The 56,599-nt window shown below is 59.3% G+C and carries 52 protein-coding genes, 4 tRNA genes and 1 pseudogene (1 of these 57 cut by a window edge); 33 read left to right on the forward strand and 24 right to left on the reverse strand.

All coding sequences use genetic code 11. The annotated features are described in order from the left end of the window. Window positions 1-104: the 5' end (the start) of an acetolactate synthase small subunit gene (gene ilvN, locus AB4O01_RS15525; protein WP_003176102.1), read on the reverse strand. Its footprint begins 388 nt before the window's first position; 104 of the gene's 492 nt are visible here — the first part of the coding sequence; its start codon is at window positions 102-104; its stop codon lies off the left edge, out of view. Between the two features lie 2 nt (window positions 105-106). Further along, a complete protein-coding gene (locus AB4O01_RS15530; RefSeq protein WP_093434972.1) occupies window positions 107-1,831 on the reverse strand; it encodes an acetolactate synthase 3 large subunit in 1,725 nt (574 codons plus the stop codon). 399 nt (window positions 1,832-2,230) lie between these two features. Here AB4O01_RS15530 and AB4O01_RS15535 point away from each other — a divergent pair, with 399 nt between their 5' ends. Next, window positions 2,231-2,647 (forward strand): DUF4124 domain-containing protein, encoded by a 417-nt coding sequence (locus tag AB4O01_RS15535; RefSeq protein ID WP_093434944.1) that lies wholly within the window; start codon window positions 2,231-2,233, stop codon window positions 2,645-2,647. 105 nt (window positions 2,648-2,752) lie between these two features. Here AB4O01_RS15535 and AB4O01_RS15540 read toward each other — a convergent pair whose 3' ends face one another. From AB4O01_RS15540 to mrcB, 3 genes are read right to left on the reverse strand one after another with little or no spacing between them, the layout of a single operon-like run. Further along, on the reverse strand, window positions 2,753-3,088 hold the full coding sequence (locus AB4O01_RS15540) for a YqcC family protein (protein ID WP_093434942.1): 336 nt from the start codon (window positions 3,086-3,088) through the stop codon (window positions 2,753-2,755). Then, window positions 3,088-3,837 carry a hypothetical protein gene (locus tag AB4O01_RS15545; protein ID WP_099757196.1) on the reverse strand — a complete coding sequence of 250 codons (750 nt, stop codon included), beginning with the start codon at window positions 3,835-3,837 and terminating at the stop codon, window positions 3,088-3,090. Before AB4O01_RS15545 ends, AB4O01_RS15540 begins: the two co-directional genes overlap by 1 nt. A 16-nt stretch (window positions 3,838-3,853) precedes the next feature. Further along, a complete protein-coding gene (gene mrcB / locus AB4O01_RS15550) occupies window positions 3,854-6,178 on the reverse strand; it encodes a penicillin-binding protein 1B (protein WP_093434938.1) in 2,325 nt (774 codons plus the stop codon). A gap of 118 nt (window positions 6,179-6,296) precedes the next feature. Here mrcB and AB4O01_RS15555 point away from each other — a divergent pair, with 118 nt between their 5' ends. From AB4O01_RS15555 to AB4O01_RS15570, 4 genes are all read left to right on the forward strand, one after another. Beyond that, entirely contained in the window at window positions 6,297-7,853 is a 1,557-nt protein-coding gene (locus AB4O01_RS15555; protein WP_099757197.1) for a bifunctional aminoglycoside phosphotransferase/ATP-binding protein, read from the forward strand. A 90-nt stretch (window positions 7,854-7,943) separates the two neighbouring features. Then, window positions 7,944-8,288: a pentapeptide repeat-containing protein gene (locus AB4O01_RS15560; protein WP_007909940.1), complete on the forward strand. Its 345-nt coding sequence runs from the start codon at window positions 7,944-7,946 to the stop codon at window positions 8,286-8,288. 286 nt (window positions 8,289-8,574) lie between these two features. Then, window positions 8,575-8,847, forward strand: a complete 273-nt coding sequence (locus tag AB4O01_RS15565; RefSeq protein WP_003228231.1) for a TfoX/Sxy family protein — start codon at window positions 8,575-8,577, stop codon at window positions 8,845-8,847. A gap of 16 nt (window positions 8,848-8,863) precedes the next feature. Further along, entirely contained in the window at window positions 8,864-9,664 is an 801-nt protein-coding gene (locus AB4O01_RS15570) for a Crp/Fnr family transcriptional regulator (RefSeq protein ID WP_186625152.1), read from the forward strand. 227 nt (window positions 9,665-9,891) lie between these two features. Here the strand turns inward: AB4O01_RS15570 and AB4O01_RS15575 are convergent, their stop codons facing one another. The 4 genes from AB4O01_RS15575 to AB4O01_RS15590 are packed head-to-tail and all read right to left on the reverse strand — an operon-like array spanning window position 9,892 to window position 13,438. Beyond that, a complete protein-coding gene (locus AB4O01_RS15575; protein WP_460088994.1) occupies window positions 9,892-10,743 on the reverse strand; it encodes a ChaN family lipoprotein in 852 nt (283 codons plus the stop codon). Between the two features lie 21 nt (window positions 10,744-10,764). Further along, window positions 10,765-11,532, reverse strand: coding sequence for a heme ABC transporter ATP-binding protein (locus AB4O01_RS15580; protein WP_460088995.1), 768 nt, complete (start codon window positions 11,530-11,532; stop codon window positions 10,765-10,767). Next, the gene (locus tag AB4O01_RS15585; RefSeq protein WP_460088996.1) at window positions 11,532-12,569 is read right to left on the reverse strand and encodes a FecCD family ABC transporter permease; all 1,038 of its coding nucleotides are present in this window, start codon (window positions 12,567-12,569) and stop codon (window positions 11,532-11,534) included. Before AB4O01_RS15585 ends, AB4O01_RS15580 begins: the two co-directional genes overlap by 1 nt. Next, on the reverse strand, window positions 12,566-13,438 hold the full coding sequence (locus tag AB4O01_RS15590) for a heme/hemin ABC transporter substrate-binding protein (protein WP_460088997.1): 873 nt from the start codon (window positions 13,436-13,438) through the stop codon (window positions 12,566-12,568). Before AB4O01_RS15590 ends, AB4O01_RS15585 begins: the two co-directional genes overlap by 4 nt. 166 nt (window positions 13,439-13,604) lie before the next feature. On the opposite strand from AB4O01_RS15590, the gene AB4O01_RS15595 reads away from it, so the two are divergent. After that, a complete protein-coding gene (locus AB4O01_RS15595) occupies window positions 13,605-13,922 on the forward strand; it encodes a Rieske (2Fe-2S) protein (protein ID WP_093434921.1) in 318 nt (105 codons plus the stop codon). Here the strand turns inward: AB4O01_RS15595 and sfsA are convergent. After that, window positions 13,919-14,632, reverse strand: coding sequence for a DNA/RNA nuclease SfsA (gene sfsA / locus AB4O01_RS15600; RefSeq protein ID WP_093434919.1), 714 nt, complete (start codon window positions 14,630-14,632; stop codon window positions 13,919-13,921). The genes AB4O01_RS15595 and sfsA overlap by 4 nt on opposite strands. Continuing rightward, the gene (locus AB4O01_RS15605) at window positions 14,632-15,804 is read right to left on the reverse strand and encodes a pyridoxal phosphate-dependent aminotransferase (RefSeq protein ID WP_099757201.1); all 1,173 of its coding nucleotides are present in this window, start codon (window positions 15,802-15,804) and stop codon (window positions 14,632-14,634) included. The genes sfsA and AB4O01_RS15605 overlap by 1 nt, the downstream gene beginning before the upstream one ends. 334 nt (window positions 15,805-16,138) lie before the next feature. On the opposite strand from AB4O01_RS15605, the gene dksA reads away from it, so the two are divergent. The 16 genes from dksA (at window position 16,139) to AB4O01_RS15685 (ending at window position 37,209) form a co-directional block, all read left to right on the forward strand. Beyond that, on the forward strand, window positions 16,139-16,582 hold the full coding sequence (dksA, locus tag AB4O01_RS15610) for an RNA polymerase-binding protein DksA (RefSeq protein ID WP_007909922.1): 444 nt from the start codon (window positions 16,139-16,141) through the stop codon (window positions 16,580-16,582). Window positions 16,583-16,774: 192 nt separating this feature from the next. After that, window positions 16,775-17,671, forward strand: coding sequence for a tRNA glutamyl-Q(34) synthetase GluQRS (gene gluQRS, locus AB4O01_RS15615; RefSeq protein WP_460088998.1), 897 nt, complete (start codon window positions 16,775-16,777; stop codon window positions 17,669-17,671). A gap of 77 nt (window positions 17,672-17,748) precedes the next feature. Beyond that, window positions 17,749-17,925, forward strand: a complete 177-nt coding sequence (locus AB4O01_RS15620) for a hypothetical protein (RefSeq protein ID WP_003176118.1) — start codon at window positions 17,749-17,751, stop codon at window positions 17,923-17,925. Continuing rightward, window positions 17,909-20,863 carry a sensor histidine kinase gene (locus AB4O01_RS15625; protein WP_177413113.1) on the forward strand — a complete coding sequence of 985 codons (2,955 nt, stop codon included), beginning with the start codon at window positions 17,909-17,911 and terminating at the stop codon, window positions 20,861-20,863. The genes AB4O01_RS15620 and AB4O01_RS15625 overlap by 17 nt, the downstream gene beginning before the upstream one ends. Window positions 20,864-20,885: 22 nt before the next feature. Continuing rightward, entirely contained in the window at window positions 20,886-22,322 is a 1,437-nt protein-coding gene (locus AB4O01_RS15630; RefSeq protein WP_093434911.1) for a sigma-54-dependent transcriptional regulator, read from the forward strand. A gap of 734 nt (window positions 22,323-23,056) precedes the next feature. Further along, window positions 23,057-24,457 (forward strand): polynucleotide adenylyltransferase PcnB, encoded by a 1,401-nt coding sequence (locus tag AB4O01_RS15635; protein ID WP_064118692.1) that lies wholly within the window; start codon window positions 23,057-23,059, stop codon window positions 24,455-24,457. 4 nt (window positions 24,458-24,461) lie between these two features. Further along, window positions 24,462-24,947 carry a 2-amino-4-hydroxy-6-hydroxymethyldihydropteridine diphosphokinase gene (gene folK, locus AB4O01_RS15640; protein ID WP_460088999.1) on the forward strand — a complete coding sequence of 162 codons (486 nt, stop codon included), beginning with the start codon at window positions 24,462-24,464 and terminating at the stop codon, window positions 24,945-24,947. Between the two features lie 401 nt (window positions 24,948-25,348). After that, window positions 25,349-26,149, forward strand: a complete 801-nt coding sequence (panB, locus tag AB4O01_RS15645) for a 3-methyl-2-oxobutanoate hydroxymethyltransferase (protein WP_093434905.1) — start codon at window positions 25,349-25,351, stop codon at window positions 26,147-26,149. Next, window positions 26,146-27,006: a pantoate--beta-alanine ligase gene (gene panC / locus AB4O01_RS15650; RefSeq protein ID WP_460089000.1), complete on the forward strand. Its 861-nt coding sequence runs from the start codon at window positions 26,146-26,148 to the stop codon at window positions 27,004-27,006. The genes panB and panC overlap by 4 nt, the downstream gene beginning before the upstream one ends. A 211-nt stretch (window positions 27,007-27,217) precedes the next feature. Beyond that, complete coding sequence (panD, locus tag AB4O01_RS15655; RefSeq protein WP_257356134.1) at window positions 27,218-27,598, forward strand: aspartate 1-decarboxylase; 381 nt, start codon at window positions 27,218-27,220, stop codon at window positions 27,596-27,598. A 231-nt stretch (window positions 27,599-27,829) separates the two neighbouring features. Continuing rightward, on the forward strand, window positions 27,830-29,494 hold the full coding sequence (gene pgi, locus AB4O01_RS15660) for a glucose-6-phosphate isomerase (protein WP_186625127.1): 1,665 nt from the start codon (window positions 27,830-27,832) through the stop codon (window positions 29,492-29,494). Between the two features lie 214 nt (window positions 29,495-29,708). Then, a complete protein-coding gene (gene acs / locus AB4O01_RS15665) occupies window positions 29,709-31,646 on the forward strand; it encodes an acetate--CoA ligase (protein ID WP_460089001.1) in 1,938 nt (645 codons plus the stop codon). A gap of 51 nt (window positions 31,647-31,697) precedes the next feature. Continuing rightward, the gene (locus tag AB4O01_RS15670) at window positions 31,698-32,567 is read left to right on the forward strand and encodes an oxygenase MpaB family protein (RefSeq protein WP_460089002.1); all 870 of its coding nucleotides are present in this window, start codon (window positions 31,698-31,700) and stop codon (window positions 32,565-32,567) included. 162 nt (window positions 32,568-32,729) lie between these two features. Continuing rightward, window positions 32,730-33,746: a class I SAM-dependent rRNA methyltransferase gene (locus AB4O01_RS15675; protein ID WP_093434893.1), complete on the forward strand. Its 1,017-nt coding sequence runs from the start codon at window positions 32,730-32,732 to the stop codon at window positions 33,744-33,746. A 218-nt stretch (window positions 33,747-33,964) separates the two neighbouring features. Then, window positions 33,965-36,913 (forward strand): DUF748 domain-containing protein, encoded by a 2,949-nt coding sequence (locus AB4O01_RS15680; RefSeq protein WP_460089003.1) that lies wholly within the window; start codon window positions 33,965-33,967, stop codon window positions 36,911-36,913. Continuing rightward, on the forward strand, window positions 36,913-37,209 hold the full coding sequence (locus tag AB4O01_RS15685; RefSeq protein ID WP_093434887.1) for a DUF2845 domain-containing protein: 297 nt from the start codon (window positions 36,913-36,915) through the stop codon (window positions 37,207-37,209). Before AB4O01_RS15680 ends, AB4O01_RS15685 begins: the two co-directional genes overlap by 1 nt. A gap of 285 nt (window positions 37,210-37,494) precedes the next feature. Here AB4O01_RS15685 and AB4O01_RS15690 read toward each other — a convergent pair whose 3' ends face one another. Both AB4O01_RS15690 and AB4O01_RS15695 read right to left on the reverse strand, forming a co-directional pair. Continuing rightward, complete coding sequence (locus AB4O01_RS15690; RefSeq protein ID WP_093434884.1) at window positions 37,495-37,851, reverse strand: BON domain-containing protein; 357 nt, start codon at window positions 37,849-37,851, stop codon at window positions 37,495-37,497. Window positions 37,852-38,146: 295 nt separating this feature from the next. Beyond that, window positions 38,147-38,578 carry a pilin gene (locus tag AB4O01_RS15695; RefSeq protein ID WP_093434881.1) on the reverse strand — a complete coding sequence of 144 codons (432 nt, stop codon included), beginning with the start codon at window positions 38,576-38,578 and terminating at the stop codon, window positions 38,147-38,149. 226 nt (window positions 38,579-38,804) lie between these two features. Here AB4O01_RS15695 and pilB point away from each other — a divergent pair, with 226 nt between their 5' ends. The 5 genes and pseudogenes from pilB (at window position 38,805) to yacG (ending at window position 43,415) form a co-directional block, all read left to right on the forward strand. Then, window positions 38,805-40,505, forward strand: a complete 1,701-nt coding sequence (gene pilB, locus AB4O01_RS15700) for a type IV-A pilus assembly ATPase PilB (RefSeq protein ID WP_460089004.1) — start codon at window positions 38,805-38,807, stop codon at window positions 40,503-40,505. Between the two features lie 2 nt (window positions 40,506-40,507). Further along, entirely contained in the window at window positions 40,508-41,725 is a 1,218-nt protein-coding gene (locus AB4O01_RS15705; RefSeq protein ID WP_460089005.1) for a type II secretion system F family protein, read from the forward strand. Window position 41,726: 1 nt separating this feature from the next. Continuing rightward, window positions 41,727-42,598 (forward strand): annotated as a pseudogene (locus tag AB4O01_RS15710) (prepilin peptidase). After that, window positions 42,595-43,218, forward strand: coding sequence for a dephospho-CoA kinase (gene coaE / locus AB4O01_RS15715; protein WP_460089006.1), 624 nt, complete (start codon window positions 42,595-42,597; stop codon window positions 43,216-43,218). The pseudogene AB4O01_RS15710 and the gene coaE overlap by 4 nt, the downstream one beginning before the upstream one ends. Continuing rightward, a complete protein-coding gene (gene yacG / locus AB4O01_RS15720; protein ID WP_095048684.1) occupies window positions 43,215-43,415 on the forward strand; it encodes a DNA gyrase inhibitor YacG in 201 nt (66 codons plus the stop codon). Before coaE ends, yacG begins: the two co-directional genes overlap by 4 nt. A 6-nt stretch (window positions 43,416-43,421) precedes the next feature. Here yacG and AB4O01_RS15725 read toward each other — a convergent pair whose 3' ends face one another. The 3 genes from AB4O01_RS15725 to AB4O01_RS15735 all read right to left on the reverse strand — a co-directional run bounded on the left by AB4O01_RS15725 (window position 43,422) and on the right by AB4O01_RS15735 (window position 44,856). After that, a complete protein-coding gene (locus AB4O01_RS15725) occupies window positions 43,422-43,637 on the reverse strand; it encodes a hypothetical protein (protein WP_007959584.1) in 216 nt (71 codons plus the stop codon). A gap of 65 nt (window positions 43,638-43,702) precedes the next feature. Beyond that, window positions 43,703-44,392, reverse strand: coding sequence for an energy-coupling factor ABC transporter permease (locus tag AB4O01_RS15730; protein ID WP_099757210.1), 690 nt, complete (start codon window positions 44,390-44,392; stop codon window positions 43,703-43,705). Next, entirely contained in the window at window positions 44,389-44,856 is a 468-nt protein-coding gene (locus AB4O01_RS15735; protein WP_099757211.1) for an FAD/FMN-containing dehydrogenase, read from the reverse strand. Before AB4O01_RS15735 ends, AB4O01_RS15730 begins: the two co-directional genes overlap by 4 nt. 130 nt (window positions 44,857-44,986) lie before the next feature. Here AB4O01_RS15735 and AB4O01_RS15740 point away from each other — a divergent pair, with 130 nt between their 5' ends. From AB4O01_RS15740 to AB4O01_RS15760, 5 genes are all read left to right on the forward strand, one after another. Beyond that, the gene (locus AB4O01_RS15740; protein ID WP_007909887.1) at window positions 44,987-45,613 is read left to right on the forward strand and encodes a DUF1780 domain-containing protein; all 627 of its coding nucleotides are present in this window, start codon (window positions 44,987-44,989) and stop codon (window positions 45,611-45,613) included. Then, the gene (locus tag AB4O01_RS15745) at window positions 45,610-46,137 is read left to right on the forward strand and encodes an MOSC domain-containing protein (protein WP_116255860.1); all 528 of its coding nucleotides are present in this window, start codon (window positions 45,610-45,612) and stop codon (window positions 46,135-46,137) included. Before AB4O01_RS15740 ends, AB4O01_RS15745 begins: the two co-directional genes overlap by 4 nt. A gap of 51 nt (window positions 46,138-46,188) precedes the next feature. After that, a complete protein-coding gene (locus AB4O01_RS15750; RefSeq protein ID WP_007909875.1) occupies window positions 46,189-46,362 on the forward strand; it encodes a DUF3094 domain-containing protein in 174 nt (57 codons plus the stop codon). Window positions 46,363-46,425: 63 nt separating this feature from the next. Then, window positions 46,426-47,724 carry an NAD(P)/FAD-dependent oxidoreductase gene (locus AB4O01_RS15755; RefSeq protein WP_016986237.1) on the forward strand — a complete coding sequence of 433 codons (1,299 nt, stop codon included), beginning with the start codon at window positions 46,426-46,428 and terminating at the stop codon, window positions 47,722-47,724. Window positions 47,725-48,011: 287 nt separating this feature from the next. Next, window positions 48,012-48,419 carry an HvfA family oxazolone/thioamide-modified RiPP metallophore gene (locus AB4O01_RS15760; protein WP_016986236.1) on the forward strand — a complete coding sequence of 136 codons (408 nt, stop codon included), beginning with the start codon at window positions 48,012-48,014 and terminating at the stop codon, window positions 48,417-48,419. Between the two features lie 63 nt (window positions 48,420-48,482). Here the strand turns inward: AB4O01_RS15760 and AB4O01_RS15765 are convergent, their stop codons facing one another. The 8 genes from AB4O01_RS15765 to rluD form a co-directional block, all read right to left on the reverse strand. Then, complete coding sequence (locus tag AB4O01_RS15765; RefSeq protein ID WP_460089007.1) at window positions 48,483-50,108, reverse strand: methyl-accepting chemotaxis protein; 1,626 nt, start codon at window positions 50,106-50,108, stop codon at window positions 48,483-48,485. A 164-nt stretch (window positions 50,109-50,272) separates the two neighbouring features. Further along, window positions 50,273-50,349 (reverse strand) — tRNA-Pro (locus AB4O01_RS15770). Window positions 50,350-50,446: 97 nt separating this feature from the next. Then, window positions 50,447-50,522: transfer RNA gene (locus AB4O01_RS15775), tRNA-Lys, on the reverse strand. A gap of 5 nt (window positions 50,523-50,527) precedes the next feature. Next, a tRNA-Pro gene (locus AB4O01_RS15780) sits at window positions 50,528-50,604 on the reverse strand. 9 nt (window positions 50,605-50,613) lie between these two features. Next, a tRNA-Asn gene (locus tag AB4O01_RS15785) sits at window positions 50,614-50,689 on the reverse strand. 297 nt (window positions 50,690-50,986) lie between these two features. Continuing rightward, the gene (gene clpB, locus AB4O01_RS15790; RefSeq protein WP_093434855.1) at window positions 50,987-53,551 is read right to left on the reverse strand and encodes an ATP-dependent chaperone ClpB; all 2,565 of its coding nucleotides are present in this window, start codon (window positions 53,549-53,551) and stop codon (window positions 50,987-50,989) included. 130 nt (window positions 53,552-53,681) lie between these two features. Next, window positions 53,682-54,404 (reverse strand): peptidoglycan editing factor PgeF, encoded by a 723-nt coding sequence (pgeF, locus tag AB4O01_RS15795; RefSeq protein ID WP_427119792.1) that lies wholly within the window; start codon window positions 54,402-54,404, stop codon window positions 53,682-53,684. Then, entirely contained in the window at window positions 54,401-55,363 is a 963-nt protein-coding gene (gene rluD, locus AB4O01_RS15800; protein WP_034153865.1) for a 23S rRNA pseudouridine(1911/1915/1917) synthase RluD, read from the reverse strand. The genes pgeF and rluD overlap by 4 nt, the downstream gene beginning before the upstream one ends. A 151-nt stretch (window positions 55,364-55,514) precedes the next feature. On the opposite strand from rluD, the gene AB4O01_RS15805 reads away from it, so the two are divergent. Further along, on the forward strand, window positions 55,515-56,531 hold the full coding sequence (locus AB4O01_RS15805) for an outer membrane protein assembly factor BamD (protein ID WP_093434846.1): 1,017 nt from the start codon (window positions 55,515-55,517) through the stop codon (window positions 56,529-56,531). Window positions 56,532-56,599: the final 68 nt, after the last annotated feature.

Genomic DNA, 56,599 nt, shown 5'->3' on the forward strand with positions numbered 1-56,599 from the left:
ACAGTCAGGCTTTCGATGTTGTAGTTGCGCTGCGAGAACAGGCCGACTACGCGAGACAAAGCGCCGGGTTCGTTTTCCAGAAGCAAGGAAATAATGTGCCGCATGATTAAGTACGCTCCGTCTTGCTCAGCCACATATCGCGCATCGAGCCGTCTTTGATCTGCATCGGGTAGACGTGCTCGCTGGTGTCGACCGAAATATCGATCACGACCAGGCGATCCTTCATGGCGAACGCTTCTGCCATCTTCGACTTCAAATCTTTCGATTCAGTGATGCGTACGCCAACGTGGCCGTAGGCTTCAGCCAACTTGACGAAGTCAGGCAGCGATTCCATGTAGGAGTGCGAGTGACGGCTGCCGTAGCTCATGTCCTGCCACTGACGAACCATCCCCAGAACACCGTTGTTCAGGATGACGATTTTGACTGGCAAGCCATATTGCAGGCAGGTCGACAGTTCCTGGATGTTCATCTGGATACTGCCTTCGCCGGTGACGCAGGCAACGTCGTCATCCGGGAAGCTCAACTTGATGCCCATGGCCGCCGGGAAACCGAAGCCCATGGTGCCCAGACCACCGGAGTTGATCCAGCGATTCGGCTTGTTGAACGTGTAGTACTGCGCAGCGAACATCTGGTGCTGACCCACGTCGGAAGTGATGAAGGCATCGCCTTTGGTCACTTCGCAGAGGGTTTCGATCACGGTCTGCGGCTTGATCAGGCTGCCGTCACCCTTTTCATAAGGGAACAGGCCGCGATCACCGCGCCATTCATCCACCTGCTTCCACCAACTGGCCACAGACTCCTTGTTCGGGGTCTCGCCGATTTCCTTGAGGATCGCGACCATTTCGGTCAGGACGCTCTCCACCGGACCCACGATTGGCACGTCGGCCTTGATGGTCTTGGAAATCGAAGCCGGGTCGATGTCGATGTGAATGATCTTGGCATTCGGACAGAACTTCGCCGCGCCGTTGATCACGCGATCGTCGAAACGCGCGCCCACTGCCAGGATCACGTCAGCATGGTGCATCGCCAGGTTGGCGGTGTAACTGCCGTGCATGCCGAGCATGCCGATGAACTGACGATCAGTCCCCGGGAAACCACCCAGGCCCATCAACGTGTTGGTCACGGGCAGGTTGAGCATTTTCGCCAGTTCGGTCAGCGGTGCGGAACCGTTGCCGAGAATGACGCCGCCACCGGAGTACATGACCGGACGCTTGGCCGCCAGAAGCATTTCTGCTGCCTTGCGGATTTGCCCGGAGTGACCACGAACGGCCGGGCTGTAGGAACGCAGCTTGGCTTTCTTCGGGAAGATGTATTCGAACTTCTCGGCCGGGTTGGTCATGTCTTTCGGGATATCGACCACGACCGGGCCCGGACGACCGGATTGCGCCAGGTAGAACGCCTTCTTCATGACTTCCGGGATTTCCGAGGCGTGCTTGATCATGAAGCTGTGCTTCACGATCGGCCGGGAGATACCGATCATGTCGGTTTCCTGGAACGCGTCGGTGCCGACCATGGTGCTTGGCACCTGACCGGAAATGATCACCATTGGAATCGAGTCCATATAGGCGGTCGCGATACCGGTGATGGCGTTTGTGGCGCCAGGACCGGACGTCACCAATACCACGCCGGCTTTACCGGTGGCACGGGCATAACCGTCAGCCATATGGGTTGCCGCTTGTTCGTGACGAACCAGGATGTGAGTCACTTCCGGTTCTTTGAACAGGGCATCGTAAACATGCAGGAGAGCACCACCCGGGTACCCGTAGATATATTTGACGCCTTCGTCACGCAAAAAGCGGACGAGCATCTCACCGCCAGATAAAAGCTCCACGTTGTTCACCTCTAAAACGCCAGAATACCGTCCACAAAAAAGGGGCGGGTCTTAATAGGTTTACTTCTCGGCAGAGCATGAGCGACGGTGGTCGCCGACTACGTCAGCACTGACTGAGCAAGTATTGGGATCGTCCCAAGTGTTGCGGGCCTTTCCCACCCAGCGCGAGGTAACGCGTTGCGGGTGTAACAGGTCGGCGCGGATGTGCGCCTCATGATCTACCGAGTGGGTCTGCTTCTGGCAGTCCCTCTACAGCGGACTTTGGATTCTTCTGTTTCGCCCTCTCCAAGTCAAGCCGTCTATGTGGTTAATTGTGGGTAAGCACATGAGAACGCAAGAAAAAACCTGAAAACCGCTACTCTGTTAGTGTCAATTGCGCATTTTTGCCAAGGAATCAGCATGCGAACGCTCCTCCTTACTCTGCTGATCGGCCTCAGCCCATGGTGCATGGCCGCTCAAATCTACAAATGGGTCGATGCCCAGGGTGTCACGCACTTCGATGCGCAGCCGCCACCGGGTCAGCCATCGACGACAATGCAGACGCCCTCCTCGCCTCCGACCACACCGGCGGCAATGCCGGGCAGCGGTGTACTCGGTGACCAGAAGACTATCGACAACAAAGTGAAGAAACAGGTGGCCGACCAACAGGCGCAGCTCAAGCAGTTTTGCGAGCAGGCACGCACAAACCTTGCGCAATTGCAGAACAATCCGCGTTTGAGGGAAGAAGTGGAGGGACAGATGCGACGGCTGGATGATGCGCAGCGTCAGGAACGCATTGTCGAGGCTCAGAAACAGATAGCCGAGAATTGCCAATAGCCATCTGCAGGACTGTAGGAGCTGTCGAGTGAAACGAGGCTGCGATCTTTTGACTTTAAAGATCAATAGATCGCAGCCTTCGGCAGTTCCTACACAGAATCGGTATTAGCGCGAGGCAGTGATCAAAAGGTCAAACTCTTTGAGCAACACCTGAAGCTGACGATCCTTGCCCTGCAAGTTGCGCTGGGCGAAGACCATTTCAGCCATTTCCTGGATGCCCGAGGCGTTCGGCAACGGCAGATCCTGCTCAAGGATGTATTTCATCTTCGGCAGGAAGATCCATTGCAGCCATTGCTCGAAGTCGAGCGTATCGACCGAAAACGGCTCGACACTGCTCAACGCTTCCACCGACGGCTGAACCTCGTCCCACCAGCCTTGAGTGCGCAGTTCACGCTCGATCAGCAACAGCTGATCGGCGATTTTCGGGAAACGAGCATCCATTACAGCGAAACCTTGGCCTTCTGACGGGCCTGAGCGGCACCGGCGGAATCGCCTTGTTTCTCACGGGACTGAGCGATGATTTCCCACAGGTTGGCTTGCAGGTCCGGACGACCGTTGGCCATGGTCAGCGCGCGACGAGCGAATTGCTCCGCTTGTGGCGCATCACCTTGGGCCATGCGCACCTGCGCCAAGCGATAAAGCACTTGCGGCTCACGCGGGGCAACACGCTGAGCACGCTCCAGACTGGAGGACGCACCGTTGAGGTCACCGCCGGCCTGTTGCTGTTGAGCTGTCGTCAGCAAGGCGAGTACCGGGCCGTCCAGTTGCTCATCCGCCGACAGGCCACCGCCGCTGCTAGCCGAGGGAATACCGCTCGGTGTCGACGGCATGCTGTAGCTGCCCGTGTTGACCGGCGCAGAATCAATCGCTGAAGGGTTGTACGGGCCTGCCGTGATACCACCGGACGCAGGGCCCGGCACAATCGGCGAAGAGCTGATCGGCGCGGACGTTGTCGCGCCGCCACCCGGCACCATCACCACCACGCCGGTATCGCCTTGCGGAATCGCTTGAGTCTGCGCTTGCGCAGGACGCTTTACGGTGGTTTGACGAAAGCCGCCATTGGCCGAAATACGTTCGCTGTTGGACACCGCAGTACCGGAGTCAACAACCGGAATCGAACCACGCTGTACGGTAGAGCAGCCGCTGAGCAAAGCCACGGCGGTCACCGCTGGAATCAACCACTTGTTCACTTGAAACCCTCTTTGCTTAATTCATCCAGCCCTTGACCCAATCCATCACCGACTCGCCGGAGGCAGGCGTTTCGCCCGCACACGCGGCGCCGGGTGGCGGTTCGCTGCCGCGAATATACGGCATCTGCACCGCCCCCGGACAGTTGGCATCGGAGCCCTGCCCGGTACGCGAATCGACCCAAGCCTGTACGACATTGTCCGGCTGCGGCATGTCCAGCGGTAGCGGATCGGCCTTGCGCATGAAACTGGTCCAGACCTGCAACGCACCGGTGGCCCCGGTGAACGGCGTCTTGCCGTTGTCATCGCGCCCCAGCCAGACCACCGCCAGCAGATCCTGACTGAAACCGGCGAACCAGCTGTCACGGGAATCGTTACTGGTACCGGTCTTGCCCGCCAGCGTCAAAGTCTTCGGCAACACGTTATAAACCGAGCTGCCGGTACCTTCACGCATCACGCGCTGCATGGCGTTCTGGATCAGATAGATGGACGCCGGATCGAAGCGCTGCTCGATCTGGAACGGATAACGCTTGAGCGGTTCGCCCTCGGCGGTCAGCACACTGCGAATACCGCGCATCGGCGTATTGAAACCACCGTTGGCCAGCGTCTGGTACATGGTCGCGACTTCGATCGGGGTCATGCCACCGGCACCGAGCAACATCGACGGGAATGCAGGAAATTCGCGCGTCACACCCAGACGACCCAAGGTCTTGAGCACATTCGGCACACCAACTTCCAGACCTAGACGCGAAGTCGAAAGGTTGTAGGAATGCGCGAGCCCCTGATAAAGGAACACGGTGCCGTGGGAGCGACGGTCGTAGTTCTGCGGTTTCCACACCTGACCGTTCGCGCCTTTGACCGACAACGGGTCGTCCGACAGCCAACTGGTCAGGGTGTACTGGCTCGGTTTTTCCAGCGCAGTCAGATAAACCGCAGGCTTGATCAACGAGCCGATCGGTCGCACGGCATCCAGTGCGCGGTTGAACCCGGCATAACTGGCCTGACGGCTGCCGATCATCGCCTGGACTTCACCGGTTTCCGGATTGGTCACGACCATCGCCGCTTCCACGTCATCAGAGCCTTTGCGCCCGGACAGACGTTTAAAGGTGTCGTTGACCGACGCCTCGGCTTTCATCTGCAGGATCGGGTCGAAGCTGGTGAAGATGCGCAGGCCTTCTTCGGTCAAGTCTTCGTCGCGATAGTCTTCACGCAACTGACGTTTGACCAGATCGATGAAGCCCGGGAACGAACTGTCGGCCAGTTTGCCACGAGTGGTCACGCCCAACGGCATGCTCTTCGCTGCGGCCACTTGCTCGGCCGTCGCCACGCCTTGCTGCTCAAGCACGTCGAGCACCAGGTTGCGCCGCTCCAGCGCACGCTCCGGGTTGCGACGCGGGTTGTAGTAAGACGGGCCTTTGACCATGCCGACCAGCAACGCCACCTGATGCAGTTTCAGCTCGGACAACGGCTGACCGAAGAAGAACTGACTGGCCAGACCGAAACCGTGGACCGCACGTTGACCGTCCTGTCCGACAAAGACTTCATTGAGGTAGGCCTCAAGGATTTCCTTCTTGTCGTAATGCAGCTCCAGCAGCATCGCCATCATCGCTTCGGTGAGTTTGCGGGTCAGGCTGCGTTCGTTGGTCAGGTAGAAGTTTTTCACCAACTGCTGGGTCAGCGTACTGCCGCCCTGCGTCATCTTGCCGCCCGAGGTGTTGACCCAGATAGCGCGGGCAATCGACTTCGGCGACACGCCCCAGTGGCTGTAGTAATCGCGGTCTTCCACGGCAACCAGAGTTTCGAGCAGATATGGCGGCACTTGATCGAGCTTGATCAGAATGCGGTCTTCGAGATTTTTCGGATAAATACCACCGATCATCAGCGGTTCGAGGCGCACCACAGACAATTTCGAACCGTTGGTCGCTGACAGCTCAGCCACATAATCGCCAGAGAAACGCACGCGCACCGGCTGCGGTTTTTCCAGGCCTTCATAGAACTGGAAGCCACGGGTATTCAAATCGACGGTGTTGCCGCTAACGGCTGCCGCGCCGGGGCCATTGCTCACGGCTTCGCGGCGATAACCGAGGGCATCGAGTTCGGTAAGGAAGTCGTCCTTGCTGAGCTTTTGTCCGACGAACAGCTCGAGCGGCCGCGCGTAAACCTTGGCCGGGATGGTCCAGCGCTTGCCGGAGAACTTCTCCTGCACCACGGCATCGAGGTAAACGGCGAAGCCAGCCAGCACGACAAGGCCGACCAGACTGAGTTTAATGGCCCAGCTCAACCATGGGCTAAGGCCCTTGGAGGGTGGTTTTTTCTTGGTACGGGGGGATCGAGTTCGAGTCATGGCGGCGGATTATACGCACTTTATTCATCCTCAACAGGAGCGCTCCGAGGTTTGCGTCGGGCTGGCGAGCGGCCATAATGGCGGCCTCGAATTTCCCCCAGTCTCTGAAGGATCGCCCGTGAGCCAGTCTCTGATCGCTGCCCTGCAAAACCCGGCCCTCTACCCGCACCCTGTCGAAGGGTTTCAGGTCATCGAAACCCATATCTCGTGGGTGATCCTCACCGGTCCCTTCGCTTATAAAGTGAAGAAGCCGGTTAATTTCGGCTTCCTCGACTTCACTGGCCTCGAATCGCGCGCGCATTTCTGTGCGGAAGAGCTGCGTTTGAACCAGCGCCTGACCGATGATTTGTATCTGGAAGTGTTGCCAGTCACCGGCAGCCTTGAAGCACCGCAACTGGGCGGCGACGGTCCGGCCATCGAATACGTACTGAAAATGCGTCAATTCCCGCAGAGCGGTTTGCTCAGCACCTTGCAAGCCAACGGTGAGCTGACCACTCGGCACATCGACGAGATGGCCGAGCAGATCGCACGCTTCCACCTCACCGCGCCAAAGGTCCCGGCCGAACACGACGCCGGCACCCCGGACAGCGTGATGGCGCCGGTCTCGCAAAACTTCGAACAGATCCTGCCGTTTCTCAGCGACAAAAACGATCTGCTGCAACTCGAGGCACTGAAAGCCTGGGCCGAAAGCAGCTTCGAACGTCTCAAGCCACTGTTCGCTCAGCGCAAGACCGAGGGTTTTACCCGTGAATGCCACGGCGATATCCACTTGGGCAACGCCACGGTCATCGACGGCAAAGTGGTGATCTTCGACTGCATCGAGTTCAACGAACCGTTCCGCTTCACTGACGTCTGGGCCGACACCGGTTTCCTCGCGATGGACCTGGAAGACCGTGGTCTGAAATCCCTGGCGCGCCGCTTCATCAGCCAATATCTGGAGCTGACTGGCGACTATCAGGGCCTGGAAGTGCTGAACTTCTATAAAGCCTACCGTGCACTGGTGCGTGCCAAGGTTGCCCTGTTCAGCATGCCGGCTGACGCGACCCCGGTGCAGCGCGCCACCACCCTGCGCCAGTACCGCAACTACGCCAACCTGGCGGAAAGCTACAGCACCATTCCATCGCGCTTCATGGCAATCACCCACGGTGTTTCCGCTGTCGGCAAGAGCCACGTGGCCATGCGTCTGGTCGAAGCGCTGGGTGCCATCCGTCTGCGTTCGGACGTAGAACGCAAGCGCCTGTTCGGTGAACAAACTGTTGCTAATGATGTGCAGGCCGGCATTTACAGTGCCGACGCCAGCGCCGCCACTTACGCGCGTCTGCATGAAATCGCTGAAGTAATCCTGCACGCCGGTTTCCCGGTGGTGATCGACGCGACTTACCTGAAGCGCGAACAACGCGACAACGCGGCAAAAATTGCCGAAGCCACCGGCACGCCATTCCTGATCCTCGATTGCAACGCGCCACAAGCGGTGATCGAGAGCTGGCTGGCGATTCGTCAGGCCGACCAAAAGGATCCGTCCGACGCCACCCTGGCGGTGATCGAAGCGCAGCAGGCCAATCGCGAAGCGCTGACGCCGGAAGAAATCCTGCGCAGCAAACGCGTACAGACCAATGAATCCGGCACGCTGGACACCGTGGTCGCGCAGATTCGTCAACGCCTGCCAGGCCTGTAAAAAACTATTTCGGCCGTGAAGCCCACGCTTGCTTCACGGCCGCCAAATAGTGGCACTATACTGGCGTCATAAAACCAACGGTGATATGACATGAGCCAGCCGAAACTTCTCGACACCCCGCTATATGCCTTGCTGCACAAAGACGACATCACAGGTTTCAACAAAGAGCGCCCACAAGATGGCCCGATCGACATGGTCGGCGGCGATTTCCGTGGTCTTGATTTGCGCGAACTGAATGCCGATGGCGTGGATTTCAGGGACGCGTATTTCCGTTCTGCCGATCTGCGAGGCATCGATTTCCGCAATGCGTCGCTGGAAGGCGCGAGCCTGGCTCACGCGCAGATTTCTGGGGCTTACTTCCCGCCGGAACTGAGCGCTGACGAGATTCTGATGTCGATGAATTTCGGTACGCGCCTGCGCTATCGCACCCGCTGATAGTCGCCTCCCCTCTGACACGACGCCCACCCTGTAGGCGTGAGCCTGCTCGCGATAGCGGTCTAACATTAAACACATGTGTGCCTGCCAGTCCGCTATCGCGAGCAGGCTCACGCCTACATTGATATGTGTTTTTTCCCCTTCTTTCTGCGTTCGCAGGCCGTTCAAGCGCCCTTTCTTAGAAGCGTTTGCGTTGAATCCGACCAAACAATCACGCTTTTCCTACTGATGGCTACACTCCTGAGAAGCTCGCCCACGCACCATTCGGCCGTCGCAAGGAGGCTTGATGAATGATGAACTGCAACACCTGAAGAATCTTGGCAAGACGTCGGCGCAATGGCTGCATGCCGTGGGCATCCACAGCGCCTCGGACTTGCGTCGCCTGGGCGCGGTGGACGCCTACCGGGCCGTGCGTACCCGCGGGTTTCGCGCATCGAAGGTGTTGTTGTATGCGATCGAAGGCGCGCTGATGGATGTGCACTGGAACGACATCCCTGCCGAACGCAAGGACGCCCTCAACAAGCAACTCGAAGCCATTTCCTCGCGCCACAAGAACTGAACGGGCATTGACCGTCATGTATTTACTGGGGGAACAATCGGCCTGCGCCGATGCCTTGATCAACCGTTTGCAGAGCTTGCCCGCACTGTGGCTGCGCGATTTGGCGCCTTGCGGTCCAATGCTGGAACTGGAGGCGGCGGATGATTTGCTGACGCAGTTACCCGCCGATCAGCTATTCATGCTGAATGAAGGGATGATCAACGGCTGTATCGGCGCCCGTCCGCTGTTTTATTGGCAGGACGGCGATTTGATCGGCCTTCAGCAAGGTGAGGACTGGGCTGATTGCCGTTTGTGCAGTGACGGGGCGTTGCGCTTGACGCCCTATTGGCGCCGTGAGGTTTTCCAGCATGTGTATGCCGACGCTCATCGGACAGACCAGTTTCTAGAGTATCTGCTGGGGCAGATGGCGATCCTCGCCCATGCCGTCGCGGAACTGAAACCGCGCGAGTTTCGCAGCACCAATGGCTTCAAACGGGTCGAGGCGGGTGAAATCCTCATCAACCAAGGGGACGCGGCTGATCACGTGTTCGTGATCATCGACGGACATGCCGAAGCGTTTGTCGACGGGCATAAGGTGGGAGATGTGGCCAAAGACGAGATTTTCGGTGCCATGGCCGTGTTTACTGGCGAGCCACGCAACGCCACGGTGATCGCACGAGAACCGAGCACGGTGATGCTGATTCCCGGTGATCATTTTTTGAGCATGACCCGCACCAATCCAAAGATCGCCCACAGCCTGATCGAGAGCATGGCACGGCGGATCGGCCAGTTGAATCGGCAGATCACGCAAATGACACCGACTGAAGGTCAATGCTAAAAGTCTTTGTTTGCGGGGCGTACCGACCATTTTCAAGACGATTTCAAAGAAACGGAAAAACAGTTGTTGACTCGGTAATGAGAATCGCTATGATTATCACAACTGGTCGCGAGATCAGTCGATATTCTGAAAAGCCCTTGGTTCGGACTCTCAGATTATCTCCTCATCAGGCTAATCACGGTTATTTGACCCGGTTTTTACCGGGTCTTTTTTTGCCTGTGGAAAAGTCATTTGCCGAACTGTTTACGCATCTGCTCGCAGTAATCCTGTTTTGGCGTGGCCGGCGTGTACCAAACGTAGTCGGCCATCGCGGCGGTCACTTCGGCGCCCTGCTCCGCCAACAGCAACACGGTGGGTGCCTGGGCGGCGCCCAGATCCACAACATGCAACGGCACGCCGACGTCCTTGCGCGCATGCCACGCACCGGCCAGCAGGACTGAAGGTGAAGGAGCCGCCAGCAGACGTTCGGCCATACGCCGATCACGTTGTTGCTGAACGGCGAGCATCGCCGGCATCTGTGATTCGGGCAGCAGGCCACAGTGGGAATCGCTGATCTGCTCCAGCAAAACAGCTTTCACGGATGCTGTATTGCTGCGATCCCCGTTAAGCACAGGTGGATCACGATAGAAGGTGCGGATTTCAGCGCTGTTCAAATTCGCCGCCAGCAGTGGATACGGCTGAGTCAGCGCGAAGCGGACAATGGGTCCATAGAGATTCCAGTCCCAGCCGTCCTCCCAGGCCAATGCACCCGGCAGGTCAGCGGGCGGCGTTTTCGCCTGGCGCACTTGATCAACGCGAGGCTGCTGATCCGGCGTGAGCATTTCCAATAGCAGACTGCCCTGCGGCCGCTGCTCACCGAGCGAGCGCAACAGCCACAATTGCGCAGCGTGTTGATCGGCGTTGTCATGCTGCTCACCAATGATCAGCCGCTCAGGCTCGGCAAGACCCGTCAGCAACTGCTGTGCCGTCAGCACCTGACCGCTGTGCAGGTCGCGAATCTCGCCATTGATCGGCGGTGGCGCCGCAACATGCTGACACCCCGCAAGTAACATCACCGCCAACAACCACAACCCACGCATGCCATCACCTCAAGGATCCTGTCAGCGGGCGATGATCAGCGGATGCCCGCGCTCCGGGTGCGGCTGCACCAACACTTCGAGACCGAATACGGCCTGAAGCGTGTCCGGACGCAAAACCTGCTGCGGTGTATCCAGCGCCACCGGACGCCCACCCTCCAGCAGCAGAATGCGATCACAATAACGCGCCGCCAGATTCAGATCATGCAGGATCACCAACACCGCCGCGCCACGATCGGCAAACTCGCGTACGGCCTGCAGTGTCGTGTGTTGATGCAGCGGATCGAGCATTGACGTTGGTTCATCCAGCAGCAGCGTCTGTCCGGCCTGCCCCGGCCAAAGCTGCGCGAGCACCCGCGCCAGATGCACACGCTGACGCTCGCCCCCGGACAACGCCAGATAACTGCGACCGCTCAAGTGCCCGGCATCCGCTGCCGTCAATGCCTGTGCGATGATTTCGGCATCCCGCACCCGCCCGCTTTGCCAAGGCAAGCGGCCCATGCCGACCACTTCCTCAACGCGAAAAGCAAAGTCCAGGGTCGACACCTGAGGCAACACCGCCAGTCGTTGCGCGCGCTGCGGGCCAGTCCAGTGACTCAACGCTTGCCCATCGAGCGAAACTCCGCCCGCGCTCGCTGCCAGCTCACCGCACAAGGCACCGAGTAACGTACTTTTGCCAGCACCGTTCGGCCCAAGCACACCGAGCACTTGACCCGGTTCGAGCTGCAACGAGACATCGCTGAGCACAGCCTTGCGACCACGCTGGATGTGCAGATTCTGCGCACGCAACATCAGGCACGCCCTCGCAGCAGCAAATAGAGGAAGAACGGCGCACCGATAAACGCGGTGACGATGCCGATCGGCAACTCTGCCGGTGCCAGCGCCAGCCGCGCGACCAGATCAGCCAACAGCAACAGGCTCGCCCCCGCCAGCACGGAGGCCGGCAGCAACACTTTGTGATCCGGCCCCGCCAGCAAGCGCACCAGATGCGGCACCACCAGCCCGACAAAACCGATCATCCCGGCGGCCGCCACTGCTGCGCCAACCCCCAGCGCCGTGCAAAACACCAATTCACGCTTGAGCCGCTCGACATCAATGCCCAAATGACCAGCCTCGGATTCCCCGAGCAGCAAGGCATTCAGCGCTTTTGCGCGACGTGGCAACCACAACGCCACGCCGGTGCTGATGATCAGCAATGGCCACAACCGCGCGTAACTGGCGCCGTTGAGACTGCCGAGGTTCCAGAACGTCAGCGTACGCAAGGTCGCGTCATCCGCCAGATAAGTGAACAGCCCCACCGCCGAACCGGCCAGCGCCGTCAGTGCGATGCCCGCCAGCAACATGGTCGCGACGTTGGTCTGGCCATTACGGCGACCCAGTCGATACACCAGCGCCGTCACGCCGAGGCCGCCGAGAAACGCGCAGACCGACAGCAGATACGGCCCGATCCATTCCGGCAGGCCGCCAAAAAAAGCACCGCCGACAATCGCGATCGCTGCGCCCAATGCCGCACCGCTGGAAACACCGACCAGTCCCGGATCGGCCAGCGGATTACGAAACAAGCCCTGCATCGCCACGCCGGACAACGCCAGCACACCGCCCACTGCCAGTCCCAGCAGCGTTCGCGGCAGACGAATCTGCCCAAGGATCAGCTCAGCCTGCTCCAGTCCGTCCGGTGCCAACGGCACACCAAGCATGCGTAGCGCGGCACGCAACGTGTCGAACAGCGGCAGACTGACAGGCCCGAGTGCCAACGATAGCCAGATCGCCAATAAACACAGGAGCGTCAGGCCAATGAACAAGTCACGGGGTTTTACCAGTGTGGTCATTGGCCGCTCTTGGCCGGATAGAAACCGTCAGTCAGGGTTTTCAGCGCCGCTGGCAAACGCGGCCCGAGCCCACCGACCAGCAGGGTCGGATCCAGCTCCAGCACACGCCCGGTCTTCGCGGCGCGACTTGAATTGAGAATCGGGTTTTCCTTGAACAGCGCCGCTTTCGCCGCCTCACCGGTCAATGCACGGTCGGCGAACACCAGCACTTCAGGATCGAGACTGGCAAGGGATTCCACGGAAAACGGCTTGTAACCCGTGTGCGTCGCCAGGTTATGTCCGCCCGCCTGTTGCAGCAACCAGTCGGCGGCGGTGTCCTTGCCAGCAATCAATGGCTTGCCACCGGCATGTCCAAGCAACAGCAACACACCCGGTGCTTTTTGTTTGGTCTGCACTTCAGTAACCCGGGCCTTCTGCGCATCGAGTTGCTGTTGATAACTGTGCAGCATTTGCGCGGCCTGAGCCTGTGCGCCGAGCAATTGGCCCAAATGAGTAACGTTTTTCTCCAGCGTTGGCAGATCTGGCTGAGCCGAAAACAACGCCACCTGAACCTTGGCCGCTTTTACCTGCGACAGTACCGGTGGCGGGCCCATTTCTTCGGTGCCGATCAGGATATCCGGGCGCAAACTGAGAATGCCCTCAGCGGACAGACTGCGCTGATAACCAATACTCGGTAGCGCCTTCAACGAATCCGGATGCTGGCTGGTGGTATCGACGCCAACCAGTTTCGACTCGCCGCCCAATGCCGTTACCCACTCCGACAGCGCACCGCCGGCGCTGACCCAACGTTGCGGCAAATCGGCCGCTGCAGCCTGGTGGCTGACCAAAAGTCCGACACACAGCACGGCAACGCGGGTACTCAGGCGCATACACAGCTTCCTTGAATAAGGTTTTTTCCCGGGCATCCGGATGGCAGGCCAAGTATCCTCGACATCTGCCAGATGCCTGCGGGTGAAGGCCGCCATTTGATAATTGTTTGCATTTAAACGTCAAGCTCGGACATATCCAGACACGAGCGGACACTAGAGGATAGTCATGAAGCTTCTCTGCGCAGGCGCCGATCTGGCCGAAGCGAAAAGTCGTGGATTCGAGATCGACGGAAAAAAGCTGTTTGCCGTGCGTCGCAATGGTCAGGCCTATGTCTACCTCAATCGCTGCCCGCACCGGGGCGTGGGCCTGGAATGGCAACCCGACCGGTTTCTCGACCCGAGCAACAGCCTGATCCAGTGCGCCACCCACGGCGCACTGTTTCTGATCGAGGACGGTGAATGCGTCGCCGGGCCTTGCGCCGGGCAAGCACTCACCGCCATTTCTTGCCGGGAAGATGCGCAAGGGCTGTGGATCGATGTTTAACCGTTAAGCAGCACGTCGAGACGCCGGTCGATGACCATCTCTTCATGGTCCAGCCGCACGCCATACGCCAGCACCTCAACGCCACAAGCCACCGCTTCGAGAAGCGCATCGGCGTAGGCCGAATCGATTTCCTTCGCCGGCCGCACCGCGTCAATCCCGGTCAGATTGACGCAATACAACTGCACCGCCCGAATGCCGTCCCGCGCCAGATGCGCCAATTCACGCAAATGCTTGGCGCCGCGCTGGGTCACCGCATCGGGAAACGCCGCCACGGCGGTGCCGTCGAAACCGAGGGTGACGCTTTTCACTTCAACATAAGCCGGGCCGCTCGGGTATTCGAGGCGGAAGTCGATTCGGCTCTTTTCCTGCCCGTATGCGACTTCACGTTTCAATGCGGTAAAGCCGTTCAACTCGCTGATGACGCCGGCCTGCAGCGCCTCCTCGACCAAACCGTTGGCCCGTGCGGTATTCACGCAAAACAACCGACCCTGCGGGGTTTCACCAATTTCCCAAGTGCCCGGTAATTTACGTTTCGGGTCATTTGAGCGGCTGAACCAGACCTGCCCGCCTTCGACCTGACAGTTGAGCATCGAACCAGTGTTCGGGCAGTGAATGGTCAGCAACTCGCCGTCAACGGTTTCGATATCGGCGAGAAAACGCTTGTAACGACGGATCAGTCGCGCCTCTTCCAGAGCAGGATAAAAGCGCATCAGCCTTGCCAGCTCTTCAAACCACGGGCAATACGCTCCACCGCTTCCTGTAAGCGAGGGAGGTTTTGCGTGTAGGCAAAACGCACATGGTGGCTGGCCTGATAGCGACCGAAATCCAGACCCGGGGTGAACGCTACATGTTCGGTTTCGAGAAAATGTCGGCAGAACGCGAAGGCATCGCCGCCGAACTGGCTGATATCGGCGTAAAGATAGAACGCGCCTTCCGGCTCCACGGCGATGTTGAAACCCAACTCGCGCAACGCTGGCAGGAGGAAATCACGGCGGCGACCAAATTCGGTTCGGCGCTCTTCCAGAATGGCGATGGTGTCCGGTTCGAAACAGGCCAACGCCGCATATTGGGCCATGCTCGGCGCGCTGATGTAGAGGTTCTGCGCCAGTTTTTCCAGCTCGCTGACGGCAGCATCCGGCGCCACCAGCCAGCCGAGACGCCAGCCGGTCATGCCGAAATATTTGGAGAAACTGTTCAACACAAAAGCGCTGTCATCGACTTCCAGCACGCTCGCCGCATCGGTGCCGTAAGTCAGACCGTGATAGATCTCGTCCACCACCAGATGCCCGTGTTTCGCCTTGATGGCTGTGGATAACCCGGCCAGCTCATCGCGGGTCAGGATCGTCCCGGTCGGGTTGGCCGGCGAAGCGACCAATGCACCGACGCTGTCGTGATCCCAATGACGCTCGACCAGATCCGGAGTCAACTGATAGCGCACGTCCGGCCCTACAGGAACAAGCTGCGCGGCACCTTCCACCAGGCGCAGAAAATGCCGGTTACACGGATAACCCGGATCCGCCAGCAGCCAGTGTTTCCCCGGATCGACCAGTAATGCACTGGCCAGCAACAGCGCACCGGAACCGCCCGGCGTGATCAGAATCCGCCGCGGATCGATGTTCAGGCCATAGCGCGATTGGTAAAAACCGGAAATCGCCTCGCGCAATTCAGGAATGCCGCGCGCAGCGGTGTAACGGGTCTTGCCCGCCGTTAAAGCGGCCTGCCCGGCACGGATGATCGGCTCGGCAGTAGTAAAGTCCGGCTCGCCGATTTCCAGGTGGATCACGTCGTGGCCTTCAGCCTGTAATTCATTGGCCCGCGCCAGCAGCGCCATCACATGGAACGGTTCGATCGCACGACTGCGCGCACTGTAGGGCTGAGCCATTGGTTTTCCTTCGGCAGGGAAAAAGAGACGATTCTACCCATCTGCCGGAACGAGCGAGAACCCGCAGCGGTCACAGCCTCAAGAACGCTGGACTGTAACGATATGAGCGTACGCTCCAGGATTGACTAAAATCAGTGATTGAACAGGTCTTCAGCACCACCAGACACGGCTTGCCAAACATTTGCAAGCGCCACCCGCCGGGGCCTCGACATCCGGGAGTAGCGCAGGCCGAATTGATCTGGTAAGTTCGCCCGCTTGCAGCCGCAGGGCCGGCAGGTGTCGGTGATGGAGCAATCCTGCGCAATGGATTACAAGAGTAGAGGCGGTCCATTTCATGCCCACCCAAGCAAAGCAACAGCAGCAAACGGCGATCAGTGGCTTCGAACCTTACGTTCAGGCCAAAGACGAAGAGTACATGGGCAAACCCATGCGCGCGCACTTCACCAAGATCCTGACCAAGTGGAAACTGGACTTGATGCAGGAAGTCGACCGAACTGTTGATCACATGAAGGACGAAGCGGCCAACTTTCCCGACCCGGCCGACCGTGCCAGTCAGGAAGAAGAGTTCGCCCTTGAACTGCGTGCCCGTGATCGCGAGCGCAAGCTGATCAAGAAGATCGACAAGACACTGCAACTGATCGAAGACGGCGAATACGGCTGGTGCGATTCGTGCGGTATCGAGATCGGCGTCAAGCGCCTTGAAGCCCGTCCTACCGCCGACATGTGCGTCGACTGCAAGAACCTGGCTGAGATCAAGGAAAAGCAGGTCGGCAAGTAATCTCGACCTGAACGAAAAACGGAGCGTGCGAACGCTCCGTTTTTGTTTCTGCCTTTTGCCTTTTGTAGGAGTGAGCCTGCTCGCGATAGCGGTGGGTCGGTCGATATCGGTGTTGAATGTCACACCGCTATCGCGAGCAGGCTCACTCCCACAGGTTGACCTGCGTATAGCCTGAAAAGTAGCTTCGTCTCCATGACTGCCAAAACATCCCCCGCCTACATCGGCCGCTTCGCCCCAACCCCCAGTGGCCACTTGCACTTCGGTTCGCTGGTTGCCGCCCTCGCCTCTTACCTCGACGCTCGCTCGGTCGGCGGTCGCTGGCTGGTGCGCATGGAAGATCTCGACCCGCCCCGCGAAGAACCCGGCGCACAAGCGGCGATTCTCAAGGCGCTGGAAAGCTACGGCTTTGAATGGGACGGCGACATGGTGCGCCAGAGCGATCGCCACGACGCCTACGCGGACGTGCTCAACAGCCTGTTCAATCACGGCCTCGCTTACGCCTGCACGTGCTCGCGCAAACAGCTCGAACCGTATAACGGGATTTATCCAGGCTTGTGCCGCAATGCCGGCCACGATCAGCAAGACGCCGCTATCCGCCTGCGCGTACCCGAACTGGAATACCACTTTATTGATCGCGTGCAGGGCGAATATCGCCAGCATCTGGGCCGTGACGTCGGCGATTTCGTGATCCGCCGGCGCGACGGTCTCTACGCCTATCAACTGGCCGTTGTGCTCGACGATGCCTGGCAAGGTATCACCGACATCGTGCGTGGTGCCGACCTGCTCGACTCGACGCCGCGCCAACTCTATCTGCAAGAGTTGCTGGGGTTGCGCCAGCCGCGCTATCTGCACCTGCCGCTGATTATCCAACCGGACGGCAACAAACTCGGCAAGTCCTATCGCTCGCCGCCGCTGCAAGCCGATCAAGCCACACCATTGTTGCTGCGCGCCCTGCGTGCTCTGGGGCAAAACCCTGGCGCCGAACTGGCCCACGCCTCACCGCAAGAATTACTCAAGTGGGGCAGCGCACACTGGGATGCCACGAAGATCCCGCGCACACTGACCCTGCCCGAAGCGCAACTGCTATGACGACACTTGCAGTCGCGCGCCCATCCGTTACCATCGCCGCACGTTTTCGGGCACGCGCATAAAAAAGAGAGGCCGGGATGTACATCTATCGCTTGGTCCTGCTTTTAGTCGTGGGGATCTACCTGTTTTCCCCCGCCATCATGGATTGGTGGATCGACGCTACGGGCGCCTGGTATCGCCCCTATCTGCTCTGGCTGATCCTGATTGTCGTGACCTTCATCCTGCAGAGCCAAAAAGATGCCGATGAGCTTTAGCCTGACCCAGATGATCCTGATCAGCGCCGCGTACCTGGCGGTGCTGTTCGGCGTCGCCTGGATCAGCGAACGGGGCATGATCCCGCGGGCGATCATTCGCCACCCGCTGACCTACACCTTGTCGCTGGGGGTTTACGCCAGTGCGTGGGCGTTCTACGGCACGGTCGGCCTCGCCTATCAGTACGGCTACGGCTTTCTGTCCAGTTACCTCGGCGTGTCCGGCGCATTTCTGCTGGCGCCGGTGTTGCTCTATCCGATCCTGAAAATCACCCGCACCTATCAACTGTCGTCGCTGGCGGATCTGTTCGCGTTTCGCTTTCGCAGCACCTGGGCCGGTGCGCTGACCACGATTTTCATGCTGATCGGTGTGCTGCCGCTGCTGGCGTTGCAGATTCAGGCGGTGGCCGACTCCATCGGCATTCTGACCGGCGAGCCGATCCAGAGTCGCGTCGCGCTGGCGTTCTGTGCGCTGATCATCCTGTTCACGATTTTCTTCGGTTCCCGGCATATCGCCACCCGTGAGAAGCACGAAGGACTGGTGTTTGCGATTGCCTTCGAGTCGGTGATCAAACTGATCGCTCTCGGCGGCGTCGGCCTGTATGCGCTGTACGGCGTGTTCGACGGCCCGCAACAGCTTGAGATTTGGCTGCTGCAAAACCAGACTGCCCTCGCCGCGCTGCACACGCCGTTGCAGGAAGGCCCCTGGCGTACGCTGCTGCTGGTGTTCTTTGCCTCGGCGATCGTGATGCCGCACATGTATCACATGACTTTTACCGAAAACCTCAACCCGCGCTCGCTGGTCAGTGCGAGCTGGGGCCTGCCGCTGTTCCTGCTGCTGATGAGCCTGGCGGTGCCGCTGATTCTCTGGGCCGGCCTCAAACTCGGCGCCACAACCAACCCGGAATACTTCACCCTCGGCATCGGCATCGCCGCCAACAGCAAACCGCTGGCGTTGCTCGCCTATGTCGGCGGTTTATCGGCGGCCAGCGGGCTGATCATCGTCACCACGCTGGCGCTGTCGGGCATGGCGCTGAACCACTTGGTTTTGCCGCTCTACCAGCCGCCGGCCGAAGGCAACATCTACCGCTGGCTGAAGTGGACCCGCCGCGCGCTGATCGTCGCGATCATCATGGCCGGTTTCGGTTTCTACCTGATGCTTGGCGCCGAGCAGGATCTGGCCAACCTCGGCATCGTCGCGTTTGTCGCGACCCTGCAATTCCTGCCCGGGGTGTTGTCGGTGTTGTACTGGCCGACCGCCAACCGTCGCGGCTTTATCGCCGGTCTGCTGGCGGGGATTCTGGTCTGGGTAGTGACCATGCTGCTGCCGCTGGTCGGCAATCTGCAGGGTTTCTACATCCCGCTGCTGAACATGATTTACGTGCTCGACGACACCAGTTGGCACATGGCGGCAATCGCCTCGCTGGCTGCAAACGTCTTGATGTTCACGCTGATCTCGCTGTTCACCAACGCCAGCCCGGAAGAAGCCAGCGCCGCCGAAGCCTGTGCGGTAGACAACGTCCGTCGTCCGCAGCGCCGTGAACTGCATGCGGCCTCGCCACAGGAATTCGCCACACAACTGGCCAAACCGCTGGGCGCCAAGGCTGCGCAGAAAGAAGTCGAGCAAGCGTTGCGTGACCTCTATCTACCATTTGACGAACGCCGTCCTTATGCACTGCGCCGTTTGCGTGACCGTATCGAGGCCAACCTTTCCGGTCTGATGGGCCCGAGCGTGGCGCAGGACATGGTGGAAACCTTCCTGCCCTACAAGGCGGGTGGCGAAAACTATGTGACCGAAGACATCCACTTCATCGAAAGCCGCCTCGAGGATTACCACTCGCGCCTCACAGGCCTGGCCGCCGAACTCGACGCCCTGCGCCGTTACCACCGCCAAACCTTGCAGGAACTGCCGATGGGCGTCTGCTCGCTGGCCAAGGATCAAGAGATCCTGATGTGGAACAAGGCCATGGAAGAGCTCACCGGAATCGCCGCGCAACGCGTGGTCGGTTCGCGCCTGAGTACCATCGGCGAGCCATGGAAAGGCCTGCTGCAAGGTTTCATCGATCTGCCGGACGAGCATTTGCACAAACAGCACCTGGCCCTCGATGGCCAAACACGCTGGTTGAACCTGCACAAAGCGGCAATCGACGAACCGTTGGCACCGGGTAACAGCGGCCTGGTGCTACTGGTCGAAGATTTGACCGAAACGCAGATGCTCGAAGACAAACTGGTGCACTCCGAGCGTCTGGCCAGCATTGGTCGTCTCGCGGCGGGTGTGGCTCACGAAATCGGCAACCCGATCACCGGCATTGCTTGTCTTGCGCAAAACCTGCGCGAAGAGCGTGAAGACGACGGCGAACTGACGGAAATCAGCGGGCAGATTCTCGAACAGACCAAACGTGTGTCGCGCATCGTCCAGTCGTTGATGAGTTTCGCCCACGCTGGCAGCCATCAGCACAGTGACGAGCCCGTTTGTCTGGCAGAGGTCGCTCAAGATGCAATCGGCCTGCTGGCCCTGAACCGACGCAATTTCGAGGTGCAGTTCTACAACCTCTGCGATCCTGATCATTGGGTCGAGGGCGATCCGCAGCGACTTGCCCAGGTACTGATCAATCTGCTCTCCAACGCCCGCGACGCCTCACCGCCGCACAGTGCGGTACGGGTCAAGAGTGAAGCCGGCGAACACACGGTCGATCTGATCGTCGAAGACGAAGGCAGCGGTATTCCGAAGAACATCATGGATAGATTGTTCGAACCCTTCTTCACCACCAAGGATCCTGGCGAAGGCACCGGTCTGGGCCTTGCACTGGTCTATTCCATCGTTGAAGAGCATTATGGACAAATCACCATCGACAGCCCGGCTGATGTACAGAGCCAACGCGGCACCCGTATCCGGGTGACCTTACCGCGTCATGTCGAAGCGACGTCCGCTGTGAACTGAGACCGTCGAGAGTATCGAATCAATGCCGCACATTTTGATCGTCGAAGACGAAACAATTATCCGCTCCGCCTTGCGCCGCCTGCTGGAACGCAACCAGTACCAGGTCAGCGAAGCCGGTTCAGTGCAGGAAGCACAAGAACGCTTCACCATTCCTACGTTCGATCTGATCGTCAGCGATCTGCGTTTGCCGGGCGCGCCGGGTACTGAGCTGATCAAGCTCGGCCAGGGCACACCGGTGCTGATCATGACCAGCTATGCCAGCCTGCGCTCGGCGGTCGACTCGATGAAGATGGGCGCGGTGGACTACATCGCCAAGCCTTTCGACCACGATGAAATGCTTCAGGCTGTCGCGCGGATCCTGCGTGATCGCCAATCGGCACCGGCGGCCGGCGAAGCAGTTGCCAGTAAACCGGCCAATGGCAGCGGCAAATCCGCCGTCGACAACAGCAATGGCGAGATTGGCATCATCGGCTCCTGCCCACCGATGCAGGACTTGTACAGCAAGATCCGCAAAGTCGCGCCAACCGATTCCAATGTGTTGATCCAGGGCGAGTCCGGCACCGGTAAAGAACTGGTAGCCCGCGCCCTGCACAATCTGTCGAAACGCGCCAAGGCGCCGATGATCTCGGTGAACTGCGCAGCCATTCCGGAAAGCCTGATCGAGTCCGAACTGTTCGGCCACGAGAAAGGCGCATTCACCGGCGCCAGCGCCGGGCGTGCCGGTCTGGTCGAAGCGGCGGACGGCGGCACCTTGTTCCTCGACGAAATCGGCGAACTGCCGCTGGAAGCTCAGGCTCGCCTGCTGCGTGTGTTGCAGGAAGGCGAAATTCGCCGTGTTGGCTCGGTGCAGTCGCAGAAGGTCGATGTACGCCTGATCGCGGCCACTCACCGCGATTTGAAGAGCCTGGCGAAAATCGGCCAGTTCCGTGAAGACCTTTATTACCGTCTGCACGTGATCGCGTTAAAACTGCCGGCCCTGCGCGAGCGCGGCGCCGACGTCAACGAGATCGCCACGGCTTTCCTCGCTCGCCAAAGTGCGCGCATCAACCGTACCGACCTGAAATTTGCCGCGGATGCCGAACAGGCGATTCGTCATTATTCCTGGCCGGGTAACGTGCGTGAACTGGAAAACGCAGTCGAGCGCGCGGTGATTCTGAGCGAAAGCGCGGAAATCTCCGCCGACCTGCTGGGCATCGACATCGAGCTGAGCGATCTGGAAGACGACGAGTTCATCGGTCTGCCGCCACAAACGCCGGGTAACGCCAGCAACAGCAGCCACGAGCCGACCGAAGACCTGTCGCTGGAAGACTACTTCCAGCACTTCGTTCTCGAGCATCAGGACCACATGACCGAGACCGAACTGGCGCGCAAACTGGGCGTCAGCCGTAAATGTCTGTGGGAGCGCCGTCAGCGTCTAGGCATCCCACGGCGCAAGACCGGGGTCGCCAGCGAGAGCTGAACGTTACCTGTCGAGTGTGCGGGTAACGCTTGAAGATGTGAAAAAACTGTTACCTCAGTCGATTCACGTAACAGAAGCCGGGGTTATCGGTAACGAAACCCCGGCTTTTTTTCGCCCCGACAAAACGGTTATATCGACCTAACCCCTTGTTTTATTGGGTTTCGCAAAAGTTGGCACGGCCCCTGCTATATGTTTGGTACAAGAACAATAACAAGCAATGCACAAGACAATAAAAATAAGACGAATCGACTCACGCACAATAAAAACAAGACGGCGAGAGGCGCAGCTAACTGATTCTTTTGGAGAGGCGTTGTATTTGGGGCTTGCCCCACGACCAGGCCGAGAACAACAAAAACTGTCCTAAGACAGAGCCTGTACTGGTTGGATCGAGAGATCACTGCAATTCAGCGACCAAAGCAATCCGTTTGCTCTTGGCTCCCGATTGGGAGGGTCACGAAGGAAACACTTCGTGGCGAGGGCACTCAACAAAAACAAGAAGCCCGAATCAATAATAAAAAGAGCACGCAACTACTTCTTGGGGAGCTTCGGCTCCCCTTGTAGTTTCTCCCTTCCGGCAAAATCCTTCGAATTTCCCTTGCTCGCCCCTTGCAGCTTGGGGCTTACAGCTCAAATCTGCCGTGTCCTACACCATCCCCCGACTAAATGCTAGAATCTGCGCCCATCATGCGGTCATTCTTTGGTATGGCCGAACATTCCTTCAAACAGTGCATCCCATGCTGAAGAAGCTGTTCCAGTCATTCCGAACTCCCGTGCGTCGTACGCAACACATCCGCAGCACCCCTGAAGTGCTCAACAGCGGCCAACATTCGCTGCAGAAAACGCAATTCAGCCGCTACGCGGTGAATATCGTCGAACGCCTGCAAGGTGCCGGTTACCAGGCTTATCTGGTCGGTGGTTGCGTGCGTGACATGCTGCTGGGCATCACACCCAAGGATTTCGACGTCGCCACCAGCGCCACCCCCGAGCAAGTCCGTGCCGAATTCCGCAATGCGCGGATCATTGGCCGTCGCTTCAAACTGGTGCACATCCATTTCGGTCGCGAAATCATCGAAGTCGCGACCTTCCGCGCCAATCACCCGGTCAACGAAGACGACGAAGACAGCAATCAGTCTTCGCGTAACGAGAGCGGACGCATTCTGCGCGACAACGTTTACGGCACCCTGGAAGAAGACGCGCAACGCCGCGACTTCACCATCAACGCCCTGTATTACGATCCGGTCAGCGAGCGCATCCTCGACTACGCCAACGGCGTACACGACATCCGCAATCACTTGATCCGTCTGATCGGTGATCCGAAGCAGCGCTACCAGGAAGACCCGGTGCGCATGCTGCGCGCCGTGCGTTTTGCCGCCAAGCTCAATTTCGGCATCGAGAAGCACACGGTTCAGCCGATCCGCGAACTGGCGCCGATGCTGCGCGAGATTCCGTCGGCACGCCTGTTCGAAGAAGTACTCAAGCTGTTCCTTTCGGGACACGGCGCAATCACCTTCGAAATGCTGGTCGATCTGCAACTGTTCGCCCCGCTGTTCCCGGCCAGTGCCGATGCGCTGGAACACAACCCGGAATACACCCACACGCTGATCAGCGAAGCGCTGACCAACACTGACCTGCGCATCAAGCAGAACAAACCGGTGACCCCGGCGTTCCTGTTTGCCGCACTGTTGTGGCCTGCTTTGCCGGCTCGCGTGTTGCGCTTGCAGGAACGTGGCATGCCGCCGATTCCAGCGATGCAGGAAGGCGCGCACGAGCTGATCGCCGAACAATGCCAGCGCATTGCGATTCCGAAACGCTTCACTATGCCGATCCGCGAGATCTGGGACATGCAGGAGCGCCTGCCACGCCGCAGCGGCAAACGTGCCGACCTGTTGCTGGACAATCCGCGTTTCCGCGCCGGTTACGACTTCCTGTTGCTGCGTGAAAGCGCCGGCGAGGAGACTGATGGCCTCGGTGAATGGTGGACTGACTATCAGGACGCCAACGACAGCGAACGTCGCGATATGATCCGCGACCTCAGCGGCAAGGGCGATGACGCCAGCGGTGCTCCGCGCAAACGTCGCCGCAGCAGCGGTTCCAAGCGCAAACGCGCCGGCGCCCCGAGCGCTACAGGCGAATAAAGGCATGGAACGCATCTACATCGGCATGGGCAGTAACCTCGCTGACCCGGCCGAACAGTTGCGCAGCGCCGTCGAGGCGCTGGGGCAACTGCCGCAGACCACACTCACGGGCGTTTCCGCCTTCTATCAAAGCGACTCGTTGCTGCCAGGCCAACCGCGGTACACCAACGCGGTCGCTGCGCTTGACAGCGATCTTGCGCCGCTGGATCTGCTCGATGCCTTACAGGCGATCGAGAATGATCAGGGCCGCGAGCGTCTGGAGCGCTGGGGCCCGCGTACGTTGGACCTGGATATTCTGCTGTTCGGTGATCGCCTGATCGACGAACCGCGCCTGAAAGTCCCGCATTATCAGATTCAGGAACGTGCGTTCGTGCTCTATCCCCTCGCCGAACTGGCGCCGCAAGATATGCGTCTGGCCGATGGCCGCACCTTGTCCGAGCTGCTGGCAGCCTGCCCGTTCGTCGGCCTGGAACGCCTCCCCCACGCCTGACACAAATCCGCCCTTTGTAGGAGTGAGCCTGCTCGCGATAGCGGTGGATCAACCAATAAATCTTTGGCTGACAGAACGCTATCGCGAGCAGGCTCACTCCTACAGGGATTGCGCCACATCCAGATTTATTGTCCGACAAAAACCCCGCGAATCAGGCCCGCCGCAGCGCTGAATCGCATCAGTAACGCCGGTAACACTCCCCTCGTAACAATGCGGTAACACACGCAATTGACTTCCTGTTGGCTCATCACGACTATAGGCGTCCCGCTGCCGCCAACCCGGCACATACGGGCGCAATCCAGGCCTTATAAGCACGACAAAAGAGCGTGCGCCTGAGTAGATGAAGAATCACGCGCGTTACTCGCAGTAGTTTCCAGAGCGCCTGAACGAGGATTTTTTACATGCCAGCCATCACCCTGACCACGCTCCAGAGCCTCAAGCAGAAAGGTGAAAAGATCACCATGCTGACCTGCTATGACGCGACCTTCGCCCACGCCTGCAACGAGGCTGGTGTCGAAGTGCTGCTGGTGGGCGACTCCCTCGGCATGGTCCTGCAAGGTCACGACAGCACTTTGCCGGTGACCACCGCAGAAATGGCCTACCACACCGCTTGCGTCAAACGCGGCAATACCGATGCCCTGATCCTGGCTGACTTGCCGTTCATGGCCAACGCCACCCTTGAACAAACCATGACTAACAGCGCCATGCTGATGCAGGCCGGTGCGCACATGGTCAAGGTCGAAGGTCAGCTGTGGCTGGCCGAGTCGATCCGTCTGCTCGCCGAGCGCGGTGTACCGGTATGCGCGCACATGGGCCTGACTCCGCAAGCAGTGAACATTCTCGGCGGCTATAAAGTGCAGGGCCGTAACGAAAATCAGGCGCGGCAGATGCGTGCCGATGCGATCTCGCTGGAACAGGCCGGCGCCGCCATGCTGCTGCTCGAATGCGTACCGAGCGAACTGGCTGCCGAAATCAGCCAGGCGGTGAAGATTCCAGTCATCGGCATCGGCGCCGGTAACGCCACCGACGGCCAGGTCCTGGTACTGCACGACATGCTCGGTCTGTCGATCACCGGCCGCGTGCCGAAATTTGTCAAAAACTTCATGCACGGCCAGGACAGCATCCAATCCGCGCTGAAGGCTTACGTCAACGAAGTCAAAGCCACCACGTTCCCTGGCATCGAACACGGATTCTCTGCATGAACACCGTTAAAACCGTACGCGAACTGCGCGCCGCCGTAGCCCGCGCCCGCAGCGAAGGCAAGCGCATCGGCTTTGTGCCGACCATGGGCAACCTGCACAGCGGTCACGTTGCACTGATCACCAAAGCCACCCAACGGGTGGACTTCGTGGTCGCGAGTATTTTCGTCAACCCGCTGCAGTTCGGCGCCGGCGAAGACCTCGATAAATACCCGCGCACGTTGGCAGCGGATCAGGAGAAGCTGCTCGAAGCCGGTTGCTCCCTGCTCTTCGCGCCGACTGTCGAAGAAATGTACCCCGACGGCATGGCCGGACAGACTCGGGTCAGCGTGCCGCAGTTGTCCGAAGGCCTGTGCGGCGCCAGCCGTCCGGGGCATTTCGAGGGTGTGGCGACCGTCGTCAGCAAACTGTTCAACATGGTCCAGCCGGACCTGGCGATTTTCGGCCAGAAGGATTACCAGCAACTGGCGGTGATTCGCGCGCTGGTGCACGACCTGAACATGCCGATCCAGATCATCGGCGAGCCGACTGTTCGCGCTGCCGATGGCCTGGCGCTGTCGTCGCGCAATGGCTTCCTCAGCGAAGAACAACGTGCCGTGGCGCCGGTGGTCTATCGCTCGCTGAGCAACATTGCCGAGTTGATCAAGCAAGGCCAACGCGACTTCCCGGCAATGATCAGTGCCCAGGTACAGCAGCTGGAAGCGGCGGGCCTGCGTCCGGATTACCTGGAAATCCGCCATGCACTGACCTTGCGTCCAGCGACGGCGGAGGATCGCGATCTGGTGATTCTGGTGGCGGCGTTTCTTGGCACTACTCGGTTGATCGACAACCTGCATCTGAACCTCGACACCCCCGCTTAAAAACACCGCAATACCCCCTGTAGGAGTGAGCCTGCTCGCGATAGCGGTGTGTCAGTCAGCATTAGTGTTGAATGACACACCGCTATCGCGAGCAGGCTCACTCCTACAGTGGTTTTCGGTGTTATGAAAATTGCGTTTCAAGCCTTATTGCCGCCCCTAAAGCCTTCGGGCACACTGCCCGCCGTTCGATTCCAACCCGGGAAAATCCCTCATGCACGCGATCATGCTCAAGGCAAAACTGCACCGCGCCGAAGTCACTCATGCGGTGCTCGATTACGAAGGTTCGTGCGCCATTGATGGCGAGTGGCTGGACTTGTCCGGCATTCGTGAATACGAGCAGATCCAGATTTATAACGTCGACAACGGCGAGCGTTTCACCACCTACGCGATTCGTGGCGAAGAAGGCTCGCGGATGATCTCCGTCAACGGCGCCGCAGCGCACAAAGCCAAGGTTGGCAACCGTGTGATCATTTGTGCCTACGCCCATTACAGCGAAGCGGAACTGGTCAATTTCAAGCCGCGCATGCTCTACATGGCGCCAGGCAACGAGCTGAGTCACACCAGCAACGCCATCCCGGTTCAGCTCGCCTGATCACGAAATCGCCCCGCTCCCCCTCCGTTTGTCGGCCAGTTCCCGGTCTCGATGTTAAAAAAGTACAGGGATCTGGTCAGACAAAGTCAAGACAGAACGCAGCGCGAGGTTTACTGTATTCGCCCTGTGTCCAGAAATCGTGTCGACGCAGTTGATCCCATGCCCAAACATGGCGTGCCGGGTCTGTTCAGTGTTCAAAAGGCCGTTCAAGTAAAAAGGAAAACCGCAGCGATGGCGTATTACCTCACTCCTCAAGACGTTACCGCTCTGCCCGCCTGGCAAGCGTTGAAAGATCACCGCCAAGCCATGCAGGATTTCAGCATGCGCGAAGCCTTCAACGCCGATCCGCAGCGCTTCAACCAGTTCACCCTCAGCAGCTGCGGACTGTTTCTCGATTATTCGAAGAATTTGATCAACGCCCAGACCCGCAACCTGCTGGTCGGTCTGGCCAATGAAGTCGATCTCAAAGGCGCCATCAAAGCGCTGTTTGAAGGCGAAATCGTCAACACGTCCGAAGGCCGCCCGGCGCTGCACACCGCCCTGCGCCGCCCGGTAGGCGACAAGCTGTCGGTCAACGGCGTCAACGTGATGCCGGAAGTCCACAAGGTCCTGAACCAGATTACCGATCTGGTCGGCCGCATCCACGACGGTCTGTGGCGTGGTTACACCGAGAAGCCGATCACCGACGTGGTCAACATCGGCATCGGTGGCTCGTTCCTCGGCCCTGAGCTGGTCTCCGAAGCACTGCTGTCGTACGCGCAGAAAGGCGTGCGTTGCCATTATCTGGCGAACATCGACGGCAGCGAATTCCACGAACTGACGCAGAAACTGCGCGCCGAGACCACGCTGTTCATCGTTTCGTCGAAATCCTTCAACACCCTCGAAACCCTGAAGAACGCTCAGGCTGCTCGTGCCTGGTACCTGGCGCAGGGCGGTTCGGAGGCCGAGCTGTATCGTCACTTCATCGCCGTATCGAGCAACAATGCTGCTGCTGTGGCGTTCGGTATCCGCGAAGAAAACATCTTCCCGATGTGGGACTGGGTCGGTGGTCGTTATTCGCTGTGGTCGGCCATCGGTTTGCCGATCGCCCTGGCCATCGGCATGTCCAACTTCAAGGAACTGCTGTCCGGCGCCTACACCATGGACCAGCATTTCCAGACCGCGCCGTTCGAACAGAACATGCCGGTGCTGCTGGCCCTGCTCGGTGTGTGGTACGGCAACTTCTGGGGCGCGCAAAGCCACGCGATCCTGCCGTACGACCACTATTTGCGTAACATCACCAAGCACTTGCAACAGCTGGACATGGAATCCAACGGCAAGAGCGTGCGTCAGGACGGCACGCCGGTGTCGACCGATACCGGTCCGGTGATCTGGGGCGGCGTCGGCTGCAACGGTCAGCACGCCTACCACCAGTTGCTGCATCAAGGTTCGCAGTTGATTCCGGCCGATTTCATCGTGCCGATCGTCAGCTTCAACCCGGTCTCCGACCACCATCAGTGGCTGTACGCCAACTGCCTGTCGCAGAGCCAGGCGCTGATGCTCGGCAAGACCTTGCCGGAAGCCGAGCAGGAACTGCGCGACAAGGGCATGAGCGAAGAAGAAGTGCACAAGCTCGCGCCGCACAAGGTGATCCCGGGCAACCGTCCGAGCAACACCCTCGTGGTCGAGCGCATCAGCCCGCGTCGTCTCGGCGCACTGGTGGCGATGTATGAACACAAAGTGTTCGTGCAAAGCGTGGTCTGGGGCATTAACGCCTTCGACCAATGGGGCGTGGAACTGGGCAAGGAACTGGGCAAAGGCGTTTACAACCGTCTGGTCGGCAGCGATGAAACCAACGCTGATGATCCGTCCACTCAGGGCCTGATCAACTACTTCCGCGGTCGTCACCGCGGGTGATGTGAATGGGTTGCCCACAATTCCAGTGGGCAACCCATTTCCAATGTGGGAGCGAGCCTGCTCGCGAATGCGGTGTGTCATTCAGCCTCTTTGTTGACTGACTCACCGCATTCGCGAGCAGGCTCGCTCCCACAGTTGTTTTACACATGACTTGAACCTCTGCATCGCTCGGCGCATCTTTATTCCTGTCGCACCACAAGAATAAGGAACCGTCATGTTCGATATCAGCACGTTCCCCAAAGCCGATGCCGTCCGCCGGGCTGCGCAATTGAGTCAGGAAGACTATCGGCGCCTGTACCGCGAATCCATTGAACACCCCAGCACCTTCTGGGCCGAACAGGCCACGCGGTTCCTCGACTGGAGCACGCCGTGGCAGACCGTTCAGCGCTACGACCTGAAAACCGGTGAAGCCGCCTGGTTTGCCGGTGCGAAGCTGAACGTCAGTTACAACTGCATCGACCGCCATCTGGACAAGCGCGGCGATCAGACCGCCCTGCTCTGGGAGGGCGACGACCCGGCAGAATCAGCGCAAATCACTTATAAAAAACTCCATCACCACGTCTGCCGCCTGGCCAACGTGCTGAAAAGCCGTGGTGTGAAGAAAGGCGACCGGGTGTGCATCTACATGCCAATGATCCCCGAGGCCGCATACGCCATGCTCGCCTGCGCGCGGATCGGCGCAATCCATTCGGTGGTGTTTGGCGGTTTCTCCCCTGATTCCCTGCGTGACCGCATACTTGATGCTGACTGCCGCACGGTGATCACCGCCGATGAAGGCGTGCGCGGTGGCAAGTTCGTGCCGCTGAAGCAGAACGTCGACCAAGCCCTGCAAAGTTGCCCCGACGTCAGCACCGTCGTGGTGGTCGAACGCACCCAGGGCAAAGTCGATTGGGTCGAGGGTCGTGACCTCTGGTATCACCAGGCCGTGCGCGAGGTCAGCGACGATTGCCCACCGGAGCCGATGGACGCCGAAGACCCGCTGTTCATCCTCTACACCTCCGGCAGCACCGGCAAACCCAAAGGCGTGCTGCACACCACCGGCGGCTACCTGCTGCAAGCGGCGATGACCTTCAAGTACGTGCTCGATTACCGCGACGGCGAAGTGTTCTGGTGCACTGCTGACGTCGGCTGGGTCACCGGTCACAGCTACATTGTCTACGGCCCGCTAGCCAATGGTGCGACCACGCTGATGTTCGAAGGCGTGCCGAGCTATCCGAGCAGTTCGCGTTTCTGGCAGGTGATCGACAAACACAAAGTCAATATCTTCTACACCGCGCCGACCGCCCTGCGCGCGTTGATGCGTGAAGGTGCCGAACCGTTGAAGGAAACCTCGCGCGCCAGCCTCAGATTACTCGGCAGCGTCGGTGAGCCGATCAACCCGGAAGCGTGGGAATGGTATTTCAATGTCGTCGGAGAACAGCGCTGCCCCATCGTCGACACTTGGTGGCAGACCGAAACCGGCGGCATCATGCTCAGTCCCCTGGTCAGCGCCCAGCGAATCAAGCCTGGCTGCGCCACGCAACCGATGTTCGGCGTGCAACCGGTGCTGCTCGATGAGCACGGCAAGGAAATCAAAGGCGCCGGCAGTGGCGTGCTGGCGATCAAGTCGAGTTGGCCGGCGCAGATCCGCAGCGTCTATGGCGACCCGCAGCGCATGGTCGACACCTATTTCAAACCCTACCCCGGCTACTACTTCACCGGCGACGGCGCACGCCGCGATGAGGACGGCGATTACTGGATCACCGGGCGCATCGATGACGTGATCAACGTCTCCGGTCACCGCATCGGCACCGCCGAAGTGGAAAGCGCACTGGTATTGCACGACAGCATCGCCGAGGCCGCCGTGGTTGGTTACCCCCACGACGTCAAAGGTCAGGGCATCTACGCCTTCGTCACTCCCATGAACGGCACCGAACCCAATGACGAGTTGAAGAAAGAATTGCTGGCCCACGTCAGCAAGGAAATCGGCAGCTTCGCCAAACCGGATCTGATCCAGTGGGCGCCGGCCTTGCCGAAAACCCGTTCAGGCAAGATCATGCGGCGCATCTTGCGCAAGATCGCCTGCAACGAACTCGACAGCCTCGGTGATACCTCGACCCTGGCCGATCCGAGTGTGGTGCAAGGCCTGATCGACAAGCGCCTCAATCAGTAACACCCCGGGCGCGGTCAACCGGCCGCGCCTGGCCTTTCTCACTGAGTGGTCATGGAATTCATCCGCTGCCGTATCGAACAGCAACTCATGAGCCTGACCGGGCTGTCGCTCGGTCAGCTCGACCTGGAAAATCCCAAGGGCGATCCCGGCCTGTTTGGTCCGGACTCGATCAGTTGGCAGGTGCACGGCGATTTCAGCAGCATGTTGATCGGTGGCATCAGCGCGCTGTTGCTGCAAGCTTTGCATCCGCTGGCATTGGCCGGGGTCTGGGATCATTCGAACTTTCGTGAGGACATGCTCGGGCGTTTGCGGCGCACCAGCCAGTTTGTGTCCGGTACCACGTTTGGCTCGCGCCGGGACGCCGACTGGCTGATCGAGAAAGTGCGCACCATTCACTTGCAGGTGGTCGGCACGGCGCCTGATGGCCGGCCCTACGCAGCCAGCGATGCGGATTTGTTGACCTGGGTGCATGTGGCGGAAGTGAGTAACTTTCTGGCGGCGCATTTGCGTTATCGCAATCCGCAGTTGTCGGGGGCAGATCAGGATCGTTATTACACGGAAATCGCCGTGATAGCCGAACGCCTGGGCGCGCGCGATGTACCGAAATCGCGGCAAGCCGTGGCCGAGTATCTGCAACGCATGCGCCCGCAGTTGCTGTGCGACGAGCGCAGCCGTGAGGTTTTGCGCCTGCTGCTCGACGCGCCGGCGCCGAGTGTTCTGGCGCGACCGTTTGGCGATCTGATGATGAAGGCCGGGATCGACCTGTTGCCGGACTGGGCCAGCGACATGCTCGACGTCCGCCAGAGTTCGCTGCAACGGCAACTGATTCGCGCCAGCGTCCGGCGCAGCGCACCGATGCTGCGCTGGGCGATGCGCAATGGTTCGGTGCAACGCGCCAAACGCCGGATGGGCTTGAGCTGAAAACTTCGTCGGACGCCTTCGCGAGCAAGCTCGCTCCCACAGGAGATCTAATTTGCACCATGGATCCCATGAGGGAGCGAGCCTGCTCGCGAAGGGCGCAACTCGATTGCCCGCCAAGCTGCTAAACTCCCGCGCCCCCATTCTCACCAGCAAGGCGCCCGCATGTCTTCCTTGAATCAGGCGCTGCGCGCCGCCCTCGATCAACGCCAGGATCTGCTGGCCGAGTTGCACCGCCAGGGCACCGATTGCTATCGGCTGTTCCACGGCAGCCAGGAAGGCGCCGGCGGCCTGACCATCGACCGCTACGGCCCGCAACTGCTGGTGCAAAGCTTCCACCAGACGCTGGAGCGTGACGACCTGCTGCAACTGCACGCCATGGTTAATCAGAGCCTGGGGATGGAAACCTTGCTGGTTTACAACGACCGATCCCGAGGCAACTCGCGCATTGACCGTGAAGACAGCGTCTACAAAGCTGAAGACGCGGCACTGGCCGATCTGGTCGGCCACGAATGGGGCCTCAACTACCGGGTGCGCGGACGCCATGCCGGGCAGGATCCCTTGCTGTTCCTCGATCTGCGCAACACCCGTGGCTGGGTCAAGGATCACGCCCAAGGCAAATCCGTGCTCAACCTGTTCGCCTACACCTGCGGCGTCGGCCTCAGTGCGGCCGCCGGTGGCGCGCGTGAAGTGTGCAATCTGGATTTCGCCGAAGGCAATCTGGCGGTCGGTCGCGAAAACGGCCTGCTCAACCCGCAGTTGCCGGAGATGGAATTCATCCAGTCGGACTACTTCCCGGCCATCCGCCAACTCGCCGGGCTGCCGATCAGTCAGCGCCGTGGACAAAAACTGCCGAGCTACCAGCGCCTCGATCAGCGCCAATACGACCTGGTGCTGCTTGATCCGCCAGCGTGGGCCAAGAGCGCATTCGGCACTGTCGATTTGCTGCGTGACTATCAGAGCCTGCTCAAACCCGCCCTGCTGACCACCGCCGACAATGGCGTGCTGATCTGCTGCAACAATCTGGCGAAAGTCAGCATGGACGACTGGCGCGAGCAGGTGCTGCGCTGTGCCGAGAAGGCCGGGCGACCGGTGCGTGAGTGGAGCGTGATGACCCCAGGCGCCGACTTCCCGTCGATGGATCAGCAACCGCCGCTGAAAACCCTGATTCTGCAGCTCTGAAGCGCTCGCGCGGCGGCAACTGTTTCCCTGTGGGAGCGAGCTTGCTCGCGAAGGCGTCGTGTCAGTCGGCATCTTGATCAACTGGACGACCGCTTTCGCGAGCAAGCTCGCTCCCACATTTTTTGTGATTACAGAGAAATCTGAACAATCCTGCAGCACGGCTGTTACTTCGGAACCAGAATCGCGTGCCATACTCCAAGGCACTCCGATTCAGACAGATGAAGCCGCACATGCCCAAAGGATTGATTCGCGCGATAGGCGCCTTGTTGACTGCTCTGGCCCTCTACAGCCTGCTGGGGTTTCTGATTTTGCCGGGCATCGCCCTGCGCGTGGCCAATCAGCAACTGGCCAACTACGCAACAGTGCCTGCGCATATCCAGCGTATCGAGCTCAACCCGTTCAGCCTTGAAGTTACCTTGTGGGGGCTGGTCATCGGCGAGCCGGGCAAGGAACAGATCGGTTTCGATCGCCTGTACGCCGACCTGCAAATCGACAGCCTGTGGACCAAAGCCCTGCATCTGGCCAACATCGAACTGGACAAGCCGAAGAGCGAAATCCTCTTCGCCAAAGACGGCAAGCTCAACCTGCTCGGCCTGTTCAATGTGCCGGCCAGCGAGCCGACCCCGGCCGATCCGAACGCCAAGCCCTTCCCGCTGCGCATCGACAACATCAAACTGGCCGGCGGCGTCGTGCACTTTGAGGACGTGCGCCCGAGCGAGCCCATCGAGTTTCTCTACGATGATCTCAGCTTCGAGCTGAAAAACCTCAGCACCCTGCCCGAAGACAGCGCCGACATGACCCTGGTCGCCATCGGCCCCGCCGGTGGCCGGATCGATTGGAGCGGCAATTTCAGCCTGATCCCGTTCACCTCCGAAGGCACCCTGAAAGTCACCGACGGCAAGATGAAAGCCTTCTGGCCCTACGTGCGTGACTCGGTGCCTTTGGTACTCGAAGACGGCGTGATCAGCCTCAGCAGCGAATACAAACTCAATCTGTCGAAAGAAACCGAACTGCAGTTGAACAATGTCGCAGTGAGCATCGCGCCATTCGCCATCAAGGCTCCGGACGGGCGGCCACTGGCGAAACTCGAACGCCTCGACGTCAGCGAAGCCTCGGTGGATCTGGCCAAACAACAAGTGGTGGTCGGCAAGATCCGCAGCAACAAACTGGAAACCTGGGCGGCGCTCGAAGCCGACGGCCAACTCGACTGGCAGAAACTGTTTGCCAGCCAGCCATCGAAACCGGCTGCCAAAGCGGCTGCCGAACCGGCGAACACACCGGCAGCTGCCGACTCGCCGAAAACCCCACCGGCGCCGAGCAAACCGTGGCAAGTGCTGCTCAAAGACGTGCAATTGCGCAATTACACCGTGCATCTGGCCGACCGCTCGGCCAAACCGGCAGTAGCACTGGACATCACCCCGCTGAATGTCGATCTGCAAGACTTCGACAGCCTCAACGGCTCGCCCTTCAAGCTCAAGCTCGATAGCGGCGTGGGCAAACAAGGCAAGATCACGGCTGACGGTACGGTCAATCTCGCCCCGGTCAACGCCCAGCTCAACGTGAAAACCCAGGACATCGACCTGCGCGTCGCGCAGTCCTACATCAATCCGTTTATTCGCCTGGAACTGCGCAGCGGCATGCTCGGCAGTGATCTCAAGGTCAATCTCAAGAGCACCGAGCCGCTGGCCCTAAGCGTCACCGGGCGCGCGCAGATCGATCAACTGCACACCCTCGACACCCTGAAAACCCGCGATTTCCTCAAGTGGCAGCAGGTCGTGGTCGAAGGCTTGAACTATCAGCACGGCGACAGCCTGTCGATTGACAAGGTCAACCTGTTCCAGCCGTATGTGCGGTTCATGATCAACGATGATCGCACCACCAACATCGATGACCTGCTGATCCCGCAGCCCGCCGACAGCGGCACCAAAAGCGCAGCAGCGAAACCGGCCAGCAACGAGAAACCGCTGGGCATTCACATCGGCGGCATCGCCATCAACGACGGTTCGGCCAACTTCGCCGACTTCAGCCTGACGCCGAATTTCGCTACCGCCGTGCAGCAACTCAATGGCCAGATCGGCACCATCGACAGCCGTCAGGCGAAACCGGCCAGTGTCGACATCAAAGGCAAGGTCGACCGCTATGCACCGGTGACCATCAAGGGCGCGGTCAATCCGTTCGACCCGATGGCCAGCCTCGACATCGCCACCAGTTTCAAACGTGTCGAGCTGACCACGTTGACGCCCTACTCCGGCAAATTCGCCGGTTACCGCATCCGCAAGGGCCGGCTCAACCTCGACCTGCATTACCTGATCACCAAGGGCCAGCTCAAAGCCGAAAACAAAGTGGTGGTCGAGCAATTGCAACTCGGCGAGAAGGTCGACAGCCCGGATGCCGTGAGCCTGCCGCTGAAACTGGCGATAGCCCTGCTCAAGGACGTCGACGGCAAGATCTCCATCGAGTTGCCGGTGACCGGCGACTTGAACAACCCGCAGTTCAGCGTGATGCCGATTGTCTGGCAGACCCTGCGCAATCTCATCGTCAAAGCCGCTGCCGCACCCTTCAAAATGATTGGCGGGCTGATCAGTGGTGGCAGTTCGCAAGACCTTGGCACCGTGTCGTTTGCTCCGGGTTCCAGCGAGTTGAGCAAGGATGCCGAAGCGGCGCTGATCAAACTGTCTCAAGCGCTGAAGGAGCGTCCGGCCCTGCGTCTGGAAATCGAGGGCACTGCCGCGCAGAGCAGCGATGGTCCATTGCTCGCCGAGCAGCGTCTGGAGCGTGAATACCAGTACAACTACTACAAGATGCTCCAACGTCGCGGCGATAAAGTCCCGGCGCAGGCGTCATTGCTGCAAGTGCCGGACAACGAGAAAGGTCCACTGCTCGAAGGCATTTACCGCACCCGTCTGAAAACCCAGCCGCCAGCCGAATGGAAGGATCTGGGCAAGGAAGAACGCACGGCGAAGATGCGCGAAGGCGTGATCAAGTTCTGGAGTGGCAGCGAGGTGTTGTTGCGTCAGTTGGGTCAGGACCGTGCCAGCAGCATCAAGGATTATCTGGTCGATAAAGGCCAGCTGGCAGACGACCGCGTGTACTTCATCGACGCCAGTCTCGGTGAAGCCGAGAGCGATGGCCGCGTGGTGACGCAAATGCACCTGGATGCCGAATGATGAAACTGCAGTGGCTGGCCTTGATCGCAATGACCTTCGCGGCCAGCCACGCCTCGGCGTCCGATACCCTGCGCTGCGGCAGTCAACTGATCAGCTTGGGCGACCGTTCCAGCGAAGTCCTGCAAAAGTGTGGTGAGCCGGTCAGCCGTGATGTCTTGGGTTACAAGCGCAGCGCCAACCGCCGCGAGGAGTTTCAGGTCGAGGAATGGACCTATGGTCCGAGCAACGGCATGTACCAATACCTGCGCTTCGAAGGCAATCGCCTGCGGCAGATCAACAGCAAACGCGGTAACTGATCCAAATCACTTACCCATGTGGGAGCGAGCTTGCTCGCGAAGGCGTCTGGTCAGTCAAATCCATTGTGACTGGCATACCGCTTTCGCGAGCAAGCTCGCTCCCACAGTTGTTTTGCGGTGCCCTTCGACTCTTTCGTCCCTGAAATAGAACAGGCCCCGACACAAGTGCCGGGGCCCGTAATGGTCACATCCGTGTGACCGTTCGCATGAACTCTAAAGTTGCGGCAGACGTATGGCTCGGCCCGTCTGTCGCGCCTTCTCCCGGTCCAGGCGAGAAGTCATGCCTTACTCGGCTTTCAGGCCGTCAGCGGAGACCGCTTTAACGCCTTTGATTTTCTTGGTGATGTTAACGGCTGTGGTTTTCTGAGCTTCGGTAATGGCTACAGTCGACGACAGCGACACAACACCTTTGTTGGTTTCTACTTTGATGTCAGTGCCTGGGATGCCTTTTTCGGTAACCAGGTCGCTTTTGACTTTGGTGGTGATCCAGGTGTCGGAAGTAGCTTCTTTCGCCTTGGTGACTTCACCGGCAGCCAGAGTCATTGGAGCCTGAGTAGCCTGGGTGGATTGTGCGAATGCACCGGAAGCCATGGTCAGGGTCAGCGCGGTAGCAGCAGCGGCAGTGATAGCGAACTTCTTCATACGAGTAACTCCTGTTTTTCTGGAAAGTCTGCTGGTTGTCTTGTCAGCAGGGTTACCAAGGTAGTTGCGAACGTTGTGCCAACTTTTTGAAAGACACAAAAGGTATATAAATCAATAGGTTACAGATATATGAAAATTCCGGATTCATGCAAAATGCATGACTCGATGAATATTCACATGCAAGTTGCGGTTTTTTGGAAAGTTCCTAAGGCGCTGAAATTATTGAAGCTTTTGTAAAGTGCCAGACAATAAAAATGCCCCGCAGAGCGGAGCATTCTGGCCAGCACACGTCAGCTTATGTACCGGTGGCAGTGCAGCCTTTAGGCGAATAGTCCGGAGCAACGGTGGTACCACAAGTCCACACACCTGCGCCGGTCCCTGAGGAACGTGTCAGGGTGATGGTTTTGCTCAGCACCGGACCCGGAGCATTGAGCAATGTGCAAGTGATGGTCCCGGCACCGGTGGATGCCGTGCCGGAAGCGGCCAGTGTGCAGTTGGAAGTCGCAGCGGTGGCACTGCCCGCGACTAGGGTCAGAGTCGGATCAGTGCCTTGATTGATGGTGTCTTCAAACGGCACCTTCAGCGCGCTGATTTCCGCCAGCCCCGCCGTCACCTTCGACCGCGCCTGATACTTGGAATACTGCGGCAACGCGATGGTCGCCAGAATCCCGATGATCGCCACCACGATCAGCAGCTCGATCAGAGTAAAACCTTGTTGTTTTTTCATAGACACGCTCCATGCATGAGTCGAATTCTCATGATCTGCAAGGCACGGAGCATAGGCCATGCCAATGCCTGCAAAGCCCCGTTCATTAGGCGCGAAGCGCTTGCAACGCCAATTCCTACAACCTGTAACCGCACTATCTGACACTTTTTGTCACCTGCACCCGCCGTGTTTGGCGCTGTCACTTGACTAGGCTATAAGTCATGAACGGCAAGCGTGCGGAATCCCCATGAATGACATCGCTCTGAGCGGTCTGGCCAAGCAATTGGTCCAGGCCGAACTGCTCACGGAAAAAGGCGCCCAGCAAGCCTGGCAACAGGCCCAGCGCAATCGCCTGTCGCTGGTCAGCTATCTGGTGCAGAACAAACTGGTCAAGAGCTGGCAGGTGGCCGAGATTGCCAGTGAGCATTTCGGCATGGCCTTGCTTGATCTCAATTGCCTGGACAAGGAAACCCAGCCCAAAGGCCTGGTCAGCGAAAAACTCGTGCGTCAGCATCACGCCCTGCCCTTGTGGCGGCGTGGCAACAAGCTGTTCGTGGGCATTTCCGACCCGAGCAATCATCAAGCAATCAACGACATTCAATTCAGCACCGGGCTGAGCACCGAAGCCATTCTGGTCGAGGACGACAAACTTACCGATGCCATCGAAAAATTCTTCGACACCCACACCAGCGGTCTCGAGGACATGGCCGATGTCGATCTCGACGGGGTCGATGTCGAATCCGTCGACGACAGCAAGCAGGACGCCATCGGCGGCCTCGACGCCGACGATGCGCCGGTGGTGCGCTTCGTGCACAAGATGCTGCTCGACGCGATCAAAAGCGGTTCTTCCGACTTGCACTTCGAGCCTTACGAAAAAAACTACCGGGTGCGGGTGCGCACCGACGGCATCCTGCGCGAGGTTGCCAAACCGCCGATTCAACTGGCCGGGCGCATCGCCGCACGCCTGAAAGTCATGGCCAGCCTGGATATTTCGGAACGGCGCAAACCTCAGGACGGGCGGATCAAGATGCGCCTGTCAAAAAGCAAATCAATCGATTTCCGGGTCAACACTCTGCCGACCCTGTGGGGCGAAAAAGTGGTGATCCGGATTCTCGATCCGTCCAGTGCGCAGATCGGTATCGACGCGCTCGGCTATGAGCCCAAGCAAAAGGATCTGTACATGGCCGCACTCAAGCAGCCACAGGGCATGATCCTGGTCACCGGGCCCACCGGTTCGGGTAAAACCGTTTCGCTGTACACCGGCCTGAATATTCTCAACACCGTCGACATCAATATCTCCACCGCCGAAGACCCGGTGGAAATCAACATGGAAGGCATCAACCAGGTCAACGTCAATCCCAAGCAAGGGCTCGACTTTGCCCAGGCATTGCGCTCGTTTCTGCGTCAGGACCCGGACGTGATCATGGTCGGTGAAATCCGCGACCTGGAAACCGCCGAGATCGCCATCAAAGCCGCGCAGACCGGTCACCTGGTGCTCTCGACCCTGCACACCAACAGCGCTGCGGAAACCCTGACGCGCCTGCACAACATGGGCATTCCCGGTTTCAACATCGCCACCTCGGTCAGCCTGATCATCGCCCAGCGCCTGGCGCGCAAACTGTGCAGCCACTGCAAGAAAGCCATCGAGATCCCACGCGAAACCTTGCTCAAGGAAGGCTTCCCCGAGGAACGCATCGGCCATTTCACGATCTACGAGCCGGTCGGTTGCGATCACTGCAACGGCGGTTACAAAGGACGCGTGGGGATTTATGAAGTGGTGAAAAACACACCGGAGCTGCAACGCTTGATCATGGCTGAAGGCAACTCGCTGGAAATCGACCTGCAGATGCGCCGCGACGGCTTCGACGACCTGCGCACCTCCGGGCTGCACAAGGCCATGCAAGGCATCACCAGCCTTGAAGAAATCAACCGGGTCACCAAGGACTGAACATGGCGGTCAAGGCAGCAAAAATCAGTATTTATGCCTGGGAAGGCACGGACAGAAAAGGCAGCAAAGTCACCGGTGAACTGAGCGGCCAGAACCCGGCGCTGATCAAGGCACAATTGCGTAAACAGGGGATCAACCCCGGCAAGGTGCGCAAGAAATCCGCGTCATTGCTGAGCTTTGGCAAACGCATCAAGGCCCGGGACATTGCCCTGTTCACCCGGCAGATGGCGACCATGATGAAAGCCGGCGTACCGCTGTTGCAGTCGTTCGACATTATTGGCGAAGGCTTTGATAACCCGGCCATGCGCAAACTGGTGGACGACGTGAAGCAGGAGGTCGCGGCCGGTAACAGCTTCGCCGCAGCCCTGCGCAAGAAACCGCAGTATTTCGACGAGTTGTATTGCAACCTGGTCGATGCCGGCGAACAGTCCGGCGCCCTCGACACCTTGCTCGAACGCGTCGCGACCTATAAGGAAAAAAGCGAAAGCCTCAAAGCCAAGATCAAGAAAGCCATGACCTATCCCACCGCCGTGGTGCTGGTCGCGGCTGTTGTCACCGGGATTCTGCTGGTCAAAGTAGTGCCACAATTTCAGTCAGTGTTTTCCGGTTTCGGTGCCGAACTGCCGGCGTTCACCCTGATGGTGATCAGCCTGTCGGAATTCATGCAGCAATGGTGGTGGGCGATTCTCGCTGCACTGGTCGCAGTGATTTTTGGCACCCGCCACGCGCTAAAAACATCCCAGGCCTTGCGCGATCGCAAAGACACCTGGCTGCTGAAACTGCCACTGGTGGGCACACTGATGTACAAGTCCGCCGTGGCGCGATTCGCTCGAACCTTGTCGACCACGTTTGCCGCCGGTGTGCCGTTGGTCGAAGCGCTTGACTCGGTGGCCGGCGCCACCGGCAACGTGGTCTTCAAGCGAGCCGTGCTGCGCATTCGCCAGGACGTGTCCACCGGTATGCAACTGAATTTCTCGATGCGCAGCACCGGGGTCTTTCCCAGCATGGCCGTGCAAATGACCGCAATTGGCGAAGAGTCCGGCGCCCTGGATGACATGCTCGACAAGGTTGCGGGCTTTTACGAGGAAGAAGTGGATAACATGGTCGACAACCTCACCAGCCTCATGGAGCCGTTCATCATGGTCGTGCTGGGGGTAATCGTCGGCGGGCTGGTGGTGGCCATGTACCTGCCGATCTTCCAACTCGGCTCAGCGATCTGACATGCCTATCGACGAACTGTTTGCCATGTATCCGCTAGCGTTTGTCGGCACCGCCCTGCTGCTGGGCCTGGTGGTCGGCAGCTTCCTCAATGTGCTGATCTGGCGCCTGCCGAAAATGCTCGAACGCGACTGGCGCCAGCAGGCACACGATGTGCTCGGTTTGCCCGGCGAAGCCTCGCAACCCATCTACAACCTGATGCTGCCGCACTCCGAATGCCCGCGTTGCGCCCACCGGATTCGCCCGTGGGAGAACGTTCCCCTGCTCAGTTATCTATGGCTGCGCGGGCGCTGTTCAGCGTGCTCAGCTCCGATCAGCAAACGTTATCCGTTGACCGAGCTGGCCTGTGGGCTGCTTTCGGCCTTCATCGCCTGGCACTTGGGTTTCGGTTGGCCGGCGTGCCTGCTGATCGTCCTCACCTGGGGTCTGCTGGCGATGAGTCTGATCGACACCGAGCATCAACTATTGCCCGATGTGCTGGTGTTGCCGTTGCTGTGGCTGGGGTTGATCGTCAACAGTTTCGGCCTGTTCGTAACCTTGCACGATGCGTTGTGGGGCGCGGTGGCCGGTTATCTGGCGCTGTGGTCAGTGTTCTGGCTGTTCAAGCTGCTGACCGGCAAGGACGGCATCGGTCATGGTGATTTCAAACTGTTGGCGCTGCTGGGGGCATGGGGCGGCTGGCAGATTCTGCCGCTGACGATTCTGTTGTCATCACTGGTCGGCGCCATTATCGGGGTGATTTTGTTGCGCCTGCGCGAGCAAAAACCTCGACGCCAATCCCCTTCGGCCCTTATCTGGCAATTGCCGGCTGGATTGCCTTGCTCTGGGGTGGTCAAATAACCGCCTTCTATTGGCAGTTTGTCGGTTTGAAATGAATACCCCTGTGGAAAAACCCTGGATTCTCGGCCTCACCGGCGGCATCGGCAGCGGCAAAAGCGCAGCGGCTCAGCACTTCATTGATCTGGGTGTCCACGTGGTGGATGCCGATCACGCGGCACGCTGGGTGGTTGAGCAGGGGCGTCCGGCGCTGGCGCAGATTGCCGAACACTTCGGCCCCGGTGTGCTGCAGGCCGATGGCACACTGGACCGCGCCGCCCTGCGTAAACTGATCTTTGAAGTGCCGGAGCAACGCCGTTGGCTCGAAGCCCTGCTGCATCCGTTGATCGCCGAGGAAATCGCTCATCACCTGGCGCAGGCAAAATCGCCTTACGCGATTCTTGTGTCGCCGCTGCTGATCGAATCCGGGCAATACGCGATGACCCAGCGCATTCTGGTGATCGACGCTCCGCAACAATTGCAGATCGAACGCACCTTGCAGCGTGACCAGACCAGCGAGCAGCAGGTTCAGGCGATCCTCAAGGCTCAGTCGAGCCGCGAAGAGCGTGTGAGCCGCGCCGACGACGTAGTGGTCAACGACCGCGACCTCGCCTGGCTGCACAGCGAGGTCGAGCGCCTGCATCACTTTTACCTGACTTTATCCGGAGGCCAAGCATGAGCCAGATCCCCACCGTTGAATGCCCGACCTGCGGCGCCCCCGTGGAATTCATCCCCGAAAACAAGTTTCGGCCGTTCTGCTCTGATCGCTGCAAGCTGATCGACCTCGGCGCCTGGGCGTCGGAAGAACACAAGATTCCGGTCGCACCGGATGCCGAGGACGAACTGTTTTCCGGCGACTTCGATCCGCGTCACTGATCTCGATCAGGGCCGCATAAAGCCGTAGTCCTGATCGTCGTCGAGGTTTTCCGCCAGAAAGCGCAACTCGTCGGCCAGGTCTTCGGCGTTGCGCACGGCCTTGCTCTGCTGCACCACCGCACTGAGCAAGGCGCGCAAACTCAACCCCGGGTCAAAACCCACTTCCTGCGCCATCTCCAGACTCTGCCGGGTTTCCTGCCTGGCCCACTCGTAAACACTCATGCCGCTGCTCCTGAAGGGATTTGCGCGAGCATGAAATTTCCCGCGCGCAGCGGGTTTGATGTGGATCAAGACTTCGGATCGTCGTCCTTCCACGGCGCCGAAAGGTAGCGTGTGCGGTTGAAGGTCTCCAGCCATTCCGGGCTGAATACCACCAGAGCACTGACGATCATGCCGTTGATGAACGCCTCGGGGAAAATGATCAGCCACACGTAACCGATGAAGTCTTCCAGCCACTCCGGCATGGCGAAGAGGCCGTCGTACCACAGCAGCGTCAGGCTCAGGATCAGGCACAACAGGGCTGACAGCGCGGCGGCAAAGAAGCCGGAACAGAAGATGTACACGAACGGATTGCGTGGCTGAGCACGCTCGACGAGGATCGCCACGCATTCGGTGACCAGCACCGGCAGCAAAATGAACAAGGCGCCATTGACCCCCATCGCTGCGAGATCCTGACGCCCGAGCAGCACCAGGCCGATTTGCGCCACCAGCCCGCCAACGATCGCCAGCGGCCAGTCCAGCAACAGGGTTACCGCCGTCATACCGAGGAAGTGATACGACACGCCCGTGTCGAAATCCCTGCGCATCAACCACAAGAGAAACAACGCAAACACGGTGCCGAACAGCAGATGCTGACGCCGGCTGTCGCTGAACAACTCGACCCACGGCGCACGCGCGATCGCCCAGAGCAGCACCGGCAGATAAATCAGCCAGCCCAGCAATAGACTTTCGGTCGCCAGCACGTCGACGCCGATCATGGGCGCGCCTTCTCCAGTGCCTCGCGCAGGTCACCCGCGTTGGCGTACTCACGTTGCGAGAGCAATCGACCGTCCTTGAGTTGCAACCACAATACCTGGCCTTCCGCGCCGGGATAGCGCGACGCAACCCGTCCTTCTCGATCCAGCATGACCCGATAGTGGTAGTCGCGCATGGCCGGTACGGCAAACATTTTGGCAATCAGCGCCGGCATGCGCTGGATGTCGGCAACGAACACCGCGTGACGGGCCTCCAGATAGCCCTTGGGCTGGTCCTTCAACGCTTCCTTGATCAGCTTGGCGCCGTCCATATCCCGTGCCACCAGCAGCGTGGTGGTGCTGTTATCGAGGGTGAAGGGTTGCTCGTACTGATCGAGCAACGTCCAGGGAGCCAGACGCTCACCGGTTTCGAGCGCATGGGCACACAGCGGAAAAACAGCAAACAGCAGCAGCCAGCGAAATTTCACGATGAGTCCTCACGGTTTGGCGCAAATAATCGATTTCCATGAGTCTACACCGCCCTTCTCCACTGCCCACTGATGCACTTTGCCGCGGAACGCTTTCAGCTTGTCGCATTTGAACGCTAAGCTTGGGCTTATGGATGACTCAGATTATTTACGCCTGCTGACCATCGCGGCCGAGCAGGCCAACGCCTTTCTGTCCAATGCCCGCAAATGGGAGCGTGAGCGTTGGGTCTGCCAGCGCCTGCTGCAAGGCCTGAACATTCCCTACCGCGCCGACGAATTCGCGCCGGCCGGCGAGCCGCCGGACGTATTGTTTCGCGATGCCAATTTCGAGGTGTTCTTCGTGCTCGACGAGGGCCGTCGGCTCAACGACGAATGGCGCGATGAATTGCAGCGACGACGCAGCGCCTTTTCCCTCAGCCAACTGGTGCGCCGCGAAGCCAAGCCGAAACGGATTCCGGCCAATGAATTCCTGCTGCGACTGGCACCGACTTTGCGCAAGAAAGCGCATAACTACAAGGAACGCGGCATGGATCTGGGCGAACTGGATATCATCGCCTTCGCCAGTCTTAAACGTGAGGTGCTGGATCTGAACAGCCATTTCCCCCCGCCTACTGAATACCTGCGCCAAGGCTGGCGCTCGCTGTCCCTCGTCGGCCCGACCTTCGCCCGCGTGCTGTTCGCCCACCCGGATGCGCCGGACTTTCTGCGCAGCAACCTCGGCCGCAGCATCGTCTTCGACGTCGGGATCAGCCTGTGACGCCACTTCAGCAATTGATTGCCGATGTGCCACAGACCGGGTGTGTGCGCTGGATTGGCGTGCGCCCTGATTCCCGTGGGCCGATGATCGAACTGGATGCCGTGGAGGCGCGACTTGAGGCCGGGCTGACCGGCGATCATGCGCGCCCCGGTGTGCGTAATGCGCGCCAGGTAACGCTGATCCAGTGGGAGCATCTGGCGGTGATCAGCGCATTGATGGGGCGTGCGCACGATCAGCCGGTCAAGCCTGAAGATCTGCGCCGTAATCTGGTTATCAGCGGTATCAATTTGTTTAGTCTCAAGGGTCGGCGCTTTCGTATCGGTCAGGCAATATTCGAAACCACGGGCTGGTGTCAGCCCTGCGCACGCCTGCAGAACAACCTCGGCCCGGGCACCTTTCAAGCGGTGCGCGGCCATGGCGGAATTACCGCGCGGGTGTTACAAAGCGGGATCATTCGCCTCGAAGACCGGGTGAGCGTCGAACCGGTTCCGGACAGCGGCTATGCTGCGTTCAACCCCGGATAAAAACCGCTGTAGCTTCTGCCCATTCAGCAACGTCTACCTGACGAGGCAAATATGACCAGCCGCCTGAACCCCGAAGACCAGAAACATGTCGAAGAGTACCTGCAACTGTCCCAACACCGAGTCGAGCGCCGGCCTTTCCGGCCGTGGATGCTCCTCGTGCTGGTGCTGGCAGTGACCATTGGTCTTGGCCTGTTGAGCCGATTTATCAGTTACCTGACGCTATGAGCAGCTTGGCGCTCGCTTGGGTAACCGCACCGATTTCCTTTAAAAACCTTGCGAGTTATCCCCATGTCCCATCGTATTGTTATTGTCGGCGGCGGCGCCGGCGGTCTGGAGTTGGCTACCCGTCTGGGTAAGACTCTGGGCAAGCGCGGCACGGCCAGTGTGATGCTGGTCGACGCCAACCTGACGCACATCTGGAAACCGCTGTTGCACGAAGTGGCCGCCGGATCGCTGAACTCCTCCGAAGACGAACTCAACTATGTTGCCCAGGCAAAATGGAACCACTTCGAGTTCCAGCTAGGGCGCATGAGCGGGCTCGATCGCGCACAGAAGAAAATCCAGCTGGCCGCCACCTACGACGAAAACGGCGTAGAACTGGTGCCTGCACGTGAAGTGCAATACGACTCGCTGGTGATCAGCGTCGGCAGCACCACCAACGACTTCGGCACTCAGGGCGCGGCGCAGCACTGCCTGTTCCTCGACACACGCAAACAGGCCGAGCGCTTCCACCAGCAATTGCTTAATCACTATCTGCGTGCACACGCTGGGCAAACCGATGTGGTCGAGCAGATCAGCGTGGCGATTGTCGGTGCTGGCGCCACAGGCGTTGAACTGGCGGCAGAACTGCACAACGCCGCCCATGAACTGGCGGCTTATGGCCTGGACCGGATCAAACCGGAAAACATGCACATCACCCTGATCGAAGCCGGTCCACGGGTGTTGCCCGCCCTGCCGGAGCGCATCAGCGGGCCGGTGCACAAGACCCTGGAAAAACTCGGGGTCAACGTGATGACCAACGCTTCGGTCAGCGAAGTGACCGCCGACAGCCTGATCACCGCCGATGGCAACGAGATCAAGGCCAGCCTGAAAGTCTGGGCAGCGGGCATTCGCGCGCCGGGTTTCCTCAAGGACATCGACGGCCTGGAAACCAACCGCATCAATCAACTGCAAGTGCTGCCGACGCTGCAAACCACCCGCGACGAGAACATCTTTGCTTTCGGTGACTGCGCCGCGTGCCCGCAACCGGGTACCGATCGCAATGTGCCGCCGCGCGCCCAAGCCGCACACCAACAGGCGTCGCTGCTGGCTAAATCGCTGAAACTGCGCATCGAAGGCAAGACCTTGCCGGAGTACAAGTACACCGACTACGGCTCGCTGATCTCGTTGTCGCGCTTTTCGGCGGTGGGTAACTTGATGGGCAATCTGACCGGCAGCGTGATGCTCGAAGGCTGGCTGGCGCGGATGTTTTACGTGTCGCTGTATCGCATGCACCAGATGGCGCTGTACGGGCCGTTCCGCACGGCGATGCTGATGCTGGGCAGCAAGATTGGTCGTGGCACCGAGCCACGCCTGAAACTGCACTAAAACCTGTGGGAGCGAGCTTGCTCGCGAAAGCTTTTGATCAGTCGCAGCAACATTGACTGACAGAACGCTTTCGCGAGCAAGCTCGCTCCCACAATGTTTTGTGTTGATCGAAAGATCTGTTTCCTACTGTATCCCCGCCCCGCTTTTCCCTCCTTCGCTTACAAACTCCCCCGCTCCGCGACACAGACGCGATACACCGCCACCGCTTAATGGCCACACCCGAGCAACACCTGCTCAGGCAATCGTCCTTAACGTGTGGTTGCACAGCGCAGCCCAGGAGAATGTAAATGTCCCGTACTTCGACCCTCGGTAAAAAATCCATTGGCCTGATCGGCGCCGCGCTGGCGGGCGGCCTGATGTTGTCCGGTTCGGTTTTTGCCGCTCAGCCACTGGCGCAGGGCTACATGGTTGCCTCGGCGGAAACCTCGGTGAAAGCGCCGGAAGGCAAATGCGGTGAAGGCAAATGTGGCGATGCTTCGATGGCCAAGACGGACAGCGACGGTGACGGCAAGGTCTCGCGCGCCGAATTTCTGAAAGTCGCGCCGAAGTCCGATTTCGACAAGATCGACACCAACCATGACGGTTTCATCGACGAACAAGAGGCCTACAACAACGTGAAGGCCAACTTTGAAGCCAACGGCAAGAAGATGCCGAAAGGCCTGTTCGAACACCTGAAAGACCAAGACGGCGCCTGATCGACAATAAAAAACAAGCCGCGCTTCTCCTGAAAGAAACGCGGCTTTTTTACGTCTGCCCGTTTACAACTGGAAGCGCCGTACCATGCCCTGCAAGGCATTGGCCAGTTGCGACAACTCATGGCTGGACGCGCTGGTCTGGTCAGCGCCTGCGGCAGAACGTAACGATAAATCACGAATATTCACCAGGTTGCGATCCACTTCCCGGGCTACTTGCGCTTGTTCTTCAGCTGCGCTGGCGATCACCAGATTGCGCTCATGGATCTCATGCACCGACGCGGTAATGGTTTGCAGCGCCTCACCGGCACGCTCAGCCAAGGCCAGTGTGGTCGTCGCCCGCGCGGTACTGGCCTGCATCGAATCCAGCGCCAGGCTCGAACCGCTGCGCATGCCCTGGACCATCTGCTCGATCTCCTGCGTCGATTGCTGCGTGCGATAGGCCAGCGCGCGTACTTCATCGGCGACTACGGCAAAGCCTCGCCCGCTCTCACCGGCCCGCGCCGCTTCAATCGCCGCGTTGAGCGCCAGCAAATTGGTCTGCTCGGCAATCGCCCGAATCACGTCGAGCACTTTGCCGATGTCCTGCGATTGATTGGCCAGTGATTGCACCAACTCACCGGTCTGTTGCACATCGCTGGCCAGTGCATTGATGGCCGTGGCGGTCTCACTGACGCGCACCTGACCCAGATGCGCCGACTCGCTGGATTGACGGGTCGCGTCAGAAGTCGACACCGCATTGCGTGCGACCTCTTCCACTGCGGCCGTCATCTGGTTGACGGCCGTCGCGGCTTGTTCGATTTCGTTGTTCTGCTGTTGCAGTCCCTGGGTGCTGTCGAGCGTCACCGCATTGAGTTCATCGGCAGCGGTCGCCAGTTGCGTCGCCGAACCGCTGATGCCTTGCAGCGTCTCGCGCAGGTTCTGCTGCATGGTCGCCAACGCTTTGAGCAAGCGACTGACTTCATCGTTGCCATGGGTTTCGATCGGCCGGGTCAGATCCCCCTGCGCGACACTTTCTGCTGCGCTCACGGCGCTGCTGAGCGGACGAACGATACTGCGGGTGAGCATCATCGCCAGTGCCACCGTGGCCAGCGCGGCCAACGCAATAAACAAACTGACAATCGTGCGCGAGTTTTCATAGTGCGCAGCGGACTTCTGGCTTTCGGCGGCGACCTGTTTGGCGAACAGATTCGCCAGGTCGTTGAGTTGTTTGCCGGAGCCATCGACAACGGTTTTCATGTCGACCAGCAACAACCTGGTCAACTCATCACGCTTGCCTTGCTCGGCGAGGGCGAAGGATTGAGCGATACCATTGCGGTACGCGGCGAAGGTCTTTTTGAATTGGTCGTATAGCTGCTGGCCCTCCGGGGTGTCGACCAGTTTGTCGTAGGCGGCGATTTTCTCGCTCAGCTCTTTGTCGCGGGTGTCCATCTGGCTGCGGTAGGTGGCGATATTGTTCGCGTCCTGATCCAGCGCCATACGCAACGAGATGGTGCGGATGCGCAGCATGATCTCGCGGATCTCGTCGCCGCCACGAATGCTCGGCAGCCACTGGTTTTCTACTGCGACTTCACTATCGCGAATGCTCGACATCTGCCCCAGCGCAAACACGCCGAGCAAGGCTACCAACACCGCGATCAGGGCGAACCCCAGGGCTGCCCGGGGAGCAATATTCAACTGACGAAGCAACATGACGAACGCCCTTATTCTTGTATTGGCCAGATTCAAGGGGCGAAAGCCATGGCAGTCCCCTCGTGTTAGCGGGCTATCGGCAGGTTGTATGATGACCTGAAGGGGAAATGAGTTTTTGTCGGACAAAAAAATCCCCGTATCTTTCGATACGAGGATTTTTAATATGGTCGGGGTAAGGGGATTCGAACTCCTGACATCCTGCTCCCAAAGCAGGCGCGCTACCGGACTGCGCTATACCCCGGTAAAAAAAAGGCGACCTTTCAAAGATCGCCTTCTTCGATCAGCGCTTTTGGCCTCTGATCTTAAGATTCGATCCCAGCGCAAACTGGTTTCAAAAATGGTGGGTCGTGTGGGATTCGAACCTACGACCAATTGGTTAAAAGCCAACTGCTCTACCAACTGAGCTAACGACCCAAAAATGGTCGGGGTAAGGGGATTCGAACTCCTGACATCCTGCTCCCAAAGCAGGCGCGCTACCGGACTGCGCTATACCCCGGTTTGAAATTGGCTCCGTGACCAGGACTCGAACCTGGGACCCAATGATTAACAGTCATTTGCTCTACCGACTGAGCTATCACGGAACTACATATTTCAATTTACAACGGTGAAACTTACTGCATCTAGCCACTCGTTCGCATCGCTGCGTTCGTGTGTCTGAGGCGCGCTATTCTACAACCTAGAACACCTCTGTCAACCCCCTAAATTGCTTTCAAGTTAATGATTTGCAACTTATTTCAGATTTCAACTCAGTGAGCTGAGACCGTCTTGGCGACTGACTGCGGGGCGCACTTTACAAGCCTTTTCCTTTGAGTTCAACAGCCTAACGAAAAAAAAGGCCCCACAATGTGGGGCCCTCGTTTTTTCATTGGCGCTCAGGCTTAGTTGAAAACGATTTCGTCGTTCTCGACAGTGCCGGTTGCCGTGTCGCCCGGCATGAAGTGACCCGAGAGGATCAACTGCGCCAGCGGGTTTTCGATCCAGCGCTGAATTGCCCGTTTCAAAGGACGTGCGCCATACACCGGGTCGTAGCCAACGGCGATCAACTTGTCCATCGCCTCTGGACTGAGTTCCAGCTTCAGCTCGCGCTCGGCCAGACGGCTGCGCAGACGGCCCAACTGGATCTCGGTAATGCCCGCGATCTGATCCCGCGCCAAAGGCTCGAAGATCACCACTTCGTCGACCCGGTTGATGAACTCCGGACGGAAGTGCGACGTCAGCGCATCCATGACTGCAGCACGTTGAGCCTCACGATCACCGACCAGTTCCTGGATCTGTACCGACCCCAGGTTCGAAGTCATGACGATCACGGTGTTGCGGAAATCCACCGTACGGCCATGGCTGTCGGTCAGGCGACCATCCTCGAGCACTTGCAGCAAGATGTTGAACACATCCGGGTGCGCCTTCTCGACTTCGTCCAGCAGGATCACCGAATAAGGCTTGCGACGCACCGCCTCGGTCAGGTAACCACCCTCTTCGTAGCCGACGTATCCCGGTGGTGCACCGATCAGGCGAGCCACGGAATGTTTCTCCATGAACTCGGACATGTCGATCCGCACCATCGCCTCTTCCGTATCAAAGAGGAATTCGGCCAGCGCCTTGCACAGCTCGGTTTTACCGACACCGGTCGGGCCGAGGAACATGAACGAGCCGCTCGGACGATTCGGGTCGGACAACCCGGCGCGCGAACGGCGTACCGCGTTGGCGACGGCGACCACGGCCTCTTCCTGACCGATGACCCGTTTGTGCAACAGGCTTTCCATCTTCATCAGCTTGTCGCGCTCGCCTTCGAGCATTTTCGACACCGGGATGCCGGTCCACTTCGACACAACTTCAGCGATTTCTTCTTCAGTCACCTTGCTGCGCAGCAACTGGTTTTCGCTCTTGCCGTGCTGGTCGACCATTTGCAGGCTGCGTTCCAGATCCGGGATCACCCCGTACTGCAATTCAGCCATACGGTTGAGGTCACCTTTACGGCGCGCGGCTTCCAGTTCCTGCCGCGACTGCTCGATCTTCTGCTGAATCTGCGCAGAACCCTGCACCTCGGCTTTTTCCGAGTTCCAGATTTCTTCCAGATCGGAATACTCGCGTTCGAGGCGGACGATTTCTTCCTGGAGTTTCTCCAGACGTTTCATCGCCGCTTCGTCGCTTTCTTTCTTCAGCGCCTGGGATTCCACCTTCAACTGAATCAGGCGACGTTCCAGACGATCGAGCACTTCCGGTTTGGAGTCGATTTCCATGCGGATGCGACTAGCGGCCTCGTCGATCAGATCGATGGCCTTGTCCGGCAACTGCCGGTCAGTGATGTAGCGATGGCTGAGCTTGGCCGCGGCGATGATCGCGCCGTCGGTGATTGCCACCTTGTGGTGAACCTCGTAACGCTCTTTAAGGCCACGCAGGATGGCAATGGTGTCTTCTTCGCTCGGCTCATCCACCAGAACTTTCTGGAAGCGTCGCTCAAGCGCCGCATCCTTCTCTATATATTGGCGGTACTCGTTGAGCGTGGTCGCGCCAACGCAGTGCAACTCACCGCGAGCCAGCGCAGGCTTGAGCATGTTGCCGGCATCCATCGAACCTTCGCCTTTACCGGCGCCGACCATGGTATGCAGTTCGTCGATAAACAGAATGATCTGCCCTTCCTGCTTCGACAGTTCGTTGAGCAACGATTTCAGGCGCTCTTCGAACTCACCGCGATACTTGGCACCGGCAATCAGCGCGCCCATGTCCAGCGAGAGCAGACGCTTGCCTTTGAGGCCGTCCGGCACTTCGCCGTTGATGATGCGCTGGGCCAGGCCTTCGGCGATGGCGGTTTTGCCCACGCCTGGCTCACCGATCAACACCGGGTTGTTCTTGGTGCGGCGTTGCAGAACCTGAATGGTGCGGCGAATTTCGTCGTCACGACCGATCACCGGATCGAGCTTGCCATCTTCGGCGCGCTTGGTCAGGTCAACGGTGTACTTATCCAGTGCCTGCCGCGACTCTTCGTGGTTGGCGTCGTTTACCGCTTCGCCGCCACGCAGGTTGTTGATCGCGTTTTCCAGGGCTTTCTTGCTCACGCCCTGGCCGAGCAGCAACTTGCCGAGCTTGCTGTTCTCGTCCATCGCAGCGAGCAGCACCAGTTCGCTGGAAATGAACTGGTCGCCCTTCTGCTGGGCCAGACGGTCAGCCTGATTGAGCAGGCGCGCCAGATCCTGCGACATGTTGACGTCGCCGGTCGGGTTCTGGATTTTCGGTAATTGGTCGAGCTCTTTGGTCAGCTCTTTACGCAAGCTGTTGACGTCGAAGCCCACCTGCATCAGCAGAGGCTTGATCGAACCACCCTGCTGCTCAAGCATGGCTTGCATCAAGTGCGCCGGCTCAATCGCCGGATGATCGTGGCCGACAGCCAACGACTGGGCGTCGGACAAGGCCAACTGTAACTTGCTGGTTAAACGGTCTATTCGCATAAGTCACCTTCCTTTTGAGCAGGCCGGACCTAAAAACCATCCTGAATAAAGAAACCTGCCAGATACCGCTATAGATGCGGTCGATTCTGCAAGATTCAAGCGTCAGAGCGTTGATTCAGGTCAGGCAAGTCTAGCGGGTGAGCCAGATAAGGGAGGCAAAGCGACCAGTGCGCGAAGCGCGACGGTAGGAGAAGAAGCGCGGATCAGTCACGGTGCAGAAACCGCCACCATAAACAGCGGTGACACCACGTTCAGCCAGACGCAGGCGCGCCAGCAAATAGATGTCAGCCATGAACTTGCCAGCATTGTGGCTTGGCACGAAGGCTGATGCCGCTTCCGGCAATTGCTTGACGAAGACTTCCCGAACCTCCGGGCCGACCTCAAAGGCTTGCGGGCCGATGGCAGGGCCGAGCCAGACCAGTACTTCTGCGGCCGGAACATCGAGACTGTCGAGGGTAGCTTCCAGCACACCCGCCGCCAGCCCCCGCCAACCAGCATGAGCCGCCGCGACACGGGTGCCGGCGCGATCGCAGAACAATGCCGGCAGACAGTCCGCCGTCATCGCCGCGCAGGCGATGCCCGGCGTTGCTGTCCAGCTGGCGTCTGCGGTCGCAACAATGCCCGGATCCGCATGCGCCACGGCAATTCCGTGCACTTGCTGCAACCAGGCAGGCTGTATAGAGAAGTGATCGGTGAGGCGCCGACGGTTCTCGGCCACAGCCTCAGGACGATCATCGACATGATCGCCCAGATTGAGGCTGTCGAACGGCGCCTCGCTGACACCACCCTCGCGGGTGGTGACGCAGGCTTTGACGCTGGCCGGCGCAGGCCAGTCCGGCGTCAGCCAGTTCATCCGATGAAGGCCTCGCGATCCTGCTTGAGCAGGGTCAGCAGCCAGACGAAATCTTCCGGCAGCGGTGACTCCCAGCTCATGCGCTCACCGGTCGTCGGATGATCCAGCTCAAGGAAGCGCGCGTGCAGGGCCTGACGCGGGAAATGCTTGAGGGATTCAACCATCGTCGGGTTCGCGGCTGGCGGAATGCGGAAACGGCCGCCATACGCAGGATCGCCGACCAACGGGAAGTTGATGTGCGACATGTGTACGCGAATCTGGTGAGTACGACCGGTTTCCAGCTTCACCCTTACGTGGGTGTGCGAGCGGAAGCGCTCCAGCACACGGTAGTGACTGACGGCAGGCTTGCCGCCTTCCATCACCGCCATGCGTTGACGCTGCTGGCCGTGACGACCGATCGGGGCGTTGATCTTGCCCCCAGCGGTGACCACACCGATCACGATGCACTCGTAGATGCGGCTGACGCTGCGACTCTGCAGTTGCGTCACCAGCTTGGTCTGCGCCTGAATGGTCTTGGCCACCACCATCAGACCGGTGGTGTCCTTGTCAAGACGATGCACGATACCGGCGCGCGGGACATTGATGATGTCCGGCACGTGGTGCAGCAAGGCGTTGAGCAAGGTGCCATCGGCGTGACCGGCAGCCGGGTGCACCACCAGGCCCGCAGGCTTGTTGATCACCAGAATGTCGTCGTCTTCATAGACGATGTCGAGTTCGATGTCCTGGGCGATCCATTCGCCCTGGGCTTCCTGCTCGGCAGTCAGCTCGAGGATGGCACCGCCGTGCACGATGTCGCGAGGGCGGATGACCGCCCCGTCCACAGTCAGGCGACCTTCTTTGATCCAGGCGGAAAGGCGCGAGCGAGAGTGCTCAGCGAAGAGTTGGGCAGCGACTTGATCGAGGCGTTGGCCGCCCAATTCGGACGGCACCTCTGCGCGAAGTTCAATTTTATCGGACATGCTCTGACTGTGCGTCGGCACAGCTTTTGGTTTCGGCTGCGCGCTTGTGGTTAAATACGGCGTCTTTTGCCCCGAGGCTTTTCAACGGGGCGCTCATCATAACAGGACGGCCCCGCCCAAGACAGCGGCCGTCATAGGGACGCAAGCCGCCATGCAAGTGAAACACCTGCTGCTGATCGCCATCCTCGCATTGACCGCTGCTTGCTCATCGAAGGAAGTCGTAGACGAAAACCTCAGCGAAGCCGAGCTGTATCAGCAGGCTCAGACTGACCTGGACAACAACAGCTACACCAGCGCCACAGCCAAGCTGAAGGCTCTGGAGTCGCGTTATCCGTTCGGTCGCTACGCCGATCAGGCACAGCTGGAGCTGATCTACGCCAACTATAAAAACGCCGAGCCGGAAGCTGCAAAGTCTGCCGCCGAGCGTTTCATTCGTTTGCACCCGCAGCATCCGAACGTGGATTACGCGTACTACTTGAAAGGTCTGACCTCGTTCGACCAGGACGTCGGCCTGCTGGCGCGCTTCCTGCCGCTGGACATGACCAAGCGTGACCCGGGCGCCGCGCGCGACTCGTACAACGAGTTCGCCCAGCTGACCAGCCGCTACCCGAACAGCCGCTACGCGCCGGACGCCAAGCAGCGCATGATTTATCTGCGCAACCTGCTGGCCGCCTACGAAATCCACGTGGCCGACTACTACCTGACCCGTCAGGCTTACGTAGCCGCTGCCAACCGTGGTCGCTATGTCGTGGAAAACTTCCAGGAAACCCCATCGGTCGGCGACGGCCTGGCGGTGATGACTGAAGCCTACCAGCGTCTGCACCTGGACGACCTGGCAGCCACCAGCCTGGAAACCCTGAAGCTCAACTACCCGAACCACCCGAGCCTGCAAGACGGCCAGTTCGTGCCACGGGTTGCCGAAGCCGACAACCGTTCGTTCCTGAGCAAGGCGACTTTGGGTCTGATCGAGTCGCGTCCACCGCTGCCGCCGGGAGAAACCCGTGCCAACCAGGACGTGCAGAAGCAGTTCCAGGACGCGAAAGACGCAATTCCGAACGAGCTCAAGCCTAAAGACGAAAACGGCGACGTGATCGAAGAGCCAGAGCCTGAGTCGAGCAACACCGACCGCTCGTGGTTCAGCTACATGACTTTCGGCGTGTTCGACTGATCACACCGGATGTACAAAAAGGGAGATCTGCGGATCTCCCTTTTTCATTTCTGCGCTTTAATCCGCTG

This window comes from Pseudomonas sp. S2_E02 (assembly GCF_054668355.1).

What these genes read in the sequence shown, in the direction of transcription:
- yacG (WP_095048684.1), top strand. Translation starts at nt 43,215, where the DNA reads ATGAGCCAGATCCCCACCGTTGAATGCCCGACCTGCGGCGCCCCCGTG.
- AB4O01_RS15575 (WP_460088994.1), bottom strand. Translation starts at nt 10,743, where the DNA reads ATGCGTGGGTTGTGGTTGTTGGCGGTGATGTTACTTGCGGGGTGTCAG.
- AB4O01_RS15605 (WP_099757201.1), bottom strand. Translation starts at nt 15,804, where the DNA reads ATGGCTCAGCCCTACAGTGCGCGCAGTCGTGCGATCGAACCGTTCCAT.
- AB4O01_RS15725 (WP_007959584.1), bottom strand. Translation starts at nt 43,637, where the DNA reads ATGAGTGTTTACGAGTGGGCCAGGCAGGAAACCCGGCAGAGTCTGGAG.
- panD (WP_257356134.1), top strand. Translation starts at nt 27,218, where the DNA reads ATGCACGCGATCATGCTCAAGGCAAAACTGCACCGCGCCGAAGTCACT.
- AB4O01_RS15565 (WP_003228231.1), top strand. Translation starts at nt 8,575, where the DNA reads ATGAATGATGAACTGCAACACCTGAAGAATCTTGGCAAGACGTCGGCG.
- AB4O01_RS15570 (WP_186625152.1), top strand. Translation starts at nt 8,864, where the DNA reads ATGTATTTACTGGGGGAACAATCGGCCTGCGCCGATGCCTTGATCAAC.
- AB4O01_RS15705 (WP_460089005.1), top strand. Translation starts at nt 40,508, where the DNA reads ATGGCGGTCAAGGCAGCAAAAATCAGTATTTATGCCTGGGAAGGCACG.
- AB4O01_RS15585 (WP_460088996.1), bottom strand. Translation starts at nt 12,569, where the DNA reads ATGACCACACTGGTAAAACCCCGTGACTTGTTCATTGGCCTGACGCTC.
- AB4O01_RS15580 (WP_460088995.1), bottom strand. Translation starts at nt 11,532, where the DNA reads ATGTTGCGTGCGCAGAATCTGCACATCCAGCGTGGTCGCAAGGCTGTG.
- AB4O01_RS15805 (WP_093434846.1), top strand. Translation starts at nt 55,515, where the DNA reads ATGCAAGTGAAACACCTGCTGCTGATCGCCATCCTCGCATTGACCGCT.
- AB4O01_RS15755 (WP_016986237.1), top strand. Translation starts at nt 46,426, where the DNA reads ATGTCCCATCGTATTGTTATTGTCGGCGGCGGCGCCGGCGGTCTGGAG.
- acs (WP_460089001.1), top strand. Translation starts at nt 29,709, where the DNA reads ATGTTCGATATCAGCACGTTCCCCAAAGCCGATGCCGTCCGCCGGGCT.
- AB4O01_RS15740 (WP_007909887.1), top strand. Translation starts at nt 44,987, where the DNA reads ATGGATGACTCAGATTATTTACGCCTGCTGACCATCGCGGCCGAGCAG.
- AB4O01_RS15535 (WP_093434944.1), top strand. Translation starts at nt 2,231, where the DNA reads ATGCGAACGCTCCTCCTTACTCTGCTGATCGGCCTCAGCCCATGGTGC.
- AB4O01_RS15695 (WP_093434881.1), bottom strand. Translation starts at nt 38,578, where the DNA reads ATGAAAAAACAACAAGGTTTTACTCTGATCGAGCTGCTGATCGTGGTG.
- sfsA (WP_093434919.1), bottom strand. Translation starts at nt 14,632, where the DNA reads ATGCGCTTTTATCCTGCTCTGGAAGAGGCGCGACTGATCCGTCGTTAC.
- AB4O01_RS15620 (WP_003176118.1), top strand. Translation starts at nt 17,749, where the DNA reads ATGTACATCTATCGCTTGGTCCTGCTTTTAGTCGTGGGGATCTACCTG.
- coaE (WP_460089006.1), top strand. Translation starts at nt 42,595, where the DNA reads ATGAATACCCCTGTGGAAAAACCCTGGATTCTCGGCCTCACCGGCGGC.
- AB4O01_RS15760 (WP_016986236.1), top strand. Translation starts at nt 48,012, where the DNA reads ATGTCCCGTACTTCGACCCTCGGTAAAAAATCCATTGGCCTGATCGGC.
- dksA (WP_007909922.1), top strand. Translation starts at nt 16,139, where the DNA reads ATGCCCACCCAAGCAAAGCAACAGCAGCAAACGGCGATCAGTGGCTTC.
- AB4O01_RS15765 (WP_460089007.1), bottom strand. Translation starts at nt 50,108, where the DNA reads ATGTTGCTTCGTCAGTTGAATATTGCTCCCCGGGCAGCCCTGGGGTTC.
- mrcB (WP_093434938.1), bottom strand. Translation starts at nt 6,178, where the DNA reads ATGACTCGAACTCGATCCCCCCGTACCAAGAAAAAACCACCCTCCAAG.
- folK (WP_460088999.1), top strand. Translation starts at nt 24,462, where the DNA reads ATGGAACGCATCTACATCGGCATGGGCAGTAACCTCGCTGACCCGGCC.
- AB4O01_RS15730 (WP_099757210.1), bottom strand. Translation starts at nt 44,392, where the DNA reads ATGATCGGCGTCGACGTGCTGGCGACCGAAAGTCTATTGCTGGGCTGG.
- AB4O01_RS15670 (WP_460089002.1), top strand. Translation starts at nt 31,698, where the DNA reads ATGGAATTCATCCGCTGCCGTATCGAACAGCAACTCATGAGCCTGACC.
- AB4O01_RS15685 (WP_093434887.1), top strand. Translation starts at nt 36,913, where the DNA reads ATGAAACTGCAGTGGCTGGCCTTGATCGCAATGACCTTCGCGGCCAGC.
- pilB (WP_460089004.1), top strand. Translation starts at nt 38,805, where the DNA reads ATGAATGACATCGCTCTGAGCGGTCTGGCCAAGCAATTGGTCCAGGCC.
- pgi (WP_186625127.1), top strand. Translation starts at nt 27,830, where the DNA reads ATGGCGTATTACCTCACTCCTCAAGACGTTACCGCTCTGCCCGCCTGG.
- clpB (WP_093434855.1), bottom strand. Translation starts at nt 53,551, where the DNA reads ATGCGAATAGACCGTTTAACCAGCAAGTTACAGTTGGCCTTGTCCGAC.
- panC (WP_460089000.1), top strand. Translation starts at nt 26,146, where the DNA reads ATGAACACCGTTAAAACCGTACGCGAACTGCGCGCCGCCGTAGCCCGC.
- AB4O01_RS15630 (WP_093434911.1), top strand. Translation starts at nt 20,886, where the DNA reads ATGCCGCACATTTTGATCGTCGAAGACGAAACAATTATCCGCTCCGCC.
- AB4O01_RS15675 (WP_093434893.1), top strand. Translation starts at nt 32,730, where the DNA reads ATGTCTTCCTTGAATCAGGCGCTGCGCGCCGCCCTCGATCAACGCCAG.
- gluQRS (WP_460088998.1), top strand. Translation starts at nt 16,775, where the DNA reads ATGACTGCCAAAACATCCCCCGCCTACATCGGCCGCTTCGCCCCAACC.
- AB4O01_RS15680 (WP_460089003.1), top strand. Translation starts at nt 33,965, where the DNA reads ATGAAGCCGCACATGCCCAAAGGATTGATTCGCGCGATAGGCGCCTTG.
- AB4O01_RS15690 (WP_093434884.1), bottom strand. Translation starts at nt 37,851, where the DNA reads ATGAAGAAGTTCGCTATCACTGCCGCTGCTGCTACCGCGCTGACCCTG.
- panB (WP_093434905.1), top strand. Translation starts at nt 25,349, where the DNA reads ATGCCAGCCATCACCCTGACCACGCTCCAGAGCCTCAAGCAGAAAGGT.
- AB4O01_RS15595 (WP_093434921.1), top strand. Translation starts at nt 13,605, where the DNA reads ATGAAGCTTCTCTGCGCAGGCGCCGATCTGGCCGAAGCGAAAAGTCGT.
- AB4O01_RS15635 (WP_064118692.1), top strand. Translation starts at nt 23,057, where the DNA reads ATGCTGAAGAAGCTGTTCCAGTCATTCCGAACTCCCGTGCGTCGTACG.
- AB4O01_RS15540 (WP_093434942.1), bottom strand. Translation starts at nt 3,088, where the DNA reads ATGGATGCTCGTTTCCCGAAAATCGCCGATCAGCTGTTGCTGATCGAG.
- AB4O01_RS15750 (WP_007909875.1), top strand. Translation starts at nt 46,189, where the DNA reads ATGACCAGCCGCCTGAACCCCGAAGACCAGAAACATGTCGAAGAGTAC.
- pgeF (WP_427119792.1), bottom strand. Translation starts at nt 54,404, where the DNA reads ATGAACTGGCTGACGCCGGACTGGCCTGCGCCGGCCAGCGTCAAAGCC.
- AB4O01_RS15625 (WP_177413113.1), top strand. Translation starts at nt 17,909, where the DNA reads ATGCCGATGAGCTTTAGCCTGACCCAGATGATCCTGATCAGCGCCGCG.
- rluD (WP_034153865.1), bottom strand. Translation starts at nt 55,363, where the DNA reads ATGTCCGATAAAATTGAACTTCGCGCAGAGGTGCCGTCCGAATTGGGC.
- AB4O01_RS15560 (WP_007909940.1), top strand. Translation starts at nt 7,944, where the DNA reads ATGAGCCAGCCGAAACTTCTCGACACCCCGCTATATGCCTTGCTGCAC.
- AB4O01_RS15590 (WP_460088997.1), bottom strand. Translation starts at nt 13,438, where the DNA reads ATGCGCCTGAGTACCCGCGTTGCCGTGCTGTGTGTCGGACTTTTGGTC.